This window comes from Caballeronia sp. LZ062 (assembly GCF_031450785.1).
Lineage (GTDB): Bacteria > Pseudomonadota > Gammaproteobacteria > Burkholderiales > Burkholderiaceae > Caballeronia.
On the sequence record NZ_JARTWB010000001.1, the window covers coordinates 340,799 to 396,379 of the forward strand.

The 55,581-nt window shown below is 63.5% G+C and carries 56 protein-coding genes and 4 riboswitches; of the genes, 30 read left to right on the forward strand and 26 right to left on the reverse strand.

Annotated features, from left to right (window positions below):
• Window positions 1–64 precede the first annotated feature (64 nt).
• From P9239_RS01680 to P9239_RS01690, 3 genes are all read right to left on the reverse strand, one after another.
• A complete protein-coding gene (locus tag P9239_RS01680; protein WP_309748775.1) occupies window positions 65–355 on the reverse strand; it encodes a hypothetical protein in 291 nt (96 codons plus the stop codon).
• 144 nt (window positions 356–499) lie between these two features.
• Window positions 500–673 (reverse strand): DUF1328 domain-containing protein, encoded by a 174-nt coding sequence (locus tag P9239_RS01685; RefSeq protein WP_159833772.1) that lies wholly within the window; start codon window positions 671–673, stop codon window positions 500–502.
• 156 nt (window positions 674–829) lie between these two features.
• Window positions 830–1,975 carry an OpgC domain-containing protein gene (locus P9239_RS01690; RefSeq protein ID WP_309748776.1) on the reverse strand — a complete coding sequence of 382 codons (1,146 nt, stop codon included), beginning with the start codon at window positions 1,973–1,975 and terminating at the stop codon, window positions 830–832.
• 280 nt (window positions 1,976–2,255) lie between these two features.
• Here P9239_RS01690 and P9239_RS01695 point away from each other — a divergent pair, with 280 nt between their 5' ends.
• A complete protein-coding gene (locus tag P9239_RS01695; protein WP_309748777.1) occupies window positions 2,256–3,023 on the forward strand; it encodes a TerC family protein in 768 nt (255 codons plus the stop codon).
• A 3-nt stretch (window positions 3,024–3,026) separates the two neighbouring features.
• Here the strand turns inward: P9239_RS01695 and P9239_RS01700 are convergent, their stop codons facing one another.
• Genes P9239_RS01700 through cbiE form a run of 5 tightly spaced genes read right to left on the reverse strand, consistent with a single transcriptional unit; the run spans window position 3,027 to window position 7,220 of the window.
• Window positions 3,027–3,434 (reverse strand): DUF4186 domain-containing protein, encoded by a 408-nt coding sequence (locus tag P9239_RS01700; protein ID WP_309748778.1) that lies wholly within the window; start codon window positions 3,432–3,434, stop codon window positions 3,027–3,029.
• A gap of 6 nt (window positions 3,435–3,440) precedes the next feature.
• Window positions 3,441–4,166, reverse strand: coding sequence for a precorrin-4 C(11)-methyltransferase (cobM, locus tag P9239_RS01705; RefSeq protein ID WP_309748779.1), 726 nt, complete (start codon window positions 4,164–4,166; stop codon window positions 3,441–3,443).
• A 1-nt stretch (window position 4,167) separates the two neighbouring features.
• Window positions 4,168–4,896: a cobalt-precorrin-6A reductase gene (locus tag P9239_RS01710; RefSeq protein WP_309748780.1), complete on the reverse strand. Its 729-nt coding sequence runs from the start codon at window positions 4,894–4,896 to the stop codon at window positions 4,168–4,170.
• Complete coding sequence (locus P9239_RS01715) at window positions 4,893–5,990, reverse strand: cobalt-precorrin-5B (C(1))-methyltransferase (protein ID WP_309748781.1); 1,098 nt, start codon at window positions 5,988–5,990, stop codon at window positions 4,893–4,895. The genes P9239_RS01710 and P9239_RS01715 overlap by 4 nt, the downstream gene beginning before the upstream one ends.
• Window positions 5,991–6,011: 21 nt before the next feature.
• On the reverse strand, window positions 6,012–7,220 hold the full coding sequence (cbiE, locus tag P9239_RS01720; RefSeq protein WP_309748782.1) for a precorrin-6y C5,15-methyltransferase (decarboxylating) subunit CbiE: 1,209 nt from the start codon (window positions 7,218–7,220) through the stop codon (window positions 6,012–6,014).
• 84 nt (window positions 7,221–7,304) lie between these two features.
• Window positions 7,305–7,493, forward strand: a riboswitch (cobalamin riboswitch).
• A gap of 132 nt (window positions 7,494–7,625) precedes the next feature.
• Here cbiE and cobG point away from each other — a divergent pair.
• The 4 genes from cobG to cobJ are packed head-to-tail and all read left to right on the forward strand — an operon-like array spanning window position 7,626 to window position 11,824.
• Window positions 7,626–8,840 (forward strand): precorrin-3B synthase, encoded by a 1,215-nt coding sequence (gene cobG, locus P9239_RS01725; protein ID WP_309748783.1) that lies wholly within the window; start codon window positions 7,626–7,628, stop codon window positions 8,838–8,840.
• The gene (locus P9239_RS01730) at window positions 8,833–9,459 is read left to right on the forward strand and encodes a precorrin-8X methylmutase (RefSeq protein ID WP_309748784.1); all 627 of its coding nucleotides are present in this window, start codon (window positions 8,833–8,835) and stop codon (window positions 9,457–9,459) included. Before cobG ends, P9239_RS01730 begins: the two co-directional genes overlap by 8 nt.
• The gene (locus P9239_RS01735) at window positions 9,456–10,184 is read left to right on the forward strand and encodes a precorrin-2 C(20)-methyltransferase (RefSeq protein WP_309748785.1); all 729 of its coding nucleotides are present in this window, start codon (window positions 9,456–9,458) and stop codon (window positions 10,182–10,184) included. Before P9239_RS01730 ends, P9239_RS01735 begins: the two co-directional genes overlap by 4 nt.
• Complete coding sequence (gene cobJ, locus P9239_RS01740) at window positions 10,181–11,824, forward strand: precorrin-3B C(17)-methyltransferase (RefSeq protein WP_309748786.1); 1,644 nt, start codon at window positions 10,181–10,183, stop codon at window positions 11,822–11,824. Before P9239_RS01735 ends, cobJ begins: the two co-directional genes overlap by 4 nt.
• On the opposite strand, the gene P9239_RS01745 is transcribed toward cobJ, so the two are convergent.
• Genes P9239_RS01745 through cobW form a run of 4 tightly spaced genes read right to left on the reverse strand, consistent with a single transcriptional unit; the run spans window position 11,803 to window position 18,341 of the window.
• Window positions 11,803–12,489, reverse strand: coding sequence for a VWA domain-containing protein (locus tag P9239_RS01745; protein ID WP_309749590.1), 687 nt, complete (start codon window positions 12,487–12,489; stop codon window positions 11,803–11,805). The genes cobJ and P9239_RS01745 overlap by 22 nt on opposite strands.
• Window positions 12,486–13,472 carry an ATP-binding protein gene (locus tag P9239_RS01750; RefSeq protein WP_309748787.1) on the reverse strand — a complete coding sequence of 329 codons (987 nt, stop codon included), beginning with the start codon at window positions 13,470–13,472 and terminating at the stop codon, window positions 12,486–12,488. Before P9239_RS01750 ends, P9239_RS01745 begins: the two co-directional genes overlap by 4 nt.
• 11 nt (window positions 13,473–13,483) lie before the next feature.
• Window positions 13,484–17,257 (reverse strand): cobaltochelatase subunit CobN, encoded by a 3,774-nt coding sequence (gene cobN / locus P9239_RS01755; protein WP_309748788.1) that lies wholly within the window; start codon window positions 17,255–17,257, stop codon window positions 13,484–13,486.
• 4 nt (window positions 17,258–17,261) lie between these two features.
• A complete protein-coding gene (cobW, locus tag P9239_RS01760) occupies window positions 17,262–18,341 on the reverse strand; it encodes a cobalamin biosynthesis protein CobW (RefSeq protein ID WP_309748789.1) in 1,080 nt (359 codons plus the stop codon).
• Between the two features lie 123 nt (window positions 18,342–18,464).
• Window positions 18,465–18,714, reverse strand: a riboswitch (cobalamin riboswitch).
• A 54-nt stretch (window positions 18,715–18,768) separates the two neighbouring features.
• Window positions 18,769–19,014: riboswitch (cobalamin riboswitch) on the forward strand.
• 18 nt (window positions 19,015–19,032) lie between these two features.
• Between cobW and P9239_RS01765 the strand changes: the two genes are divergently transcribed.
• From P9239_RS01765 to P9239_RS01780, 4 genes are read left to right on the forward strand one after another with little or no spacing between them, the layout of a single operon-like run.
• Complete coding sequence (locus tag P9239_RS01765; RefSeq protein WP_309748790.1) at window positions 19,033–19,461, forward strand: cobalamin biosynthesis protein; 429 nt, start codon at window positions 19,033–19,035, stop codon at window positions 19,459–19,461.
• An 8-nt stretch (window positions 19,462–19,469) separates the two neighbouring features.
• The gene (gene cobO / locus P9239_RS01770) at window positions 19,470–20,072 is read left to right on the forward strand and encodes a cob(I)yrinic acid a,c-diamide adenosyltransferase (protein WP_309748791.1); all 603 of its coding nucleotides are present in this window, start codon (window positions 19,470–19,472) and stop codon (window positions 20,070–20,072) included.
• 4 nt (window positions 20,073–20,076) lie between these two features.
• Window positions 20,077–21,375: a cobyrinate a,c-diamide synthase gene (locus P9239_RS01775; protein ID WP_309748792.1), complete on the forward strand. Its 1,299-nt coding sequence runs from the start codon at window positions 20,077–20,079 to the stop codon at window positions 21,373–21,375.
• Window positions 21,372–21,602: a DUF1289 domain-containing protein gene (locus tag P9239_RS01780; RefSeq protein ID WP_309748793.1), complete on the forward strand. Its 231-nt coding sequence runs from the start codon at window positions 21,372–21,374 to the stop codon at window positions 21,600–21,602. The genes P9239_RS01775 and P9239_RS01780 overlap by 4 nt, the downstream gene beginning before the upstream one ends.
• Here P9239_RS01780 and P9239_RS01785 read toward each other — a convergent pair.
• Window positions 21,599–22,369 (reverse strand): CbtA family protein, encoded by a 771-nt coding sequence (locus P9239_RS01785; protein WP_309748794.1) that lies wholly within the window; start codon window positions 22,367–22,369, stop codon window positions 21,599–21,601. The genes P9239_RS01780 and P9239_RS01785 overlap by 4 nt on opposite strands.
• A 9-nt stretch (window positions 22,370–22,378) precedes the next feature.
• Entirely contained in the window at window positions 22,379–22,615 is a 237-nt protein-coding gene (locus tag P9239_RS01790; RefSeq protein ID WP_309748795.1) for a CbtB-domain containing protein, read from the reverse strand.
• A gap of 28 nt (window positions 22,616–22,643) precedes the next feature.
• Window positions 22,644–22,766: riboswitch (cobalamin riboswitch) on the reverse strand.
• Between P9239_RS01790 and P9239_RS01795 the strand changes: the two genes are divergently transcribed.
• The 3 genes from P9239_RS01795 to P9239_RS01805 all read left to right on the forward strand — a co-directional run bounded on the left by P9239_RS01795 (window position 22,755) and on the right by P9239_RS01805 (window position 24,166).
• Window positions 22,755–23,369: a histidine phosphatase family protein gene (locus P9239_RS01795; RefSeq protein WP_309748796.1), complete on the forward strand. Its 615-nt coding sequence runs from the start codon at window positions 22,755–22,757 to the stop codon at window positions 23,367–23,369. Its footprint overlaps the riboswitch before it by 12 nt.
• A 71-nt stretch (window positions 23,370–23,440) precedes the next feature.
• Window positions 23,441–23,812, forward strand: coding sequence for a DUF1428 domain-containing protein (locus tag P9239_RS01800; protein ID WP_309748797.1), 372 nt, complete (start codon window positions 23,441–23,443; stop codon window positions 23,810–23,812).
• A 39-nt stretch (window positions 23,813–23,851) separates the two neighbouring features.
• The gene (locus P9239_RS01805) at window positions 23,852–24,166 is read left to right on the forward strand and encodes an antibiotic biosynthesis monooxygenase (protein ID WP_309748798.1); all 315 of its coding nucleotides are present in this window, start codon (window positions 23,852–23,854) and stop codon (window positions 24,164–24,166) included.
• Between the two features lie 74 nt (window positions 24,167–24,240).
• Here P9239_RS01805 and P9239_RS01810 read toward each other — a convergent pair whose 3' ends face one another.
• Entirely contained in the window at window positions 24,241–24,561 is a 321-nt protein-coding gene (locus tag P9239_RS01810) for a hypothetical protein (RefSeq protein ID WP_309748799.1), read from the reverse strand.
• 81 nt (window positions 24,562–24,642) lie between these two features.
• Window positions 24,643–25,584 (reverse strand): bifunctional Delta(1)-pyrroline-2-carboxylate/Delta(1)-piperideine-2-carboxylate reductase, encoded by a 942-nt coding sequence (lhpI, locus tag P9239_RS01815; RefSeq protein WP_309748800.1) that lies wholly within the window; start codon window positions 25,582–25,584, stop codon window positions 24,643–24,645.
• Between the two features lie 220 nt (window positions 25,585–25,804).
• Between lhpI and ppk2 the strand changes: the two genes are divergently transcribed.
• Window positions 25,805–26,701, forward strand: a complete 897-nt coding sequence (gene ppk2 / locus P9239_RS01820) for a polyphosphate kinase 2 (protein WP_175941441.1) — start codon at window positions 25,805–25,807, stop codon at window positions 26,699–26,701.
• 4 nt (window positions 26,702–26,705) lie between these two features.
• On the opposite strand, the gene P9239_RS01825 is transcribed toward ppk2, so the two are convergent.
• The 5 genes from P9239_RS01825 to P9239_RS01845 all read right to left on the reverse strand — a co-directional run bounded on the left by P9239_RS01825 (window position 26,706) and on the right by P9239_RS01845 (window position 33,889).
• Window positions 26,706–26,927, reverse strand: a complete 222-nt coding sequence (locus tag P9239_RS01825; RefSeq protein WP_309748801.1) for a hypothetical protein — start codon at window positions 26,925–26,927, stop codon at window positions 26,706–26,708.
• A 145-nt stretch (window positions 26,928–27,072) separates the two neighbouring features.
• On the reverse strand, window positions 27,073–28,563 hold the full coding sequence (locus P9239_RS01830) for an efflux transporter outer membrane subunit (RefSeq protein WP_309748802.1): 1,491 nt from the start codon (window positions 28,561–28,563) through the stop codon (window positions 27,073–27,075).
• Between the two features lie 23 nt (window positions 28,564–28,586).
• Window positions 28,587–31,787, reverse strand: a complete 3,201-nt coding sequence (locus P9239_RS01835; RefSeq protein ID WP_309748803.1) for an efflux RND transporter permease subunit — start codon at window positions 31,785–31,787, stop codon at window positions 28,587–28,589.
• 31 nt (window positions 31,788–31,818) lie between these two features.
• Complete coding sequence (locus P9239_RS01840) at window positions 31,819–33,015, reverse strand: efflux RND transporter periplasmic adaptor subunit (protein ID WP_309748804.1); 1,197 nt, start codon at window positions 33,013–33,015, stop codon at window positions 31,819–31,821.
• Window positions 33,016–33,070: 55 nt separating this feature from the next.
• Complete coding sequence (locus tag P9239_RS01845) at window positions 33,071–33,889, reverse strand: alpha/beta hydrolase (RefSeq protein ID WP_309748805.1); 819 nt, start codon at window positions 33,887–33,889, stop codon at window positions 33,071–33,073.
• A 215-nt stretch (window positions 33,890–34,104) separates the two neighbouring features.
• On the opposite strand from P9239_RS01845, the gene P9239_RS01850 reads away from it, so the two are divergent.
• The 3 genes from P9239_RS01850 to P9239_RS01860 all read left to right on the forward strand — a co-directional run bounded on the left by P9239_RS01850 (window position 34,105) and on the right by P9239_RS01860 (window position 35,895).
• The gene (locus P9239_RS01850) at window positions 34,105–35,115 is read left to right on the forward strand and encodes a LysR family transcriptional regulator (protein ID WP_404980154.1); all 1,011 of its coding nucleotides are present in this window, start codon (window positions 34,105–34,107) and stop codon (window positions 35,113–35,115) included.
• A 251-nt stretch (window positions 35,116–35,366) separates the two neighbouring features.
• Complete coding sequence (locus P9239_RS01855; protein ID WP_309748806.1) at window positions 35,367–35,711, forward strand: DUF4148 domain-containing protein; 345 nt, start codon at window positions 35,367–35,369, stop codon at window positions 35,709–35,711.
• A gap of 37 nt (window positions 35,712–35,748) precedes the next feature.
• Window positions 35,749–35,895 carry a hypothetical protein gene (locus P9239_RS01860; protein ID WP_309748807.1) on the forward strand — a complete coding sequence of 49 codons (147 nt, stop codon included), beginning with the start codon at window positions 35,749–35,751 and terminating at the stop codon, window positions 35,893–35,895.
• Here the strand turns inward: P9239_RS01860 and P9239_RS01865 are convergent.
• Window positions 35,892–37,391 (reverse strand): PLP-dependent aminotransferase family protein, encoded by a 1,500-nt coding sequence (locus tag P9239_RS01865; RefSeq protein WP_309748808.1) that lies wholly within the window; start codon window positions 37,389–37,391, stop codon window positions 35,892–35,894. The genes P9239_RS01860 and P9239_RS01865 overlap by 4 nt on opposite strands.
• Window positions 37,392–37,586: 195 nt before the next feature.
• Between P9239_RS01865 and P9239_RS01870 the strand changes: the two genes are divergently transcribed.
• The 5 genes from P9239_RS01870 to P9239_RS01890 all read left to right on the forward strand — a co-directional run bounded on the left by P9239_RS01870 (window position 37,587) and on the right by P9239_RS01890 (window position 43,164).
• Window positions 37,587–38,684 (forward strand): ABC transporter ATP-binding protein, encoded by a 1,098-nt coding sequence (locus tag P9239_RS01870; RefSeq protein ID WP_309748809.1) that lies wholly within the window; start codon window positions 37,587–37,589, stop codon window positions 38,682–38,684.
• 78 nt (window positions 38,685–38,762) lie between these two features.
• The gene (locus P9239_RS01875; protein ID WP_309748810.1) at window positions 38,763–39,803 is read left to right on the forward strand and encodes an ABC transporter substrate-binding protein; all 1,041 of its coding nucleotides are present in this window, start codon (window positions 38,763–38,765) and stop codon (window positions 39,801–39,803) included.
• Between the two features lie 78 nt (window positions 39,804–39,881).
• The gene (locus P9239_RS01880) at window positions 39,882–41,144 is read left to right on the forward strand and encodes an ABC transporter permease (RefSeq protein WP_309749591.1); all 1,263 of its coding nucleotides are present in this window, start codon (window positions 39,882–39,884) and stop codon (window positions 41,142–41,144) included.
• A 3-nt stretch (window positions 41,145–41,147) separates the two neighbouring features.
• A complete protein-coding gene (locus tag P9239_RS01885) occupies window positions 41,148–41,987 on the forward strand; it encodes an ABC transporter permease (protein ID WP_309748811.1) in 840 nt (279 codons plus the stop codon).
• 712 nt (window positions 41,988–42,699) lie between these two features.
• The gene (locus P9239_RS01890) at window positions 42,700–43,164 is read left to right on the forward strand and encodes a DUF3331 domain-containing protein (RefSeq protein WP_309748812.1); all 465 of its coding nucleotides are present in this window, start codon (window positions 42,700–42,702) and stop codon (window positions 43,162–43,164) included.
• 34 nt (window positions 43,165–43,198) lie between these two features.
• Here P9239_RS01890 and P9239_RS01895 read toward each other — a convergent pair whose 3' ends face one another.
• Window positions 43,199–43,813, reverse strand: a complete 615-nt coding sequence (locus P9239_RS01895; protein WP_309748813.1) for an NAD(P)-dependent oxidoreductase — start codon at window positions 43,811–43,813, stop codon at window positions 43,199–43,201.
• 438 nt (window positions 43,814–44,251) lie between these two features.
• Between P9239_RS01895 and P9239_RS01900 the strand changes: the two genes are divergently transcribed.
• The gene (locus P9239_RS01900; RefSeq protein WP_309748814.1) at window positions 44,252–44,449 is read left to right on the forward strand and encodes a hypothetical protein; all 198 of its coding nucleotides are present in this window, start codon (window positions 44,252–44,254) and stop codon (window positions 44,447–44,449) included.
• Between the two features lie 609 nt (window positions 44,450–45,058).
• Window positions 45,059–45,706 carry a phosphoribosyltransferase gene (locus P9239_RS01905; RefSeq protein ID WP_309748815.1) on the forward strand — a complete coding sequence of 216 codons (648 nt, stop codon included), beginning with the start codon at window positions 45,059–45,061 and terminating at the stop codon, window positions 45,704–45,706.
• Here P9239_RS01905 and mdeB read toward each other — a convergent pair.
• Window positions 45,703–48,417: an alpha-ketoglutarate dehydrogenase gene (gene mdeB, locus P9239_RS01910; protein ID WP_309748816.1), complete on the reverse strand. Its 2,715-nt coding sequence runs from the start codon at window positions 48,415–48,417 to the stop codon at window positions 45,703–45,705. The genes P9239_RS01905 and mdeB overlap by 4 nt on opposite strands.
• A gap of 138 nt (window positions 48,418–48,555) precedes the next feature.
• Between mdeB and P9239_RS01915 the strand changes: the two genes are divergently transcribed.
• From P9239_RS01915 to P9239_RS01930, 4 genes are all read left to right on the forward strand, one after another.
• On the forward strand, window positions 48,556–49,086 hold the full coding sequence (locus tag P9239_RS01915) for an Lrp/AsnC family transcriptional regulator (RefSeq protein ID WP_309749592.1): 531 nt from the start codon (window positions 48,556–48,558) through the stop codon (window positions 49,084–49,086).
• A gap of 697 nt (window positions 49,087–49,783) precedes the next feature.
• Complete coding sequence (locus P9239_RS01920) at window positions 49,784–50,686, forward strand: DUF4922 domain-containing protein (RefSeq protein WP_309748817.1); 903 nt, start codon at window positions 49,784–49,786, stop codon at window positions 50,684–50,686.
• A 69-nt stretch (window positions 50,687–50,755) separates the two neighbouring features.
• Complete coding sequence (locus P9239_RS01925) at window positions 50,756–51,820, forward strand: trypsin-like peptidase domain-containing protein (RefSeq protein ID WP_309748818.1); 1,065 nt, start codon at window positions 50,756–50,758, stop codon at window positions 51,818–51,820.
• A 301-nt stretch (window positions 51,821–52,121) separates the two neighbouring features.
• Window positions 52,122–52,370 carry a hypothetical protein gene (locus P9239_RS01930; RefSeq protein WP_309748819.1) on the forward strand — a complete coding sequence of 83 codons (249 nt, stop codon included), beginning with the start codon at window positions 52,122–52,124 and terminating at the stop codon, window positions 52,368–52,370.
• A gap of 11 nt (window positions 52,371–52,381) precedes the next feature.
• Here P9239_RS01930 and P9239_RS01935 read toward each other — a convergent pair whose 3' ends face one another.
• Entirely contained in the window at window positions 52,382–52,765 is a 384-nt protein-coding gene (locus P9239_RS01935; protein WP_309748820.1) for a hypothetical protein, read from the reverse strand.
• 274 nt (window positions 52,766–53,039) lie between these two features.
• On the opposite strand from P9239_RS01935, the gene P9239_RS01940 reads away from it, so the two are divergent.
• On the forward strand, window positions 53,040–53,495 hold the full coding sequence (locus P9239_RS01940) for a hypothetical protein (protein WP_309748821.1): 456 nt from the start codon (window positions 53,040–53,042) through the stop codon (window positions 53,493–53,495).
• A gap of 17 nt (window positions 53,496–53,512) precedes the next feature.
• On the opposite strand, the gene P9239_RS01945 is transcribed toward P9239_RS01940, so the two are convergent.
• On the reverse strand, window positions 53,513–53,707 hold the full coding sequence (locus tag P9239_RS01945; protein WP_309748822.1) for a hypothetical protein: 195 nt from the start codon (window positions 53,705–53,707) through the stop codon (window positions 53,513–53,515).
• Between the two features lie 333 nt (window positions 53,708–54,040).
• On the opposite strand from P9239_RS01945, the gene P9239_RS01950 reads away from it, so the two are divergent.
• Window positions 54,041–54,976: a DMT family transporter gene (locus tag P9239_RS01950; RefSeq protein WP_309748823.1), complete on the forward strand. Its 936-nt coding sequence runs from the start codon at window positions 54,041–54,043 to the stop codon at window positions 54,974–54,976.
• Between the two features lie 37 nt (window positions 54,977–55,013).
• On the forward strand, window positions 55,014–55,502 hold the full coding sequence (locus tag P9239_RS23355) for a hypothetical protein (protein ID WP_404980155.1): 489 nt from the start codon (window positions 55,014–55,016) through the stop codon (window positions 55,500–55,502).
• Window positions 55,503–55,581 lie beyond the last annotated feature (79 nt).

The window sequence follows — 55,581 nt, forward strand, 5'->3', positions numbered from 1 at the left end:
GAGACGTCGTTTCTGCGCCGGTCGCCCGAATCACAGCAGCATTCGGCTCCGGTCACCTACGCAGTCAAGCGACGGCACGCACGCTGGTATCCCGATAGCTGACGAGCAGACGCCCGTCGGCGCCGCGCAAGACGACGAACCTCTTCACGAAGAAGACGCCCTCGCAACGCGACAGTCGACGCGGCAGAGCCTCGGCAATGCACGCTGAAATAGCGATCCCGACAAATCGAGCCGCCAGACCAACTTCGCCTTTGCAAAAGGCGCCCAGCCTTGACGCGGAGTCGAGGCCACGTAGCAACGCATTGAGCATCAGCGAGCCTGCGCAATCGTGTCTGCGGAAGGCGGTTTCACTCACGAAATGGACGTTCTCCCGGCGCGGCTGCGGAGCCCGCGAACCCGGCAGCTCAGAAGCGAGCCCGCCGGAATCGCGCCGCCGGGCGACCGTCTCATTCGAAGAAACTCCTACGCGGCGCACCGTCCGTTGCCAGAGAGGCAGCGTCTAGAGCACGAGCGAGCCCGCCGAAATCGCAACGACCAGAAAGATGACGAACAGGACGAGGAAGATGAAAAAGCAGATCTTCGCGATGCCTGCCGCGCCCGACGACACGCGGCCGAAGCCAAAGAAGCCGGCAATCACCGAAATGACCGCGAAGAGGATGGCAAGTTTGAGCATGGCAAGCCTTTAATTGTTGTGAATGTGCCGCCATGTCTGCAAGCCTCGTGCCACGAGCAGAGCGACCACTTGCCGGTGCGCTAAACGAAAGACGGTTAGTTGCACACGCCGAAGAATAAAAAAGCACCGTCAGACAGCCGGTGCTTCTTCGGTGGATCAACGCATGCCGCGCACGGGATTGTCTGCCGCAGCAACCGCAGCCGCTGCCGCCGGAACACGCGGCCGCAGACCCAGCCAGTTCGCGACCGGCTGGCGCACTCGCGGCACGGCAAGCAGCGCCGTTATCGCGATGGCGTCCGCCGCTACGCCGGCCGGCACATTCACGAGGCCGTCCGTAAGCGTGAAGAGAATCGAATCGACCACGAGCGAGATCCCCGCGCCCGCGATGAAGCACGCCATGCCGTCCCGCCCTACCGCGCCGACCCAAGGAAGGCGGCTCGCAATCGCCTTCACCACGCCGTAGCGCGCGAGGTTCGTCGCGATCCACGCAATCGCAAGGAAATTGACGACGCGCGCGCCCGCCAGGTCCCGCTTGAATGCGCTTTCCAGCACGGGCGGCAGCACGAGGAGCTTGTAATACGCCATGCCGACGATCACCGCGAGCGCGGCCGCGCTGACGGCCCAGCCGAGGCGATGCGACGCCACCCGCTGATAGACCGGCTGACAGCGGGCGAGCACGCCGAGCGTGAACATCAGTTGCCACGCTGCGGGATTGAAGTCCCAGAGATTGTCATCGACGGACGGCATGAATTCGCCGATGCCCGGCGCGAACGACCACAACGCCAGGCTCAGCCCGAGCAACAGCCACGGCTTCGTGCGCGCGAGCGGCAAGACGAACGGAACGGACAGCGCGAAGAGCGCGTACATCGGCAGGACGGCGGACAGATACGGCTGGCGCTCGAACGTCAGAATCTGAGCAATCGACGTCACGGGCGCGGCCGTCAGCGTGTCCAGGTCGTGCAGCACGAGATTCGGCGCATGGCCATAAAACGGACGCAGTAAAAACGTAGCGACGAGCATCAGCGCGGCGGTGATCAAAAACGCGCGGTAGATCTCGAACGCGCGACGGACGAAGCGCAGCTGTGCGGCGCGCTCAGAGCGACGCTCGGAGAGCGACACGTAAGCGGTTGCGGTAGCGAATCCGCCGAGGAACACGAAGACCTCGGCGGCATCGTTCAGCGCGAAGGCGTGCAGCGTGAAGTGCGACAGCACGCTGCCGCCGATGTGATCGACGACAATGATCAACAGAACGAGCCCCCGGAAGAAGTCGAGCTCGACGAGGCGTTGTGATTTTCCGGACATGCGGCGTGACCGTGTGTGCTGCGAAACGCAGAAAGTGGACGGGCGCGGCTCGGGAGCAGCCGCATCGAAGCGTAGGAGTTTACCCGCATTCGCCGCGGTCGATCGTCGGAACAGGAGGACTTTTCCTTTCCAAATATGACATTTGGCCGTTGGATGCGCCGAAACTACCGTTGCGTCGACGCGTCGAGGAACCAATTTCCAGGGAAGGTTTCAAATACCTTTCATCGTAGCCGATGTTCCGGCTAATATCACGCCTGTCGCATTCACACATACGCTTCGCATGGACTACATCACCGCCCTCGTCTCCGATCCTGCCGCGTGGGCCGCTCTCGCGACGCTCGTCGTCATGGAAGTCGTGCTCGGCATCGACAACCTGATCTTCATCTCGATCCTGACGAACAAGCTCCCGGCCGAGCACCGCGCGCGCACCCAGCGCATCGGCATCGGCCTCGCGCTCGTGATGCGGCTCGGATTGCTCGGCACCGTTGCGCTGATCGTGCGGCTCACCGCACCGATCTTCGAAGCGTTCGGTCACGGCTTTTCATGGCGCGATCTGATTCTGATTGCGGGCGGCGTGTTCCTCGTGTGGAAAGCCACGTCGGAGATTCACCATCACGTGACGCACGAAGCGGAAGATCACGCCGGTGCCTCGTCCGGCCCGCGTCTCACGCCGCTGTCCGCAATCGGCCAGATACTGCTGCTCGACCTCGTCTTTTCCATCGACAGCATCGTGACGGCGGTCGGCATGACGGAGCACATTCCGATCATGTTCGTCGCGGTCATCGCCGCGGTCTCCGTCATGCTGTTCGCGGCCGGCCCGCTCTCGCGCTTCATCGAGCGCAATCCGACTATCGTGATGCTCGCGCTCGGCTTCCTGCTGGTGATCGGCATGACGCTGATCGCGGAAGGCTTCGGCACTCACGTACCGAAGGGCTACATCTATGCGGCGATGGCGTTCTCCGCGCTGGTGGAAGGTCTCAACATGCTGGCGCGCCGGGCCAGCAGTAAGCGCCGCGTTGCCATGCGCGGCGAGCAGAAGCCGCACTAGGCGTCAGAAGGGCAACTCGCGTTGCGGGTTGTCGTTGCTCTTCGTTTCATCCGCGGGCGGCACCGGCTGGGCGCGCAGCCATCGTTCGATAGCATCGACGACGTGCTGGCGCTCCGCATCGTCCAATACTTTCCCCGCCGCAATGCCGTGCCATTTTGCGAGACATGTCCGGCAGCACGTCGCCGTCGCATGCTGCGCGATGAACACGGGATGGCCGCGAAACGGCGTCTGCTTGCCGTCGTTCAGCGGCGCTTGCGGCGGGAGACGCTTTGCGATCAAGTCATGCGCCTGCCCGACGACCGTCTCCACGCCGCGTTCGCGCAGATACCGCCCTTCGCGCACGCCGAGCGCGAAACGCCGGCGAAACGCCGATTTGGCGAGCGCATCGAACACGGCGTCGAGATCGCGCATGGACGCTTAGTCTTTCGCGTAGAGCGTCGAATCGGCGAAACCGTGGGCATCGAGCACGTGGCCCACAAGAATGAGCGCGGTGCGCTCCATGCCCGCCGCGCGCACTTTCACCGCAATATCGGCAAGCGTGCCTTGCACGCGTTCTTCATCCGGCCAGCTCGCGCGGAAAATCACCGCGACGGGACAGTCCTCGCCGTAATACGGCAGCAGGTCGGCAACGATGCGCTCGATATGCCGCACGCCGAGATGAATGGCAAGCGTCGCGCGATGACGCGCGAGGTCCGCAAGCGACTCGCCGGGCGGCATCGACGTCTTCGCTGCATAGCGCGTGAGGATCACCGTCTGGGAGATGCCGGGCAACGTCAGCTCGCGTCCGAGCGCGGCTGCGGATGCCGCCGTCGCGGTCACACCCGGCACGACTTCATAAGGAATCCCGAGTATTTCGATTCGGCGTATCTGCTCCCCGATAGCGCCATACAGCGACGGATCGCCCGAATGCACGCGCGCGACGTCCTCACCATTCGCGTGCGCCTGCTGCAACAACGCGACGATGGCATCGAGATCGAGTTCCGCCGTGTTCACCACGCGATGCGCGCAATGCCCTTCGAGCACGCCTTCCGGCACGAGCGATCCCGCGTAGAGAATCACGGGGCACGTGCGAATCAGCCTTTGCCCTTTGACGGTGATGAGTTCCGGATCGCCCGGTCCCGCGCCGATGAAATAGACGGTCATGTCAGTGAGAGTCGGAAGCGAGCAGCGCATGCAGCGCGCTCGCGGGGTCGTCGAATTCGCGGTCTGCTTCCGGCAGCGCGGGCCGCGCGAGCATCACGACAGGCAAGCGTCTTTCGCGCGCGACCGCGAGCTTGGCTTCAGTGGCCTTGCCGCCGCTGTTCTTGCTGATGACGACATCGATACGCGCCTCGTCGAACAATACGCGCTCGCCGGCAATATCGAAGGGACCGCGTGCATCGATGATGCTCGCACGCGCATGGCCTTCATGCGCGCCGAGGCAGCGAATCGTCCAGTGTTGCGAACCCGGAATCTCGTCCAGATGCATGAGCGGCTCGCGTCCGAGCGTGAAAAGCGGTCGGCGAAACGGCGCGATGCATTCGACTATGCCGCGCCAGTCCGCCGCGTCGCGCCAATCGTCGCCCGGCTGCGGCTGCCATGCGGCGCGGCGCACGGCCCAGAGCGGCACATCGGCCAGCGTGCAGGCTTCGCGTGCATGGCGGCTCATTTGCGCGGCATACGGATGCGTCGCGTCGATGACGAGTGCGATCCGCTCCACGCGCAGATAATCGACGAGACCCGTCACGCCGCCGAAGCCGCCCACGCGCACCGCGCACGCAAGATCGGTCGGCACGCGAGCGAGGCCCGCGAGGCTATAGACATGCGGCGCGCCCATGTTTCGCGCGATGGCCAGCGCATCGCCCGTTCCGCCGAGCACCAGCGCGCGCTTCATGCGGCGCTCCCGACAATGACCCCTTGCCTGTCGATGGCGAAGGTCTCGACGATCACGCCTTGCGGCACGGTATCGAGGGCCACGTCGCGTGCGCGCGCGCATACGAGATCGCCCAGCGCGATGCCTTCCGCGCGCGCCAGCTTCAGCGCTTCCTGACTCGTATTCGCCGCGCGTATGGCCGACTGAAGCGCCGCGCTCGCGCCGGCTTCGGCGGCCCAGCACGCAAGCAACGGCAAGTCGATGCTGGAGCTACGGCTATGGAGATCCATATGCCCCGCCGCGAGTTTGCTGAGTTTGCCGAAGCCGCCGCATAAACTGAGCTTGTCTACCGGCGCGCGACGCAAGTGCTTGAGCACCGCGCCCGCGAAGTCGCCCATTTCGATCAACGCGATGTCCGCCAGACCGTAGCGCTCACGCATGGCGTCTTCGCTCTGATTGCCGGTGCAGGCCGCGATATGCCGCACGCCATTCGCACGCGCCACATCGATGCCCTGATGAATCGACGCGATATACGCCGAGCACGAAAACGGCCTGACGATGCCGGTCGTGCCGAGTATCGACAAGCCGCCCACGATGCCGAGCCGCGGATTCATCGTCTTCGCCGCGAGCGATTCGCCATGCTCGACGCCTATCGTCACATCGAATCCGCCCGCGTAGTCGGCCAGCGGCGCGAGCGCGACGAGATGCTCGGTCATCATCCTGCGCGGGACGGGATTGATGGCCGGCTCGCCGATGGCAAGCGCAAGCCCCGCGCGCGTCACGGTGCCGACGCCCGGCCCCGCGTGAAAGCGCACGCCGGGCTCAGCCGACAAACGCACCCGCGCGAACACGAGCGCGCCGTGCGTGACATCGGGATCGTCGCCGGCATCCTTGATGACGCCCGCTTCCGCTGCATCGCGCGTACCGTCGATCAAACGGCAAAATTCGAGCTTCATCGTCACGCGCTGGCCCCTCGGCAGCACAATCTCCGCGCGGTCGCTGGTCTCGCCCATCAGCAACAGACGCGCGGCGGCAAGGCTCGTCGCGGTGGCGCAGCTTCCGGTCGTGTAGCCGCTTCTGAGCGGCGCGGGTTGTTCGGCAGTCTCGTCACGCATGTTGTAGATCGCAGAACGGGATCACGGCTTGTTCACGCATAGCAAGGTGATCGGCAACGCTTGCCGCCATGTATCGAAGCTGCCGAGCGGCTCGGCATACGCGACACCGATACGCACCAGTTCACCGCCATGCCGCGCGCGCCAGTCTATGAGCACGGCCTCGCTTTGCAGCGTGACTGCATTCGCGATCAGGCGCCCGCCTTGACGCAGCCGCGCCCAGCACGTATCGAGCACGCCCGGCGCGGTCACGCCGCCGCCGATGAACACCGCGTCGGGCGCGGACAGGCCGTCGAGCGCGGCCGGCGCTTCGCCTCTCACGAGCTTCAGCGCGGGCACGCCGAGCGCATCGCGGTTATGTTCGATCAGACGCTGCCGGCCCTCGTTCGCTTCTATTGCGATCGCGCGACACGAGACATGCGCGCGCATCCATTCAACGCCGATGGAACCGCTGCCCGCGCCGACATCCCATAGCAATTCGCCGGGCTGCGGCGCAAGACGCGCAAGTGTGACCGCGCGCACATCGCGCTTGGTGATCTGGCCGTCGTGCCGATATGCGTCGTCGGGCAAACCCGGCGTGAGCGGCGGACCGGCGTGGCCCGCGTGCGTGCGGCATTCGATGGCGACGAGATTGAGCGAGGCCACGAACGGCTCGCGCCAGTCGTCCGCGCGCTCGTCGATGCGACGCTCGTTCGCGCCGCCGAGACGCTCGAAGACGGTCATGCGGCTCGGGCCGAATCCATGCGCCGTCAGCAACGACGCGATGGTGGCGGGCGTCGCGCCATCCGCGCTCAGGACGAGCAGGCGTTCGCCGCGAAACACGTGCGCAAGCAGCGAGGCGACCGGCCGCCCGACGAGCGACACGCATCGCGCGTCCTGCAACGCCCACTGCAGGCGCGCGGCCGCGAGCGAGAGCGACGAAGGCGCGGGAATCACGCGCATCTCTTCGCTGGAAAGCTCACGTGCGAGCGTCGCGCCGACGCCGAAGCACATCGGGTCGCCGCTCGCGAGCACGCATACGGATATGCCGCGCGTGCGCTCGGCGAGCACGGCATCGAGAGAAAAGGGACTAGGCCACGGCACGCGACGCGCCCCGATGCGCGCGGGCAAGAGCGCAAGATGGCGCTCGCCGCCGTGTATCGCGCCGGCTTCCAGAAGCGCACGGCGCGCCGCGCGGCTCAGGCCATGCCAGCCGTCCTCGCCGATGCCTACCACGGTCAGCCAGCTCGACATGGCCCGTGTCCTCCTTGCGGTTCGCGACACGCTTCATGCGACGATTCCCTGCACGAAGCGTTCTGATGGTCGGTAAAAGCGGGCATAATACATCGGTAAGTCGGTGCCCAACGGTTCAATCCGCGGGCCTAACAGGGAACACAGCAAAACTGTGGCTGCCCCCGCAATTGTACGCAGCGAGTCCGCGCTCCACTGCCACTGGTTTCTACCGGGAAGGCCGGCGCGGACGCAGACCTGCCAGCCAAGAGACCTGCCGACTCACGCTTTCCACGCTTTGCACGCACTATTCGCGCGACGCCGACCGGGCGGGGTGTACCGGTCTTATCGCCCGAAGCGAGAATCGCACCGGTCACGCTTTTGAACGCTTCTTCTCCGACATCACGGCCATCGGCTTGTCCCGGCCTCATGCGCATCGTGCAAGCGCGCGACGGCGGCCTCGCGCGTCTGCGTCTCGCGGGCGGCGAACTCACCGCGCACGCGGCACATGCCGTCGCGCGCGCGGCCGTGCGCTGCGGCTCGGGCGTCATTGAACTCACGAATCGCGCGAACCTGCAGTTGCGCGGCATTCGCGACGATGCCCACGCGGAACTCGTGGATATCGCGCTCAACGCGGGCCTCGGTCCGCAAGCCGAAGGCGGCGACGACTTGCGCAACGTCATGCTGAGTCCGCTCGCGAGCGATGCCACGCGCCGCCTCGCCGCCGCCATTGTGAGCGCGATGCAGGGCGATGCGGCGCTGCACGCGTTGTCGCCGAAGTTCGCGCTGCAGCTCGACAACGGCGAACGCCTGGCGATGCTCGAACATCCGCACGATCTCTGGCTTTCAGCGTTCGACGGCGGCGCGCGCTACGCGTTCGGCCTCGCCGGTACGATGCCGCGTCACGAAGCCGACGCGCCCGCGCTCGGCAGCATCGCGCGCGAACATGTCGTGGGCTTCGTTGTCGCCGTGCTGCGCGCGTTTCTCGCGCTGGCGTCCAAGGACGAGCATCGCATGAGAGACTTGCTCGCGCGAATCGGCGTGACGCACTTTCTCACTGCGCTTTCATTCGATCCGCTCGACACTGCCTGGCGCCGCGCCCCGGCCGATGCCTTGCTGCGCTTCGGCGCGCATCCGATGCCCGAACGCGCGGACTGGTACGTGGGCGCGCAAGCGCAACTAGGACGCATCGACGCAACCACGCTCGATGCGCTCGCCGATCTCGCTTCGACTCACGCACAAGGCCGGTTTTTCGCGACTCCTTGGCAAGGTATCTTGATGCCCCACGTCGCGGCGCAAGACAAGGAACACGTGCTGGCCCGCCTGAACGCGCTCGGCCTCGTCACTGAGGCGAGCCATCCGCTTGCGCGGCTCATTGCGTGCGCTGGATCAGCCGGCTGCGTGAAAAGCCGCGCTGACACGAAGGCCGACGCATATCGTCTCGCCGCGCTGCTGCCCTTACACGGCGATGTGCATCTAAGCGGCTGCGAACGCTCGTGCGCCGCCGCGCATCCGGTCACAACGACGTTGCTCGCGGTATCGAATGCGCGCTATGACGTGCATGTCGATATGCGCCTCGTCGCACGAAATCTATCCATCGAAGAGGCGGCCGCGTGGCTCGCCCGGAGCCATGCCGATGCTTGACTATATCCGCGACGGCGCCGAGATCTATCGCCAGTCGTTCGCGACGATTCGCGCGGAAGCGAACTTGAGCGCCATTCCCCGCGACCTCGAAAAGCTCGCTGTGCGGCTCATTCATGCGTGCGGCATGGTCGACATCGTCGACGATCTGCGCTTCTCGCCCGGCGCAGGCGATGCGGGACGCATCGCGCTCGCAGCCGGCGCACCGATACTCTGCGATGCACGCATGGTCGCGCACGGCATCACGCAGGCGCGCCTTCCCGCTGATAACCGCATTGTCTGCACGCTCGGCGATCCGTCCGTGCCCGAGCGCGCCCGCGAAATGCAGAACACGCGCTCGGCGGCTGCACTGGAGCTATGGCGTCCGCATCTTGAAGGCGCCGTCGTCGCGATAGGCAACGCGCCGACCGCCCTCTTTCATCTGCTCGACATGCTCGATGCCGGCGCGCCGAAGCCCGCGCTCATTCTCGGCTTTCCGGTCGGCTTCATCGGCGCGGCGGAATCGAAAGCGATGCTCGCAGCCGACAGCCGCGGCGTGCCATTTGTCGCGTTGCAGGGACGGCGCGGCGGCAGCGCAATGGCCGCCGCTGCCGTGAATGCACTTGCTTCGGAGAACGAATGATGAGCGGACGCCTGTATGGTCTCGGCGTCGGTCCGGGCGATCCGGAACTCATCACCGTGAAGGCGCTGCGGCTCCTGAAGTCCGCGCCAGTGGTCGCGTATTTCGTCGCGAAGGGCAAGAAGGGCAACGCGTTCGGCATCATCGAGGCGCATCTCGACGATACGCAGACACGCTTGCCGCTCGTGTACCCCGTGACGACCGAGGCGCTCGAACCGCCGCTGTGTTACGAGACGATCATCAGCGCGTTTTATGATGAAGCGGCGCTCGCCATTGCGGATCATCTCGAAGCGGGCCGCGATGTTGCCGTGATCTGCGAAGGCGATCCGTTCTTCTACGGCTCGTACATGTATCTGCATGACCGTCTCGCAGGCCGTTTCGATGCACACGTGGTACCCGGCGTCTGCTCGATGCTCGGCGGCGTGTCCGTGCTCGGCGTGCCGCTCGTCTATCGCAATCAGAGTCTCTGCGTGCTGTCCGGCGTGCTGCCGGAAGACGAGTTGAAATGCAAGCTCGAAGCATCCGATGCCGCCGTCGTCATGAAGCTCGGCCGCAACTTCGAGAAGGTGCGGCGCGTCCTGGTCGAGTTGGGGTTGGACAAGCGCGCCCTCTATGTCGAGCGCGCGACGATGGCGAATCAACGTATCGTGCCGCTCGATGAAGTCGATCCGATGGCGTCGCCCTATTTCTCGCTGCTCGTGGTGCCGGGAACGAAATGGCAGGCATGAACGCGGTGTCTCCCATGGCGATCGTCGTGCTCGGCGAAAGTGCGATGCCAACCGCGCGCCGCATACAGGCGCGCTATCCCGGATCGCTCGTGCATGGTCTCGCCACTCGCACTCATGCCGACATTGCCTACGACGATTTCGGAGCGCACGTGCGCGCGCTTTATCTCGCAGGCACGCCCATTGTCGCGCTGTGTGCAGCGGGCATCGTCATTCGCTCGCTTGCGCCGTGCCTCACGGACAAAGGCGCCGAGCCGCCGGTTCTGGCCGTCGCGCAGGACGGCAGCGCGGTCGTGCCATTGTTGGGCGGCACGAGCGGCGTCAATGCGCTGGCGCGCGAGATCGGCGCGGCACTCAATGTAACGCCTGCCATCACGACGAGCGGCGAGTTGCGTTTCGGTACGTGCCTGCTCGCGCCGCCCGACGGTTACGCGCTGGCGGATATCGAGCGCGGCAAGCGTTTCGTGTCCGATCTGCTCGCGGGCGAAACCACGCGCATACAAGGTCATGCGCCGTGGCTGGATCAGACCGACTTGCCCCGCGCGAATGATGCGCGTCTTGCCGTGCACGTTACGCCACACGTGATACACGATGAAAGCAGTCTCGTGATTCATCCGCGTTGCGTGGCCGCGTGGATCGAAGCGCGCGAAGAAGATATTGCCGACCGCGTGCGTCTTGCGTTGCGCGAGCATGGCTTGTCGCCGCTTGCACTTGCTGCGCTGATTGCACCGACCGCGAGCATGACATCCGATGCGCTCGGCGATGCTGCCAACGCGCTAGACGTGCCGCTTCGCTTCAGCGACGAACCGCCGCCGCATGACGCGCTTCGCGCGCACGATATCGCGCTGAGCGTGGCGCAAGCGCCTCTCGACGTGGCGTCCATCGGCCGGGCGCGCGGCACGTTGACAGTGATCGGACTGGGCCCTGGCAGTGCGGACTTGATGACGCCTGCCGCAAAATCCGCGCTCATCGCCGCGCAAGACATACTCGGCTATGAGACGTATGTGCGCATGGCCGGACCGTTCCGCGCGGACCAGCGCATTCACATGACGGACAACCGCGAAGAATTGCAGCGCGCGCGTCATGCGTTCGAACTCGCGAGCGAAGGGCGAAAGGTCGTGGTCGTATCATCGGGCGATCCGGGCGTCTTCGCGATGGCCGCCGCCGTGCTCGAAGCCCTCGACGAAGGGCGCGCGACGCATGCCGAATGGAACGCGGTGAAGCTCGCGATCGTGCCGGGCGTATCGGCATCGCTCGCTACGGCGGCACGCGCGGGCGCGCCCCTTGGCCACGATTTCTGCGTGCTTTCGCTCTCGGATAACCTGAAGCCCTGGGACGTCATCGAGCATCGCATTCGCCATGCGAGCGAAGCGGACCTCGTGATGGCGTTTTATAACCCGCTATCGAAGGCGCGGCCCTGGCAGTTCGATCGCGCCATGGACATCGTGCGCGAGCATCGCGATGCAGCGACGCCTGTTGTACTAGGCCGAGATGTGGGACGTCCCGCCGAAACCGTGCGCACGGTGACGCTAGGTGAATTGCACGGCCGCCTCGTCGATATGCGAACGATGGTCATCGTCGGATCGTCGAGAACGCGCGTGCTCGGCGATGGCGAGTGGGTTTATACGCCGCGCTCGTATTGAAGCGATTCGGCGGGCATGTAATGCGCGTGCCAGTCGAGCGCCAACGCATGGGCGCCGCCGACACGCACGCGTCCTTCCTCGAAATCCACCACGACGATGCGGTCCGCCAACGCCGGCGCAGCGGGTCGTTCGTTCGTGCGTCCATCGCTCAACAGCCAGAGCCAGCGACGCTGCGAAGGCTTGCGACGCGCGGCCCTAGCAAGCACCGTCGATGCGCTCGCCATGCCGAGCGTGAGCGGCGTTCCGCCTCCGCCGCCAATCGGGGCGATCCAGCGGTCGTTGAACCAATGCGCCGTTCCCGGCTGACGGCGCACTTCGACACGGCCGCCACCGAAGCACACGAGCGCAACCTCGGCGCGTTCGCGATAGGCGCGGTCGAACAATGCAATTAGCAAGCCCTTCGCGCGCGCGAGACGCTCGCCGCCGAGCATCGAGCCCGAGCAATCGAGCACGAAGCAATGCAGCGCAGGCGCTTCGCCTTCGCCGCGGTGAAAGCGCAAGTGACGCGGTTCGAAGCGTGCGGTCCGTTTCGCGCGCAGCGTCGCAGTCCAGTCGACCGATGCAGTCGCGAGGCCCTCACGCGTACGGACGCGGCCACGCGAACGCGCGTCCTGCCACCGAAGACGATGCGCGTTCGCATCGGCGTCCGGCCTTCGATGGCTCAGGCTTTTTTTGCGGCAAGCGGCCTGACCTGCTTGACCTTCGCGGTGCCTACGGATTCGGGCGGCATATAGCCCCAATCGCCGCCCTGGGTCGTATTCCCGTTCGCCTCCGGTCGCGGCGCTTCGCGAGAATGCGCTTCCTGCTCACGCCGGCGGTGCCGCAAGACTGCGTCCGCCACACAATCGACGTGCTTCGTTTCGACGTATTCCGCGCCTTCGAGCGCAGCCAGTGCACGCGCCGCGCGCAGCATTACAAGGTCCGCTCGCAAACCATCCACGTTAGCGGCAATGCACAGCTCGCTCACATGCGCATGGACGACATCATCGAAGTCATACTCATCGAGCGCCGCACGCGCTGCCTCGATGCGTTCGGCGAGCGCCGCCTGATTATCGGCGTGTCGCGCACGAAATGCTTCGGCATCCGAATCGAATGCAAGCCGCGCCTTGACGATTCGCTGCCGCACGTTCGCGTCGAAACAGTTGGCGAGTTCGACGGCAAGCCCGAAGCGATCCAGCAGTTGCGGGCGCAATTCGCCCTCTTCCGGATTCATGGTGCCGATCAGCACGAAGCGCGCATCATGACGATGCGATATGCCGTCACGCTCGATGATATTCACGCCGCTCGCAGCCACGTCGAGCAATTGATCGACGAGAGGATTCGGCAGCAGATTCACTTCATCGACATACAGCACACCGCGATGCGCCTTCGCAAGCAACCCCGGCGAGAACTTTACGCCGCCATCGCGCAACGCGCTTTGAATATCGAGCGTGCCGATGAGTTGTTCTTCACTCGCGCCGAGCGGCAAGGTCACGAGTTTCCCTTCCGGCAACAGCTCTGCGAGGGCACGCGCCGCCGTGGACTTCGCCGTGCCGCGCGGACCGCTCACGAGCACGCCGCCAAGTGACGGATCGACGGCCGCGAGTAACAACGCCTGTTGCAACGGCGCTTGTCCGACGAGCGCCGTAAAGGGAAACGCTGGAAACAAAGAGGTTTCGTTCAATTCTGTCGGCCTTCGAGTTGCTGCTCGACATCGAGCAGATGCTGTGTCACGGCCTGCTGGTAGTCGCCGGGTTCTTGCCACAGCCCGCGCTGCATCGCTTCGAGCAAGCGCTCGCAGATCGACTGAAGCGCATGCGGGTTGTGCCGCGCGATGAAGTCGCGCGTGCCGGCATCGTTCACGTAGGCATCGGTGACAAGCGCATATTGATGATCGGAAACCACGCGCGCGGTGGCATCGTAGCCGAAGAGGTAATCGACGGTCGCGGAAAGCTCGGACGCGCCTTTATAGCCGTGCCGTTTGACGCCGTCGATCCACTTCGGATTGACCACGCGCGAGCGCACCACGCGCGCGATCTCTTCGTTCAACGTGCGCATACGCGGCGCGGCCGGGTTGCTGTGGTCCGCGTTGTACGCTTGCGGCTGCACGCCCGAAAGGTAGCGTACCGCCGCGACCATGCCGCCCTGAAACTGGTGATAGTCGTTCGAATCGAGCAAGTCGTGTTCGCGGTTGTCCTGGTTCTGAAGCACCACGTCGAGCGTCGAGAGCCGAGTACCGAAGCTCGACCGTGCTTCGACGCCATCGCCACCTTGCGAATACGCATAGCCGCCCGTGGCTTGATAAGCGGCGGACAGATCGGCGTCGGTCTCCCATTGCTTTAGATCGATGAGTTCCTGCAAACCCGCGCCATACGCGCCCGGCTTCGTGCTGAATACACGCCAGCCCGCACGCCGTCGCGCTTCTTCGGCATCGACGCCGCGTCCGATCAACTCGTCGCGCTCGCGCAGAATGCGCGCGCGAATCGGGTTCACGTCTTCGGGCTCGTCTTCCAGTCCCGCGACGGCCTGCACGGCTGCATCGAACAGATGCATGAGATTGGCGAAAGCATCGCGGAAAAAGCCCGATACGCGCAACGTGACGTCGATGCGTGGCCGATTGAAGATGGAGATCGGCAGAATCTCGAAGTCCGTCACGCGATGACTGCCCGCCGCCCACTTCGGCCGCACGCCGATCAACGCGAAGGCTTGCGCGATATCGTCGCCGCCGGTGCGCATGGTCGCCGTGCCCCACACCGATAAGCCGATGGCGCGCGGATAGTCGCCGTGGTCCTGCACGTGGCGCTCGACGAGCATGTTCGCGGACTTGAGCCCGAGCGACCACGCGGCTTGCGTCGGCAATGCGCGCGTATCGACCGAATAGAAGTTGCGCCCCGTCGGCAACACGTCTGGCCTGCCGCGCGATGGAGATCCACTCGGCCCGGGCGGAACGAAGCGGCCTTCGAGACCGCGCTTGAGTTGCATCGATTCTTGCGGACCGCATGCGTCCAGACGCGCAAGCACGTCGCGATGCAAGCGTTCGAGTACGCGTGCCGTATGCGGTCCCGGCACGGCTGCTTCGCCTTCGAGAAGCAGCATGGCGAGACCTTCGAGCCGCTCACGCGTATCGCCTTGATGGCGCCACGGCGCATCGCTTGCCGCCTGCAACGCGTTGGGACGCGGCCCATGCCAGGGTGCGGACCAGTCGGCATCGAGCGGGTCGAAGTCGTCGCCTAGTTGCAGGTCGCGCGCGAGCGAGGTAATGAGGCTTGCGTTCGCCCCTTGACCATCGCCGATTGGAAAGCGGCCGAGCGCAAGCAGCGTATCGCGGCGCTGCACGCCTTGCGGCGACACACCGAAAACATGCAGGCCGTCGCGAATCTGCGCTTCTTTCAGCTCGCACAGGTAGGCGTCCGCGCGCGTGAGCAACGCGTCTTCGCCGGATGCATCGCGTGGCGCATCCAGCCCTAACTCCTCGTGCAGCTTATGCTCGACGATGCTCGCGAGTATCGACTTGCGCAACAGCTTGGCGCGCCGGACATCGACCATCAATGCTTCGTAGTACTCGTCAACCTGGCGCTCGAGATCCTGCAACGGCCCGTAGTTTTCGGCGCGCGTGAGCGGCGGCATCAGATGGTCGATGATGACCGCCTGCGCGCGCCGCTTGGCCTGACTGCCCTCGCCCGGATCGTTGACGATGAACGGGTAGAGATGCGGCATGGGTCCGAGGATCAGGTCGGGCCAGCACGATGCCGACAGCGCGACGCTCTTGCCCGGCAGCCATTCGAGGTTGCCGTGCTTGCCGACATGCACGAGTGCGTCCGCGTTGAAGCGCAAGCGCAGCCAGAAATAAAACGCGAGATAGGAATGCGGCGGAACGAGCTCTGCATCGTGATAGCTCGCATAATCGTTGCGTTCGCGCGATCTCGACGGTTGGATGCCGATGAACACTTCACCGCAGCGCAAGCCCGCGATCATGAAACGGCCGCGCCGCAATGTCGGGTCTCCTTCGGGCGCGCCCCACGTTTTTTCGAGCGCGGCGCGGGCGTCCGCGGGCAAGGTGCGATAAGCGTCCAGATAGTCTTCGAGCGAAAGGCTTTGGAGCGCCGGCCGCATGTCACGAACGACAGGATCGTTCGTCACGCCTTGCGTCAATGCGGCGATGAGCGCATCGCCATCCGCCGGCAATTCGCCCACGCGATAACCTTCGCGCGCGAGCATCGACAAGATGCCGACCGCAGACGCCGGCGTATCGAGCCCCACGCCGTTGCCGATGCGCCCTTCGCTCGCCGGATAGTTCGCCAGTACGAGGGCGATCCGCTTCTTTTCATTAGGCGTGTGCCGCAGCGCGCACCAGCGGCGGCTCAACTCCGCGACGAAGCGCACGCGTTCGGCATCGGCCTGATAACGGACCACATCCACTTGCGTATGCGCGCAGTGATACGCGAGCCCCTTGAAGCTGACCGCACGTGTGATGATGCGGCCATCGACCTCGGGCAACGCGACATGCATCGCCACGTCGCGCGAATTAAGGCCGTGATTGTCCTTCTCCCAGTCCTCGCGATTGCCGCCGCTCAAGATCACTTGCAGCACGGGCGCATCGCCCGCTATCTCGAAGTCTTCGCTTTCGCCGATCACGCTTGCTGCAAACGCGGTCGTGTTCAACACGAGCGATGCACGATGCTCCGCGCATAGACGCGCGATCACTTCACGGCTCACGCTTTCCTTGAGCGATGAAATCGCAATCGGCAACGGATTCAGGCCTTCTCTTTCGAGGGCGTCGATGAGCGTATCGAATACGGCCGTGTTGCCCGCTTGCAAGTGCGCGCGATAAAAGAGAATCGCGACGACGGGCGCACCTTCGGTCCATCGCGTGCGCCAGTCGTCGATTGAGGCGATGTCGTGCTCGGGATGATAGATCGCCACGGCAGGCAGCGGACGCGGCGCCCGAGGCTCGCGGCCAAAGCCGAACACGTGATAGCCGATTGCACGCAAGAATTCCTCTGCATTGCCCGCGCCGCCTTCGCGCAGGTAGCGCGACAGCTCGCGGCAGAACGCGGCGTCCGCAGTGCTCTTGCTGATGAGGTTGGGGTCTTCCGTGAGATCGCCCGAAAACATGGCGAGCGTTTGCTTCTCGCGCTCGGCCAGCGCAACGATACGCTCGATGCCGTAAGGCCAGTACGATTCCCCGCCGAGATGATCCACGATGACGACCTTCGCGTGACGCAATACATCGTCGACGTAGAAATCGACCGATGCGGGCTGGCGAAGAAACGATTGGTTCGCGAGCCGCACTTCGGGAAAACCGGGTTCGAGACGCGGAAACACGCTCGCAAGCAACGCGAGCGTGGTATCCGCAGAACTGAGCACGACGATCGGCGCGCGCGTCTGCTCGATGCGCATGACGCCTGCCGCGTCATCGACAAAGCCTCCCGGCGTCGTGCGTAACAGATGCATTGTGTCAGGCCTGCGCGAGCGCGTTCGCAAGCGCGGCGTTCAACGCCGACTGCAGCGTTTGACGGTCGAGGTCTTCGCCGATGAGCACGAAGCGGCTCGCGGCTTCGCCTTCGTTCCAGCGACGGTCATAGTAGCTGTCGAAGCGCCGCCCGACACCTTGCACCACGAGACGCATTGCAGCACCGGGCAATGCAGCGAAGCCCTTGACGCGGTAAATCGTGTGGTTTTCGACGAGCGTCTGCAACGCGGCAATGGCCTGTTCGCGGGACTCCACTCGCGCTTCCACGACGACTGAATCGAATGCGTCGTGATGATGATCCGCATGACCATCGTCGTCTGCGGAACCATGATGGTCGTGACGAAGATGGATGCTTTCTTCCGACGCCGCTTGCAGGCCGAGCAACGCATGCAGATCCAGCTTGCCCATTTGCGCGGGCACGATCTTCACTTGCTGCGGAATCTCGGGACGCACCAGCGCTTCCACACGGCGCAGCGCATCGGCATCCATGAGGTCAGTCTTATTGACGATCACGAGATCGGCCGAAGACAGTTGATCCTCGAATAGTTCATGCAGCGGCGATTCATGGTCCAGATTCGGGTCGGCCTTGCGTTGCGCTTCGACCGCTGCGGGATTCGCGGCGAACTGTCCGCTCGCGGCGGCAGGGCCATCGACCACCGTGATGACCGCATCCACCGTGAAGGCGTTTTTGATGGACGGCCAGTTGAACGCCTGCACGAGCGGCTTCGGCAGCGCAAGTCCGGACGTCTCGATCAACACATGATCGATGCGCTCGCGACGTTCCAGCAACTGCTCCATCACCGGATAAAACTCTTCCTGCACCGTGCAGCAGAGGCACCCGTTAGCGAGTTCATAGAGATTTCGGTCGGTGGATGCGGCTTCGTCGTCGCAACCGATGCCGCAGCCTTTGAGAATCTCCCCGTCGATGCCGAGCTCGCCGAATTCGTTCACGATCACGGCCAGGCGCATGCCCTGCGCATTCGACATGATGTGGCGCATCAAGGTAGTCTTGCCGCTGCCGAGAAAGCCTGTCACGACCGTAACGGGAATCTTGCGGGTTTGCATCGTCGCTCCGTGGCTCGTGTATGCGTGCGTCGTGCGTCGCGCGATGAAGGCATCGCTAGCGAAACATCTGCGGGGAGACGCGCACGACTGATGGACCGTGGGCCATGCCGCATCCCCGCGGCATAAGCCCTGCGAAAGTCTGGCCGGTATCCGGGCTTGCGACTCGTTGCGCAGCCTTCCTGCCGCAATGGGCAGTGGCCTCGTGCGCAACGCGCGATATCGCGTGAACCGATACCGCCAGTCGCTTACCGTTGCGGGGGCAGCGCAGGTTGGCGTGCGTCCGTTCGTATGATGGAGCGATGCGCTTCCTGCTTCCCGTTTAACTGCGCGCGAAAGAAGCTCGCACGCGGGCACCAGAACTGCGTGCAGTCTAGGCTGCGCGCGAACGAGCGTCAAGGAAGGCGACGCTCGAAACGGGTGCTTGTGGTATCGTTGGCCCGCGACTGGTGCTCGCGCGTTCGCACGAAGCGCGCAGTTAAACGGGAAACAGGAAGCGGCCTCTCAAGACATGAACGACTCGCCAACCTGTGCTGTCCCCGCAACGGTACGCGACCGGCGGCATCAGTCTCCATGATGCCGCGCATTGCGCACAAGGCCACTGCCCGTTCACGGTGGGAAGGCTGCGCGATGAAGGCCGCAAGCCCGGATACCGGCCAGCGCAGGGAACGAAGCGCATCGCTCGAAAGAAGCGATGCATTCGCCGAACGCCGCCATCCGCGAGGGACGCATGGGCGGCGCGAGCCTTTCACCCATTCGTTCGATGATGCCTCCTTGCGCGAGCCAGCGCCGCCTTGCCGTCGGCATCGGCTGCAAACGCGGAGTGAGCGCCGATGCGATCGAAGCCGCCGTCCGCGCGGCGCTCGATAGCGTCGAGTTCCCGTTCGCATGCATTGCGGTGATCGCGAGCATCGACATCAAGCACGATGAAACCGGCTTGCGCGGCTTCTGCGAGCGTCATGGCTTGCCGTTGCGCTTGTATTGCGCCGACGACATCGCGAAGATCTGTGCCGATGGCGTATGCGAGCCGTGCGCGCTGCTTGCGAGCGATGGCGGAAAGCTCGTGGTGCGCAAGACGATCAAGGGTTACGTGACCGTCGCCATCGCAACAATGAAAGCCTGATAAAGCCCATGAAAACCGATACCGAATCGCATCTGCGCATGACGCAGCGTCGCAAGGAAGGCCACGAAAAGAAGCAGGCCGCCGCGGATCACGAGAAGGGTCTCTTAATCGTCAACACGGGTAATGGCAAGGGCAAGACGACGGCGGCGTTCGGCATGGCCGTGCGCGTGCTCGGGCATGGCATGAAGCTCGGCGTCGTTCAATTCATCAAGGGCGCGCTGCATACGTCGGAGCGCGATTTCCTGAGCGCAGTCGCCAATTGCGACTTCGTGACGATGGGCGACGGCTATACGTGGAACACGCAGAACCGCGAGGCCGACATGGCGACTGCACGGAAAGGCTGGAACGAAGCGCGGCGCATGATCGAAAGCGGCGAATATCAGATGGTCGTGCTCGACGAGCTCAACACCGTGCTCAAGTACGAATACTTGCCGCTCGACGAAGTGCTCGACGTGTTGAAGGCGCGTCCCGCCATGCTGCATGTGGTGGTCACGGGCCGCCATGCGCCGGATGCGCTCGTCGACATGGCGGACCTCGTCACGGAGATGCGGCTCGTGAAGCATCCGTATCGCGAGCAAGGCGTGAAAGCGCAACGCGGCGTCGAGTTCTGACGCCATGCCGTCCTGCCCCGCACTCTTCATCGGCGCGAGCGCCTCGCATCAAGGCAAAACCACGGTGACGGCCGCACTTGCGCGCCATCATGCGCGGCGCGGCTTGAACGTGCGCGTGTTCAAGACCGGGCCGGATTTTCTGGACCCGATGATTCTCGAACGCGCGTGCGGATCGCCCGTTTATTCGCTGCATCTGTCGATGGTCGGTCTCGACGCATGTCGTGCTTTGCTTGCACAGGCCGCGCGTGAAGCCGATCTCATTCTGATAGAAGGCGTCATGGGTCTGTTCGATGGCACGCCCAGCAGCGCCGATCTTGCTGCCGCATTCAACGTTCCGGTGCTTGCGGTGATCGGCGCGCATGGCATGGCGCAGACGTTCGGCGCGGTGGCCTTCGGACTCGCGCGTTATCGCGCGGACGTGCCGTTTTATGGCGTGCTCGCCAATCGCGTTGCATCCGCACGGCATGCGCAGATGTTGGCCGAAGCGATTCCAGACGGTCTGCGTTATTGCGGGCATCTCTCCAACGCGGACGACATTGCGCTGCCTGAGCGCCACCTTGGCCTCACGCAAGCGCAAGAAGTCGCGGGACTCGATGCGCGTCTTGATCGCGCCGCCGATGCCATTGCGGCTACAGCGCTTGCCGACATGCCGCCGCCCGTTCACTTCGAGGACGCCGCGCTTGAAGCGCCGCCGCGCCTGCTCGAAGGCCTGCATATCGCAATGGCGCGAGACGCGGCCTTCTCGTTCGTCTATCCGGCTAATGTGGACTTGCTGATCGCAATGGGCGCACACGTCACATCATTTTCGCCGCTAGCCGATGAACCCGCGCCCGACGACGCCGATGCGCTGTATCTTCCCGGCGGCTATCCGGAACTGCATGCGGCCACGCTCGTGTCGAACATGCGCACGCGCGCATCGATCGAAGCGCATGTGGCGCGTCAACGGGCTGTCGTCGCGGAATGCGGCGGCATGTTGTATCTGCTCGACACGCTGACGGATATTCAGGCCACGAAGCACGCGATGCTCGGCCTACTGCCTGGCCACGCCGTCATGCAACGCCGCCTCGCGCGTCTTGCCATGCAGCGGCTCGATACGAAGCACGGCGCACTCACCGGCCATACGTTTCATTACTCCACGCTCGATACACCCATGCAGCCGCATCTGACTTCGAAACATGCAACGACGGGCGCTGAGGGCGAAGGCCTTTATCGCCACGGCCCGATCACAGCCACTTATATGCACGCCTATTGGCCATCGAATCCCGCCGCTGCCGCTGCGTTCTTCCGCTGCGAATCGCTATGACGGTCATCGACCTTTCCTTCACTATTCAGCGTGCGAAATCGCAAGAGCCCGTCGGTTCACCGTGCACCGGCGTATGCAAGATCGACCCCGCGCACGGTCTGTGCGCGGGATGCTTCAGGAGCCGGGAAGAAATCAAGTCGTTCCGGTCGATGGACGATGCCGCGAAGCTCGCGCTATTGGACGTTTTGCCCGGACGGCAAGCGGCACTGTCGCAAGGGAACGCTTAAGCCGTCGCCATGCTCCGCAACGCGGGCCGTTCAAGTTCGCGTGCGGCGAGCGCACCGAAGAGAAGCCCGAGCGTCGTCCAGATGACGACCTGAATGCCGATGGCTGCCACGCGGAAATCCCACAACAGCGACGCGGCGAAACCCGCCGGCACTTCGTCGACGCGCGGCAGCGCGAACTGCACGAGCAGCATCGACGCGATATAGAAAGCGCCCGCGATCATCGTCGCATTCCACTCGCCGCGACGCGCGCGCAAACGCCTTTGCAGCATGACGGCCACTACTGCTGCCGCGATGGACAGTGCCAACATGCCGAAGAACAATGCCGTGCGCGGACCGATAGTCGCCGCGTTGCCGACCGAAGGCGGATTTGGCGGATACTTTAGGAAAGGCACGACTGCAACGCTCAAGAAGCCGAACATCGCGAGCAATGCCGATGTGCCACGCGCGCGCAAGGCGCCGAACCGGCCATAAGCAAAAGCGAATACGAGCGAGAAGATGCCGCCCAGTGCCGTACCGAATACCGCCACAGCCGTGAAGAGGCCGAGGCCTGACTGCGTATCACGGCTCACGAGTTCTTCGTCGCTGTCGTGTGCGTGTGAATGCACTGCGCCTTCGTGATGCTCGTGCTCATGCCCCTGCGCGTGGCCCTCTTCGAAAGCGATCGCACGTGCGACGAACGGCTCACCGATCACCTTGGCAAAGCCGAAGCCGAGCAGGCCCGCGACGAAGCCCGCGATCATGCCGCGTATCAACAAACTGCGGATCATGGCGCGTCCTTAGTGGCAGGGAAAGCCGAGCAAGTGCCGGCCGTCATGCACGAATTCGTGAACGACCATGCCGGAAAAGATGGACGTCGCGCCTTGCTCCGCGCCGACGAAATAAATGGCGATCAACAAAATCAGGCCGATGAACACGGCCCAAGGCAAGACTTCACGCACCGGAATAGGTACGGGTGCATCCAGGGCGGGCGAAACTGAGGCGGCGGCATGCACCGGCGCGTGAGCGACAATCATGATTTTCTCCAGGGAAAAGCGCGTCCCGATAGACGAAAGAGTTTGCAGCGGGGTCTGACTCGCGGACCGTCTTGACGACGAACCCGCTCACAGTGGCGCGACCGTGCCGGGTTTGCACCGGCTTCCTCGCACTGCAAGCTTGCCATTCTATGACGATTGCGGGCAAAGTAAAGCAACGATGCTCCTACTGCCTCATTCATTGAACGCCATTTTTCTCTGCCACGCTGCCACTCACGCTATGAAAGCCGCTCGTTTTCCGACGGGTGACGGGTTGCCCGCACGCGATGACCGTGCGGCGCTCAAGCAACGCTTCGAGAGCTTCGATGGCCGCGTAATAACGAGTCCCGCAGCGGCTGCACGCGCAACCGCCGCGTGGATTACGGAGACGTTCGCCATCAACGACACGTTTCGCGATCTGGACTACGGCCACTGGCGTGGCCATTCGATCCGTGCGGTCACAGAGCGAGATGGAGAAGGCGTGGCCGCATGGTTATCGAATCCCGAAGCGCGCCCTCACGGCGGCGAGAGCATCGCAATGCTTCGTGAGCGCGTCTCAACGGCGCTTTCCGGCCTCGTCCGCGACAATGCGTCTGAGGAGCGGTGCCTGATCGTTACACATGCCATCGTCATGAAAGCCGTGTTGACGCATGTGCAACAGAAGCCGCTCGAATCAATCTTCGCGATGGACTTCGCGCCGCTGTCATCCATATCGCTGGACTATGACCGGACGCGCCGCATCTGGAGCGCGTCCTGAACTTCGTCGCGCGGCGCCAACTCCAACCTAATCGACGGCATGGCGCTGTCGATTCGCTCAAGGAGACTCACATGGCGCACTATGTGGATGGTTTCGTTGTACCGGTGCCCGCGGCAAAGGTAGATGCCTACCGTGTCATGGCTGAGCAGGCGGGCAAGATATGGCTCGAACACGGTGCACTGCAATTCGTCGAGAGCATTGCCGAGGACGTCAACCCGGGAAAACTCACTTCATTCCCGCAAAGCGTGCAACTGAAAGAAGACGAAACAGTGGCGTTCTCGTGGATACTCTATGAATCGCGCGAGCAACGCGACGCGGTCAACGCCAAAGTCATGAATGACCCGCGCCTGAAGGCCATGATGGAAAACGGCGAGCCGCCGTTCGATGCGAAGCGGATGTTCTTCGGCGGCTTTGCGACCATCGTGGAACTGGCGCGCGCCTAAGCATTGGTTTGTTCGGTCACCACGAAGGAAAACATCGACATGTACATCGCCATGAATCGCTTCAAGATCGTGCCGGGCGCGGAAGCCGACTTCGAGCGCCTATGGACGAGCCGCGACACGCATCTGAAGGACGTGCCGGGCTTCGTCGAATTTCATTTGCTCAAGGGTCCGGCGAAGGACGACCACGTGCTCTATTCCAGCCATACGATCTGGGCGAATCAGGCCGCATTCGACGACTGGACACGCTCGGACGCGTTTCGCGCCGCGCATCGCAATGCCGGCGGCGAAACGCGCCAACTTTATCTGGGGCACCCGGAGTTCGAAGGCTTCGAAGTGATTCAGACGCTCAAATAACACGCCTCTTTTACACGTTGATGAAAAAACGTGCTTAATGAAGGTGCGCCTCAAGCGCCCGCAGCTTTCGATTCTCAGGCCTTCGCACCGCGCGCCATGCGCTGCAAGGTCGAAGAATCGATGGCAGCGGCGCATATGCGCACCGCCTCTTTGAGCGTGCGCGGCCTTCCGGCTCCGAACTCCGACTCGAGCATGGCGACGGCACGCACACGCTCTTCGTTGCCGAGCTGTTCGCCAGTTGCCATCTCAAGGACGGAGATGAAATAAGCGGCGGGCGGTGCAGCACGCCCTTGTACGGACGGCGCCGGGGCCCGCGCTTCCGCCAGGTCGCTGGTGTGGGCGGTCCGGTGTACAGCCGGCCACATTACCCGGTCAAAGTCGTTTCGACTGTTCATTGATCTGTTCATTCGCTAAGTGCTTGAGCGCCGACGCGCTAACGTCATCGAGCGAACTTACAGCAAGGCTCGTACCACCTGTCATGCCGCTTCACTGCGGTCAGACAAAACGGCCCGCGCGACCCTGCACGCCGCGAGATCCCAGGCGGCGCAGCCGACCGATTTGAACACCACCGGCTCATCGCGCCTATCCCTCGATGCGAGCGCCGTCGCAAGCGGCCGAACCGTGCTCCAGTCGATGCCCGCCAGAATGAAGTCTCCCGCTTCGTGACGCGCGCCTGCCAGATCATCAACGTACAAAGCGCTGGCTCGAACGGTCGGCGCCGCGATCTCGGCGGCATCGGCAGTGAAGGCGCCGACGCCGATCACCAGTCGCGCCATATCGGCCGGCTGCGCGTACACCGGCGTTTTGCTCGTGGTCGCCGCAATGACGACGTCGACGGAAGCGGGAATAGCCGACTCCTCTAGCGCAACCATGTTCGACGAAAGTGCGGCATGGTCCGCGCAGAACGCACTCGCACGCCCCGCACGCGAGCCGCTAATCAACACGCGCGTGTCCGGATAGAGACTCGCGAGCGCCTCCACATGCGACGCAGCCTGTTTCCCCGTGCCTATCACGAGCACCTCGCGCGGAACGTGGTTTGCCAGCGTGCGTATGGCAAGCATCGAAACCGCGGCGGTCCGCCGGCCCGTGACGGTCGGACCGTCGAGCATGAACTGCGGCACGCCTGTCGTCGCGTCGAAAGCAGTGACTTGCCCGTGAATGGTCGGCAGGCCGCGCGCGCCGTTGCCGGGGCACACGTTGACGAGTTTGTGCATGGCGATGTCGGCGGCGGTCGCGGGCATCGAAAGCATCACGCCGCCCTGCGCGAGCGGGACGACCATGCGCTCGGGACTTACGATGCGACCGGCGGCATAATCGAGCATCGTAGCGGCGAGCGTGTCGGTCAGCCGGTCATAAGGCAGAAGGTGCGCAGTTTGCGTCGCGTCGAAAAGAGGGATTGCGCTGGAAGTGTCGGTCATCGTCCGTTTCGCTCATGAATGGGTGTGCGTGCCATCGTGACGCCGACCATTCTAAAGTTTGCGGCGGACGTGTCATAAAACGCGCGGCTTCCTTCAAATAGCTCGTGACGCACGGAGCCGGTGTCATATGACTGCCACGCGAGATCGTCATCATCGGCCGGTTGGCGCCGCCCGCACAGTGCGCCTGAAGACAGGCCATAGCCCGCAGATGGAGTCTTAGATGACCACGACGGATAAGCAGCGCCGCTTTCACGCCGATTTGATCGACAGCTACGACGAAGAGTTCGAGATGGAGATCGACGATCGCTTTCTCGACGGCGAAGCGGCGTTTTCCGACGAGGAGCGGCAGCTTCGCAAGACCTATTTCCGCGAGTTATTTCGGCTGCAAGGCGAATTGGTCAAGCTGCAGGACTGGGTGGTCCACACGGGACACCGGCTCGTTGTGATCTTCGAAGGGCGCGATGCTGCCGGCAAGGGCGGTGCGATCAAACGCATCACGCAGCGGCTGAATCCGCGCGTGTGCCGCGTGGCCGCACTGCCCGCGCCGAACAACCGCGAGCGCACCCAATGGTATTTCCAGCGCTACGTCTCGCATTTGCCTGCGGGCGGCGAGATCGTCTTGTTCGACCGAAGCTGGTACAACCGCGCGGGCGTGGAGCGCGTCATGCACTTCTGCACCGACGAGGAGTATGAAGAATTCTTTCGCTCGGTGCCCGAGTTCGAGAAGATGCTCGTGCGCAGCGGCATCCAGATCATCAAGTACTGGTTCTCGATTACCGACGACGAACAGGAAGTGCGCTTCCAGGCGCGCATTGAAGATCCGCTGAAGCAGTGGAAGCTAAGTCCAATGGATCTGGAGAGCCGCCGCCGCTGGGAAGCGTACACGGCTGCGAAGGAAGTCATGCTGCAACGCTCGCATATTCCCGAAGCGCCGTGGTGGGTCGTGCAGGCCGTCGATAAGAAGCGCGCGCGCCTGAACTGCATCCATCACTTGTTGAGTCAGGTGCCGTACCACGAGATCGAGCACCCGCAGATCACGCTGCCCGAGCGTGTGTTCAATCCCGATTACTTGCGTCAGCCGGTGCCGGAATCGATGTATGTTCCCGAAGTGTATTGATGGCTCAGCAGCAGTGACGGCAGGCGATGCGTTCCACCGCCGCGCCGTCATGCTGACGCCGTGCCGCCTGATACACGAAACGATAGACGTGCTGCGAGCCTCTGAGCAGCATCACGAATGCGACTTGCGCGAGGTTGAAGTCCAGCGACACCATCAGGCGCGTTAGAAGAAGCAGCGGCAGCACTACTGACGGTTGATACAGTTGTCTTTCGATCAAAGCTCTCATTGCACGCTCCCGTTCCCATACTTCAAATTCTAAGGATCGCGTCGCGTGGGATAAATGGGCGGCAAATGAAGACATATGTTCCGGGCGGCGAACAATCGGCTGCATGGAAAAAGCCCCGCTTCAAGCGGGGCTTTGTACGTTGGCGTTACTTCTGCGCAAGGCTCGGTTCAGGCACGGGCGCAGGCACCGCATCGCCCCAGCCGCCGCCTAAAGCGCGAACGAGATTGACGGTCGAAACCGCTTGTGCCCCAGCAAGCTGAACCGCCGCACGCTGCGATTGCAGCACCGTGCGCTCGGCGTCGATGACATCGAGATAGTTCACCGCGCCTTCCGTGTATTGCGTGCGCGAGAGTTGCGCCGCGCGTACCGACGCGTTCACCGCATCCGCTTGCGTGGCCGTCTGCGTTTCGAGAATGCGCAAGTCCGACAAATTGTCTTCGACCTCACGGAACGCCACGAGCACTTGCTGGCGATAGTTCGCTACGTCCTCTTCGTAGATGGCGCGCGCATTCGCAAGATTGCCCTTGCGACGTCCGCCATCGAAGATCGGCAGGTTCAGCATCGTGCCGGCGAACGGTCCCAGCAAGAACGTGCGGCTCGACCAGTTGAAGAGATCGCCGAGCGTGGCGGACTCGAAGCCGCCCGATGCCGTCAGGTTGAGCGACGGAAAGAACGCCGCCTTCGCCACGCCGATGCGCGCATTCGCTGCCGCCATCGACCGCTCCGCTGCCGCAATGTCCGGACGACGCTCCAGCAAGGAAGACGGCAAGCCGGGCGGCACGTGTATGGTGAGGGGCTTGAGCGGATTCGCGGCCATTGGAAACTCCGCGGGCGTCTTGCCGAGCAGCACGGCGAGACTATGCTCGGAGGCGGCGCGTAGCCGCTGCACGGTCATGGCATCGGAACGCGCGGTCGCAAGCTCCGACTTCGCGCGCGCCACGTCGAGTTCGCTGATGTCGCCTTCAGTGAAACGTCGCTCTGCAAGCTTCAGGGCTTCCTCACGCAGCGTCACGGTGCGCGTGTACACGTTTAGCTCCGCATCGCGCTCGCGCAACTCGAAGTAGTTCTGTGCGACGTCTGCCTGCAAAGCAAGCTGCACCGAACGGAACAACGCTTCGCTTTGCTGCGTGTCCGCGTTCGCGGCCTGCACGGAGTTGGACACACGCCCGAACAGATCCACTTCATAGGACACGCTGGCCTGCGCGCGCCACAACGTCTGCGCCGGAACGTTGGCGTTCGGCGGCAGCAATTGCGATGCGGGCGAGAGCTTCTCGCGGGTCGGACCGAAGCCCGCGTCGAGCGTCGGGAAAAGCCCTGCACGCGCGGTCTGATTGATCGCTCGTGCTTCCTTCACGCGCGCGGCCGCCGCCTTCAGGTTCTGGTTCGCATCCTGCGCCTGACGTTCCAGATCGTTGAGCGTGGCGTCGTCGAATAGCGCCCACCACTCGCCGCGCATCATTTCTTCCGAAGGCTGCGCCGTCTTCCACGTTCCCGCTTCCGACGGCGACAGCGTCGGCGTTTCTTTATAGGCGCTCGGTGCGTTCACGTCCGGCCTTTCATAAGTCGGCGCAAGCGAACACCCGGCGACCACCAGCAACGCGCTCATCAGCGCGGGCAATCCCAGCCATCTTTTCATTGGCGTCTTGTTCATCATCGACCTCATTGCGCCTCGTATGAAGCACCGATACCGCGCATCTGCGGATGCGTGCCATGCTTGTCCGTCACATGTTCGGTGCGGCTCAGCTTGCGCAGAATCACATAGAACACGGGCGTCAACATCAGGCCGAAGAGCGTCACGCCCAACATGCCGAAGAACACCGCGACGCCCATTGCGTGACGCATTTCCGATCCCGCGCCCGAAGACAGCACGAGCGGCACCACGCCCATGATGAACGCGATGGACGTCATCAAGATCGGACGCAAACGCAAACGGCTTGCTTCGATTGCGGCCTGCACGATGGAACGTCCCTGCATTTCCAGCTCGCGTGCAAACTCGACGATCAGAATCGCGTTCTTCGCGGACAAGCCCACGAGCACCATCAAGCCGATCTGCGTGAAGATGTTGTTGTCGCCGTCGGTGAGCCATACGCCGAGCAACGCGGACAAGATGCTCATCGGCACGATGAGAATGACGGCGAGCGGCAGCGTCAGGCTTTCATACAACGCGGCGAGCACGAGGAACACGAGCAGCACGCTGATCGGGAACACCCACAGCGCCGCGTTGCCCGCGAGGATCTGCTGATACGTGAGATCGGTCCATTCGAACTTGATCCCGCGCGGCAGCACTTCCGCCGCGATGCGTTCGGCCGCTGCCTGCGCCTGTCCCGATGAATAACCCGGCGCGGGGCCGCCGTTGATGTCGGCTGCCGTATAGCCGTTGTAGCGCACGACCATTTCCGGCCCATACGTCGGCGAGACTTTCACGAGCGACGACAATGGCACCATGTCGCCATTCGCGTTGCGCGTCTTCAGCAAGCCGATATCTTCGGGATTCGCGCGGAACGGCGCATCCGCTTGCACGCGCACCTGATACACGCGGCCAAAGCGATTGAAGTCGTTCACGTAGAGCGAGCCGAGATAGACCTGCATCGTGTCGAACACGTCAGTCACGGAAACGCCCAGCTGCTTCGCCTTCACGCGGTCCAGATCCACGTTCAATTGAGGCACGTTGATCTGATAGCTGGAGAACGTCGGCCCCAGTTCCGGCGTTTGCGATGCGCGCTTGATGAAGGCTTGCGTTGCATCGGCGAGTGCGGCATAGCCGAGTGCGCCGCGGTCTTCGAGCTGCATCTTGAAGCCGCCGAGCGTGCCTAAGCCGAGCACCGGCGGCGGCGGAAACACGGCGATGAACGAGCCTTTGATGCCGGCGTATTTCTGATTGAGCGCGCCCGCGATTGCATTGGCGGAAAGCGCCTTGTCATGCACGCGGTCCTTGAAGGGCTTAAGCGTTACGAACACGATGCCCGCGCTCGACGAATTGGTGAAGCCGTTCACCGACAAGCCCGGGAACTCCACCGCGCTTTCCACGCCCGGCTGCTTCAACGCAATGGCGCTCATCTCGCGAATCACGCCTTCCGTGCGATCCAGCGATGCGCCGTTCGGCAACTGCGCGAAGCTGATCAGATACTCCTTGTCCTGCGCGGGCACGAAGCCGCCCGGCACGATCTTGCCCATCAAGACGGCGCCCGCGAGCAGCACCGCATAGAGAACCATCATGACGGCCTTGCGGTTGATGACGCCCTTCACGCCCTTGCTGTAGGACTCGGAGCCACGATGAAACACCGCGTTGAAACGCCGGAAGAAGCCACCGAAAATGCGATCCATGCCGCGCGTGAGCCAGTCCTTCGGCTCATCGTGACCCTTGAGCAGCAGCGCGGCGAGTGCGGGCGACAGCGTCAGCGAGTTGAACGCGGAGATCACCGTCGAGATGGCGATGGTCATCGCAAACTGCTTGTAGAACTGGCCCGTCAGACCCGACATGAATGCGAGCGGCACGAACACGGCCACGAGCGTCAGCGCGATCGCGATGATCGGCCCGCTCACCTCGCGCATGGCCTGATACGTGGCCTCTCTCGCGGATAAGCCCGCTTCGATGTTGCGTTCCACATTCTCGACCACGACGATGGCATCGTCCACGACGATACCGATGGCGAGCACCATGCCGAAGAGCGAGAGCGCGTTGATCGAGAAACCGAACGCGAGCAACAGCGAAAACGTGCCCACGATCGATACCGGCACTGCGAGAAGCGGAATGATCGACGCACGCCACGTCTGCAAGAACACGATCACCACGAGCACGACGAGCGCAATCGCTTCGGCGAGCGTATGTATGACGGCTTCGATACTCGAGCGCACGAACTGCGTCGGGTCATAGACGATCTGGTATTCGAGGCCCGCAGGCATGTCCGCCTGCAGTTCCTTCATCGTCTTGCGCACTTCGTCGGAGATCTGCAGTGAGTTCGCGCCCGGTTGTTGGTTAATCGCGATCGCCACTGCGGACTTGTTATCGAGCAACGAGCGCAAGCCATATTCGGATGCCGCGAGTTCGACACGCGCGACATCGCCGAGATGCGTGACCGCGCCGTCGGGCGACGTCTTCAGCACGATATCGCGGAACTCCGACTCGTTCTGCAGGCGTCCGCGCGCATTCACGTTGAGTTGCAGCGGCACGTTAGGCAGCGTGGGCGATCCGCCGATCACGCCTGCCGCAACCTGCACGTTCTGCTCGCGAATGGCGTTGGCTACATCGGTCGCGGTGAGGCCGCGCTGCGCGACTTTTTGCGGATCGAGCCATACACGCATCGAGTAATCGCCCGAGCCCCACAGTTGCACTTCGCCCACGCCGGCAATGCGTTCCAGCCGGTCCTTCACGTTGATCAGCGCGTAGTTGCGCAGATACGTCATGTCGTAACGGCCGTTAGGCGAGTTCAGGTGAACCACCATCGTGAGCGTAGGAGACGACTTGATCGTCGTGACGCCGAGCCGCTGCACGTCTTGCGGAAGACGCGGCAACGCCTGATTCACGCGGTTCTGCACGAGCTGCGTGTTCTTGTCCGGGTCGGTGCCGAGCTTGAACGTGACCGTGGTCGTGAGGTTGCCGTCGCTATTCGCCTGCGACTGCATGTAGAGCATGTCCTCTACGCCGTTGATCTGCTCCTCGAGCGGCGAAGCGACGGTCTCCGCGATCACCTTCGGATTCGCGCCGGGATACTGCGCATGCACGACGACCGAAGGCGGCACGACTTCCGGGTACTCGGAAATCGGCAGCCTGAACATCGCGATGATGCCGGCCAGCAAAACGATCACCGATAGCACGCCCGCAAAAATCGGGCGGTCGATGAAGAATTTGGATATGTTCATGACGGGTTCTGTTCGTTACGAATGACGCGCATCACTGTGCCGATGCCGTCTTCACCACGGGCGCATCGCCGCTGTTATTCATGGCGACGGCGTTGACCTTCACGACATCGTTCGGACGCACACGCTGCAAGCCGTTCACGACAATGCGCTCGCCGGGCGCGAGTCCCTTCGAGATGACGCGCAAGCCGTCATGCGTCTGGCCGAGCGTCACTTCGCGGTATTGCACGCGGCTGTCCTTGTCCACGACCATCACGTACTTCTTGTCCTGATCGGTGCCGATGGCGGCATCGTCCACGAGCACGGCCGGATGTGGCGTCCCTCCGCCCACCTTGATGCGCGCATAAAGCCCCGGCACGAGCGAGCCATCCGGATTGTTGAAGCGCGCACGCACGCGGATGGTGCCGGACGTCGTGTCGAGCCGGTTATCGACCGAATCGACGACGCCTTCGCGCGAATAGCCGTCTTCGTTGGCAAGACCGAGCGAGACCGGCACGGTGCTGCCCGCATCGCGGCCCAGATAACGCAGGTACGTTTGCTCGTCCACATCGAACGATGCATAGATGGGCGACACGGAAACGAGCGTCGTGAGAAGCGGCGCGTTCGCGCCCGTCGAGACGATGTTCCCGACAGTCAGCTCCGCGCGCGACACGCGGCCCGACACGGGCGCGACGATATGCGTGTACGCGAGATTGATCTTCGCGGCTTCGAGCGCGGCCTGCGCGGCCTTCAGGTTCGCGACGGCTTCGCGCGCGGCGTTCTGCTTCTCGTCGTAGTCGCGCTTGGCGATGGCGTTGTCGGAGAGCAGACGTTCCGCGCGCGCGGCATCCGTCGATGTATAGCCGTTGCGCGCCTGCGCCGCCGCGAGTTGCGCCTGTGCGCGATCGACCTCGGCCTCATAGGGACGCGGATCGATGGTGAAGAGCGGATCGCCCTTCTTCACCAGCGCGCCGTCCTTGAAATGCACCGCGACGATCGTGCCGGGCACGAGCGGGCGAATGTCCACGTGATTCACCGCTTCTAGCCTGCCGGAATAGCTTTGCCAATCGGTGATGGTCTTCGACACGACGGTCGCCACGTCGACTTCGGTGGCGGTCGGGGCGTGTGCCGCGGCGTGCGCTTCATTGATGGCCGCGTCGCCGTGGCCGCGCCAGGCGGTATAGCCGCCCGCGCCTGCGATGATCAGCGTCGCGCCTAGCGCGGCGTAGATGCGTTTGCGAGTGAACATCATGATGGAAAGCTCCGGTTGCGTTGAGTTCGTATTGTTGTGGTGCGTGGCTTTGCGCTTATGTGGTGCGCGCAAGCCGTTTCCTGAAGAACGCGACGACATCGTTCAATGCCGCGGAATGCGCGGCGAGCGCCTGATGCGATGCCTTGCAGTGGCGCGTGACTTCGGTCGGCACGCCGGCGGCAATCAATTCGGCCGCGTATTTCTCGGCTTCGATATGCAGAAGGTCATGCTCCGCGCTCGCGATCAATGCAGGAGGCAGGCCAGCGAGACGGCGCGATTCGAGCGGCGCGGCATAAGGATGCAAACGTTGCGACGGATTCGGCAGATACGCGCGATAGCATCGCGCGCATTCACTCAGTTCGAGATCGGGACACAGCACCTTGCGCTCGTCGGCCACGCGCGTCATGCTCGGATCGAGCAACGGCGCCAAGAGCACTTGCGCGGACATGCGGATGTCACCTCGGTCGCGCGCAATGGCGGCCACGCAAGTAGCGAGATTGCCGCCTGCATCGTGACCCGCTACGCCCATGCGCTGCGGGTCCGCGCGCTGTCCGCGTGCATGAGCGACTGCCCATTGCGCCGCACGATAACCGTCTTCGGGCGCGGCGGGAAAGGGAAACGCGGGCGCGAGCGAATAGCCGACCGACACGACCCACGCCGGTGTATCGCGTGCGATGGTCGAGGCCGCGATATCGGCGTCATTCAAATCGCCGTGTGTAAAACCACCGCCATGAAAGTAGAGCACGATGGGCAGCACGGTGCCGTCCGACGCCGGGCGATAGCTGCGCAGCACGATGGGCTGGACGTGCCCCGCGATGCGCACCTCTTCGATGCACAGTCTCGGACGTGACTCCTGATCCAGCAGTGTTGCCATGGTTATTCCGTTGCACGGCCTTGATAACAAAGCCTTAGCGCATGAGTTGCGATGGTGCGAATTCTGGAGTCCACGCCTTTTTAGATAAATGCCTATAATCCGGCAACACAATTCGGTCGCACCGAACAATCGTGGCAACTGTGGCTAGGCCGCGCAGCGATCTTTTTTAGCCACCGCTTAATTCCTCGCTCACTCAGCATCGAAGGTACGAGAACATGGATCGGCTACAAGCAATGCAGGTCTTTACCCGCGTCGTCGACACGAATAGCTTTTCGCGGGCGGCGGATACGCTGAATCTGCCGCGCGCTTCGGTGACGACGATCATTCAAAACCTGGAAGCGTTTCTCAACGTGCGTCTGCTTCAGCGCACGACGCGCAGGCTCAATCTCACGCCCGACGGCGCCGCGTATTACGAGCGTTGCGTGCGCATTCTCGCGGACATCGAAGAAGCGGAGAGCACCTTCTCGAATAACGGCAAAGGTCCGCACGGCAAGTTGCGCGTGGACATGCCCGGCGCAATCGGGCGTCTCATCGTCATGCCGCAGCTATGCGATTTCCACACGCGCTACCCGGATATCGAGTTGATGATGGGTTTCGGCGACAAGCCCGTGGATCTCATTCAGGAAGGCGTCGATTGCGTGATTCGCGTGGGCACGCTGCAGGATTCGAGTCTTGTGGCGCGGCGCATCGGCGTGTTTCAGGGCGTGACGGTGGCAAGCCCGCAATATCTCGAACGTCATGGCACGCCCCGAACGCTCGATGATTTGCAAAACCATACGGCAGTGAATTATTTCTCGAGCCGCACGGGCCGCATCATGGACATGGACTTCGTCGTGGACGATGAAACCATCGAAGTGAAGATGCGCGGCATGATCGCGGTGAACGATGCCGAAGCGTATCTGAGTTGCGGGCTGAAGGGCGTCGGCATCGTGCAGGTAGCGCGTTTCATGGCGCTGCCTTATCTGCGCTCGGGCGAGCTGGTCGAAGTGCTGCCGCAATGGAATCCGCTGCCGATGCCTATTTCCGCGGTCTATCCGCACAATCGGCATTTGTCGCCGAAAGTGCGTGTCTTTGTCGATTGGGTGGCGGAGCTGTTCGAGCGTTGCCCGCTGCTGCAAGGCCAGAGAGATGCGGAAGAGCGTTGCCTGCCGACGAGCACCGCATCGCCGATGATCGTGCGTCACGGCACGCCCGAAGTGGCAGGCACGGCGGACGTCGTCGTCTAACGCAATCGCTGTTGTTCTCTTTTCTCGAATGCTTTCCATCGCCATGATGGAAAGCATTGTTCTCTTTCCCCACGCGCTTACATGACGACGCCGCAAGCGATTATTCGCTGACGTCGATAAATCTATTCGCAGATCGGGCATTTATCCGCGGGCACCACGCGACTACATTTCGTCCTGCCACGACGCATCGCTCAACGAATGCAATGCGCCGTATCCCGATGCTTAAGGAATGGATCGAAAGGAGTCGCAACATGAAAAGCTATCTGATCAAGAGCCTGTCGCTCGCCGCTGTCTCGGTCGTGATCTCTAGTACGGCGTTCGCCGATGGCGGTCAAGGCATCGGCCGTGCAGGCACGTATCTGACGCCGACTCAAACCACGTCGAGCGCGAGCGAAGCGCCGAAGACGCGTGCGCAAGTGCGTGCGGAATTGGCCGCCGCCTATTCCAACGGCTCGCTGCCGGCTCTGAATCGCAATACGTATCCTTCGCGCAGCATGTGGGGCGACGCGGTGGCCGCGCAGGCCGAAGCGCACAATCGCGCGATCGTGGAGTATGCGAACGGTTCGCCGGCGCAGAACAACGTCGCCGCACGTTGATTTGATTCGCTTACCTAACTAAATAACGAGGTCGACCATGTTCGACGACACGTCGTTCGAGCAGTATTCCATGCTCGATGATTTCGCGCTCACCGCGCCGGTGTGGCGGCCGTTCGTGCAGCCCGCATCCGCTGACGCGCCGAAGTCCGCGCAGGACTGCGGCGAATCCATCACGCTTTCCTAAGCCACTTCCACCGCCGTCAAGGCACGCTCGATCACGCCCGCCAGCTTCTCGAAGGCGGGCGCGATGTCCGCATTAGGCACGCATGCGTAACCGAGCATCAAGCCTTTGCGCGCCGCATCGCGATTCAAGTAGTACTGCACGAGCGGACGCGTGACCACGCCCGCCGCCAACGCGGCGTCGGCAATGGCGCGATCGTCGGCAGCGTCGGGCAATTCCAGCACGAAATGCAGACCCGCTTCGTCGCCGCGAACCGCGAGTGAATCGCCGAAACGCGCCCTGATGGCGTTGATAAGCATCTCGCGCCGCTCGCCATACAGGCCGCGCATGCGCCGCACATGCGACGTGAGATGGCCGTCGAGAATGAACTCGGTCAGCACGGCCTGCTGCATGAGTTGTCCCTCGCGATACAGCTCCGCAACGCCTGTGCGAAACGTATCGACAAGATTTTCCGGCACGACCATGTAGCCCATGCGCAGACCGGGAAACAGCATCTTGCCGAGGCTGCCGACATAGATGACCTGTCCCGCGTCGTCGAGTCCCTGTAGCGAGGACAGCGGCCGGCTGCCATAGCGGAACTCGCTGTCGTAATCGTCTTCGATGATCCACACGCCATGCTGCCGCGCGAATTCCAGCAGCGCGCGCCGTCGCGCGAGACTCATCACCATGCCGAGCGGATACTGATGCGAAGGCGTGACGAGCGCGATGCGCGGGGGCGTGTTCATGTCGCGCGGCGTCGGGTTCAGCCCTTCGGCATCGACGGGCACCGGCACGAGCGACAAGCCCGACGATTGCAGCACGCTGCGCACGCCCCAATAGCACGGCTCTTCCACCCACGCGCGATCGCCGGTATCCGTCAGAAGGCGCACCGTCAAGTCGATCGACTGATGAATACCCGTCGTAATGATGATCTGGTCCGGACTGCACTTCACCGAGCGCGCGACGCGCAGGTAGTCCGACAACGCGCGGCGCAGCGGCCGGTAGCCGCCGCCCGGCGCATACGTGAGCAACTCCGGGCCCGCGCGCTTCCAGAGCCGCGCCTGCAAACGGCTCCACGTGCGCGCCGGGAACTCCGAGACATCCGGCACGCCCGGCATGAACGCGCCCCACTGTTTCGGCGCCACACCCGCCTGCGCGATGAGCCGCTCGCCGCGCTTCGAGAGAATGCACGGCTTGCGCGGTGCCTCCTCGAGCGGCTCGCGATTCTTGCGCGACAACGCCCCGTCGTCCGGCGCGGTGTCGGCCACATAGGTGCCGCTGCCCGTCGTCGAGGTGACATAGCCTTCCGCCGTCAACTGGTCGTAGACGTGCAGCACGGTGTTGCGTGCGATGCCGAGGTCGAGCGCGAGCGTGCGCGAACTCGGCAGCTTCGTCCCCGACGCGAGGCGGCCGGTCAGAATGGCCTGCTGCATCAGCGCCAGCACTTGCCGGTACATCGGTTCGTCGCGTTTGCGGTCCAGTTGCGTGCTCAGCCAGTCCGCGAGGATGATCGTGTCCAAGGCATTCTTCCCCTGAGGAGCCACGCGCCGAAGCGGTCTAAGTGGTTCCCCGATGAATATTGAAATGGTTCCTCATTGTAGAACCCTGTCAGGCTATAGTTAGCGGAAACGGTGGAAAAAATTTCCGGTTCTTCAAGATTTCGGACAACAGCGGCAACCGCGCCACGCGGCACGCTTGACCAGGGAGACAGAGCGATGAAATCCGATCAGGTGATCGTCAGCTTTCGCGGTGTTCGGAAGACCTATGACGGCGAAACGCTCGTCGTGAAGTCTCTCGACCTCGACATCTATCAGGGCGAGTTCCTCACGCTGCTCGGGCCGTCGGGGTCGGGCAAGACCACGTGCCTCATGATGCTGGCGGGCTTCGAGTTTCCGACGGGCGGCGAGATCCGGCTGGACGGCAAGCTGCTCAACAAAGTGCCGCCGCACAAGCGCGACATCGGCATGGTGTTTCAGAACTACGCGCTTTTTCCGCACTTGTCGGTGCAGCAGAACGTCGAATATCCGCTGACGGTGCGCAAAATGTCCGCCGAGGAACGCGCGCATCGCGTGAACGACGCACTGCGCATGGTGCGCATGGAGAGCTTCGCGAAGCGTTATCCGGCGCAGCTTTCGGGCGGCCAGCAGCAGCGCATTGCGCTTGCCCGCGCGCTCGTGTTCGAACCGAAGCTCGTGCTGATGGACGAGCCGCTCGGCGCGCTCGACAAGCAATTGCGCGAGCATATGCAGTACGAGCTGAAGTCGCTGCACGAGAAGCTCGGCGTCACGTTCGTCTATGTCACGCACGATCAGGGCGAGGCGCTCACCATGTCGGACCGCGTCGCCGTGTTCGACAAGGGCATCGTGCAACAACTCGACACGGTCGATCACCTCTACGAAGCGCCCTGCAACGAGTTCGTCGCGAACTTCATCGGCGACAGTAACCGGCTGCGCGGCACCATCGAACAGACACAGGGCGATTACTGCCAGATTCGTCTGGCGGACGGCACCCGGCTCTCGGGGCTTAACGTCGCGAAGGCCAAGGCCGGAGCGCAGGCCATCGCGTGTATTCGTCCCGAGCGGATGAAGCTCGCGGCAAGCGCCGGGCGTGCCAACGGACACGGCAACGCGCTCGCGGGCGAAGCAAAAAGCCTCATCTATTTTGGCGACCACGTGCGTATGCGTTGCGGCGTGCGCGACCAGGACGAATGCTTCGTGAAGGTGCCGCTCGGCACCACGGCGCTTGACGGCTTCACGCCCGGCGCGCCGGTCGCGCTGGAATTCGCTCCCGAGCATCTGCGCGTATTCGCCTGAACCCGCCTTCATGCGTGCGCGGCCACGCCGTTCCACTTGCCGTCATCCGATAAAACCAAGCAGACAGAGGAAACCATCATGAAGAAGTTCGCACTGTGTTCCATCGCGGCCGCAGCCGCACTCGCTTGCGCGTCGGGCGCATCGGTGGCGGCGGAAATCACCGTCGTCAATTTCGGCGGCGCGAACGGTGACGCGCAGAAGGTCGCGTTCAACCAGCCGTTCGAGCAGTCGACCAAGAACAAAGTGACTGCCGTCGAGTACAACGGCGAGCAGGCCAAGGTCAAGGCGATGGTCGAAGCCAAGCACGTGAATTGGGACGTGGTCGAAGTCGAATCCGGCGATCTCGGGCGCGGCTGCGACGAAGGCCTTTACGAAAAGCTCGACTGGTCGAAGATCGCGAAAAAATCGGATCTCGTGCCCGAGTCGCCGCAAACATGCGGCGTCGGCTTCTTCGTGTGGTCGACGGCGCTCGCGTACAACGCCGACAAGCTGAAGAGCGGCCCCGCCAACTGGGCGGATTTCTGGGACACGAAGAAATTCCCTGGCAAGCGCGGGATGCGCAAGGGCGCGCGCTACAACCTCGAATTCGCGCTGATGGCCGACGGCGTCGCGCCGAAAGACGTCTACAAGGTGCTCGGCACCAAAGCCGGCGCGGACCGCGCGTTCAAGAAGCTGGACGAACTGAAGCCGAGCATCCAGTGGTGGGAAGCGGGCGCGCAGCCGCCGCAGTTCCTGGTCGCGGGCGACGTCGTGATGTCCACCGCCTACAACGGCCGCATCGACGCGGCGCGCAAGGAAGGCAAGAACCTGAAAGTGGTCTGGACCGGCAGCATCTACGACCTCGACTACTGGGCCATTCCGAAGGGCTCGCCCAACAAGGACGTGGCGACGCAATACATCGCGTATTCGGTATCGCAGAAGCCGCAGGAAACCTATGCGCAGCACATCGCCTACGGCCCGGTGAACAAGAAGGCGATCGCCGCGCTCGATGCCAAGACGCAGGCCGACATGCCGAACTCGCCCGCCAACGCGAAGGACGCCGTGTTGCAGGACATGGCGTTCTGGACCGATCACGGCGACGAACTGGAGCAGCGGTTCACGGCTTGGGCGTCCAAGTAAAGCAGGCTGAATCGCGGTCGCGCGACCTCGAGCGCGACCGCGAGTAACGACGTTGCCGGAGACTTAACCGTGAACACCATGACGATCGCCGCGGACGAGTCGCGCGAATCCAGCGCGCGCCTGAAACGCGAACTGAAGCTCGTCGATGCGAAAAAGCGCGCGATGGCGCTCGCGCTCATCGCGCCGCTCGCTATCTTCCTGTTCCTGATTTTCGTGGTGCCGATCGGCGCGCTGCTCACGCGCGCCGTGCAGAATCCCGAAGTCGCGGGCGCGCTGCCGCACACCGGCGCGGCACTGTCCGGCTGGGATCGCAAGGCCGCACCGCCGGACGCCGCGTATGCCGCGCTCGCGCAAGACCTGACGGCGATTCAGGAAGGCGAATCGCTCGGCGCGCTCGCCCGGCGTCTGAACACGGAGATTCCCGGCTATCGGTCGCTCGTGGCAAAGACGGCCCGCGCGATGCCGCTCACCGATGACGACGGCAAGCCGCTCACCGCGTCGCAGGTGCGCGCGAAGATCGTCGAAATCGACGAAAGGTGGAACGATCCGGCGTATTGGCAAGCCATTGCGAGAAACGCGGGCCACTACTCGCCGTTTTATCTGCTCGCATCGCTCGATCACAAGCAGGACGGATTCGGCAGCATCGTCCATGCGGACCCGGACCAATCCATCTATTTGAACGTCTTCGGGCGCACGTTCGTCATCGGCTTCGCCGTGACCTTCTTCGCGCTGTTGCTGGGCTACCCGCTTGCCTACTGGATTTCGACGCTGCCGGCCCGGCGCGCGAACCTCGTCATGGTGCTCGTGCTGATTCCGTTCTGGACGTCCGTGCTGGTGCGCGTCGCCGCGTGGATCGTGCTGCTGCAAAGCGAAGGGCTCGTGAACAAGGCGCTGATCGGCAGCGGGCTGATCGGCTCGCCGCTCGCGCTGCTGTTCAATCGCGTGGGCGTGTATATCTCGATGACGCATATTCTGCTGCCGTTCATGATCCTGCCGCTCTACAGCGTCATGAAGTCGGTGCCGCCCACGTATCAACGCGCCGCCGTGTCGCTCGGCAGCCATCCGTTCGCCGCGTTCTGGCGCGTGTACGTGCCGCAGACGTATCCGGGCATCGGCGCGGGCGTGCTGCTCGTGTTCATTCTCGCGATCGGCTACTACCTCACGCCCGCGCTGCTCGGCGGACCGAACGACCAGATGGTCAGCTATTACATCGCCTATTTCACGAACGTGACGATCAACTGGGGCATGGCCTGCGCGCTCGGTGCACTGCTGCTCGCGGCGACGCTCGTGCTGTACGTGGTGTATGGGCGCTTCACGCGCTCGAACGTGAGCCTGGGGTGAGACATGAAATTCGCTAAACCGATGTTCGCGCCGCATACGTCGGTCGTCGAACGCATCTGGTATTTCGCGTTGCGCATCTTTTGCGTGCTGACGTTGCTGTATCTGATTCTACCGGTGCTGGCGATCGTGCCGCTTTCGTTTTCGTCGAGCACGTTCCTCGTCTATCCGATCCCCGGCTTCTCGCTGCGCTGGTACCAGAACCTCGCGATGTCCGACGAATGGCGCATGGCGGCGAAGAACAGCTTCATCGTGGCGCCTTCCGCGACGATCGTCGCGACGATACTCGGGACGCTCGCCGCCGTCGGGCTGACAAAGGCGAATTTCGCCGGCAAGGGCTTGCTCATGGCCGTGCTGATTTCGCCGATGATCGTGCCGGTGATCGTCGTCGGCGTCGGCATGTATCTGTTCTTCGCGCCGCTCGGGATTGCGAACACCTATTTCGGGCTGATTCTGGCGCACGCGGCGCTCGGCGTGCCGTTCGTCGTGACGACGGTCGGGGCGACGTTGCAGAACTTCAACACGAATCTGGTGCGCGCGAGCCAGTCGCTCGGCGCGAATCCGCTGACGACGTTTTTCCGCGTGACTCTGCCGGTCATTGCGCCGGGCGTGATGTCGGGCGCGCTGTTCGCCTTCGCCACTTCGTTCGACGAGGTCGTCGTCACGCTGTTCCTCGCCGGCGCGGACCAGACGACGCTGCCCCGCCAAATGTTCACCGGCATTCGCGAGAACATTAGTCCGACGATTGCCGCGCTCGCGACTATCTTGATTGTGTTTTCGACGGGGTTGCTGCTCGTGCTCGAATGGCTGCGCGGGCGCGCGGCGGCGCGAGCGGTGGCGGGCTGAGGGCGCACTGGCGGACCGGCGCGCGGCCTTGCCGAGTGCGGGACTGGCGTGGGCCATATGCTTTGGTCCTGGTCCGGTCCGAGCGACGCCGACACCTCATGGATCGCGCCCCTCACGCGACTGACGCAGGCTTTGCACGCGTTCCCCGATGATTCGCACGTCGTCCGTGACAGGCAGACGCGCTGTTCGCGCGGCAGTCATCCGTTCAACAGCCCAGTCTGATCCGGCCTCCGCCCGATCCCTCAACCCGGGCTAAGCCTTGCTGCGCAAGGCTACGCCCGGGGCCAGCGGTCTGCCGGCGGTCCGCTGCGATCCACTTCGGCGCTGCTGTTGAAATAGCGTTGGCCGGGCGCTCGAACCTCGGCTGCGTTTGACACGGCGGCACCTCACGGCTTCCGCCTCTTGCGGCGGACGCAGGTCTAGCCTCCGTTTCGCCGCAAATCCGACGTCGGGCGTGCGGGCAAGCCGACCTCTTCGTCTCCCGATGGCGGCTCAGAAGCCCCCGCCCGCCTCCCTCCGTCTAACACGAAAGCCTACGCGGAGGTCCGCAGCACAAGGCTCTGAGCGGGGCCGACGGTGTATCGGCGGTCCGCCGAGCGACGCTCTTTCGGATTATTCGTAACAGCGGGACAGTGTTTTCACCTATACCGTATTTATCGGAATATGCTGAATGACGTACGTTCTAGGTCGAGTCAAAGCCTGGAACAATGCCATGACAGCTTTTTCGAAAAGAGCGGACCCGTGGTCACAGACCGTCCACCAACTTGAAACGGCGCCCGCCGAAACAGGGCGCAGTGCGCCGTCGCAGAAAACGGCTCGTGCCGAGAGCGCATTCCTCGAGCGCCTGACGCGCGACTGGAATCGCACGCACCCGCGCGAGTCCAACGACCGCCTTCCGTTCCCCCAAGCCATCGTCCGTGTGATCGAGCGGCCGAGCAGCGCCACGGCGCTCGTCTATTGGTCCGACCCCGGCACCTGCCATTACGGTTATCAGGGCTGGCGCGCCACCACGGCGACCGGCGAGGGCGTTTGCTCGCTCTCGGGGATGCCGATTCATCGCGGGGATCAGGTTTATCGGCCGTCGCAGCGCGATCCGAAGCCACAGAACGCATCGGCGATGATTCTCGCCGCCGCGATGCCCAAGACCGAGGAAGCGGAGGCTGACGTTCACGGCTGAACGTCAGCGGAGGCGGTCTCGCCGTCTCTGTTGGTCAATATCCGACCGTGAACCGCTGTTTGATATGCGCCCCGCGCTCGAATTCGTCGAGAAACGCGATGGCGAAATCGTCGAAGGAAATCCAGCTTCTGCCATTGGCGTCGACGAGCAGTTCGTCGACACCAATGCGGAAACGCTGCGTGCGCGGGCCGCTCACGAACTCCGCCGACGGCGACACGAACGTCCAGTTCAGATCGCGCTCCCGGCGAAGGGCATCGAGAAATGCGGCGCCCGCCGTCGCTTCGGCGCGGTAGGCGTCGGGAAAGCCGGGTGCATCGAGCACGCGCTGGCCCGGCGCCACATATAAGCTGCCCGCCCCGCCCACCACGAGCAAGCGCTCCACGCCCGCGCGCTTGACCGCGCCGACGATCGCGCTCTCGGTCACGGTCGCGAAGCGCGTCGCGCTGAACACGGCGTCGTGGCCGGCGACGGCGTCGGCGAGCGCGTCTACGTCGAGCGCATCGACGTTCCGCGCGCTGACACCGTCGCGAACTTCCAGTTTCGATGTATCGCGAGCGAGCGCCGTCACGGTGTGTCCGCGCCGCAACGCTTCGTGCGTGATCCGGCTTCCGACATTGCCCGTCGCGCCGATGATCGCGATCTTGCTCATGTTTTTTCTCCTTGTTTTTGCCGCGCGCACAGGGTGGCCGCACGCGCCTCTCTGGCCGGATGCGAGAAAGGAAAGCTCGATCAACGGATCCTGATCGTTCGGATTCCTTTCTGCGAACAGCCGTTCGTGAGGACGATCCGACCGGGACGCTGCCTCGCCGAACGACGCTCAGCGTCCGACAGATGCAATTTCCGCGCCGCTTTCGTAGCATCGGGCGCGATACCGCCACGCGGCCGTCATAACGCAAACGCGCCTCTCCCGGCTCGCGCCGCCTTTACACTAGAGCCCCCGCGCCCTTTGAAACCGCGTCATGACGGCGAATACCGGCGCGCCGGACGCGCATGTTTCGAAAGAGTGCTTAATGGAAGTCGTCAAGTTGTCATGACATTGGTTTATCTTGCAGGTCCTCGCCGCTCCATTACCGGAAAGGAGTTAACCGTGAAGAATCCGCAATTGCAGGGTGCCATCGAAGGACGCAACAATCCGGCAGGCGAGACTGCCTACGAGCCGATTCCGGTCGGCGCCGCGCCCGCCGAGTCAGCCGAACAAACGGGCTACTCGGATTCGCTGGACATTCCGCTCAATTACGGCATCGTGATGGACGCTGTCAGGGACGCAGTGCGCGCGAATCCCTGAGCGTTCGAATCCCTCGTGCAAAAGCGCCCCGGCTCGGGGCGCTTTTTTTTTGCTGCGCGGCTTCGATCGCGTTCGGCGCTGAATGGACGTCAACTTGCGGCGAATCGGGCCGGGTACTGGATTCGCAGGGCATTTCGCTCGATGACGGCATCGCGTTGGACGCGGTCCGTGCAATTCTGGGCGTTTCAATCTTCAAGGGAATGCGCGGCTTCAATCGGCGGGTTGCGTCTGCGTCAGCGCCTATTCTCGTGCCGGGCCAGCCGGATTCTTCTCTTTACGAGGCACGCTGCTCGCGTGTAGCCCGCGCACGCTCCGACCGTCGTGCAGAGGCGGTTCGACGCGGAGCGCCTAGCGCTTACGCAAAAAAAATCACGGGTTGCTCCGCCGGCACCTAGTTCTACGCGGTTCAGCGATACGTCGCTCCGCGCGTCAGACAGATGGGACACGCGGCGCTTTTCGCCTACGATGTAGAAGGACGAGACGCGTGCACCGGATGCAGGTGTCGTTTCGCAAAAGGCATCGGCTCATGGCAATGCGCCGGACGTAGTCGGGCGTTGCACGCACGTTCGTCTCGCACGAAGCCACGCGCGCCGGCAGCATTCAAGCGACATGAACTCCATTTTCAGAGACCGGCGCGAGGCCGGCCGCGAACTCGCCGCGCTGCTTTCGGACTACGCACACCGCGACGACGTCATCGTGCTCGGACTGCCGCGCGGCGGCGTGCCGGTCGCGTTTGAAGTGGCGAGCGCACTCGGCGTCGAGATGGACGTGCTCGTCGTGCGCAAGCTGGGCGTGCCGTATCAGCCGGAGCTCGCTATGGGCGCCATCGCATCCGGCGACGCCTTTTATCTCGATGAGCGCATCGTCGACTATGCGGGCGTGAGCACATTCGAACTCGACGCCGTGATCGAACGCGAGCGCGCGGAACTGGCGCGACGCGAGGCGATGTATCGCGGATTGCGCCCGCCGCTCGATACGGCAGGCAAAGTGGCAATCGTCGTGGACGACGGCATGGCCACCGGCGCCACGCTGCGCGCCGCCGTGATGTCGCTGCGTAACGGCGACGCGCCGCCCGCGCAAGTGGTCGCAGCAGTGCCGGTGTCGCCCGAAGATGCCGCAACGCGCTTGGCGGGCGTCGTCGACGCATGTGTCTGCGTGCTCCAGCCGCGTCATTTTCTGGGCGTCGGCCAGTTCTACATCGACTTCGACCAGACGAGCGACGACGAAGTGCGCACGCTGCTGAAGCTGCGCGGCTAGCGCGTCCACGGTGCGTCGCGCTCGGGTTGCGCCACGCCGTACTTCTCGCGCGCACGCTCGAGCACCGCGCGCTCGACCACGCCGTCGTCCGCCAGCGCCTTCAGCGCCGAGAGCACGATCGCCACGCGGTCCACTTCGAAGAACGCGCGCAGCGACTGCCGCGTGTCGCTGCGCCCGAATCCGTCCGTGCCGAGCGTCACATAGCGGCGCGGCACGTACGCGCGGATCAGTTCGGGCAACGCGCGCACGTAGTCGGTCGCGGCAATCACCGGCCCGCGCGACGCTTGCAGCGCACGGGTTACGTAAGGCGTCGGCGCCTCGTCGGATACGCGGTCGAGGCGCTCGCACGCCGCGCCGTCGCGATGCAGTTCCGCGTAGCTCGTCACGCTCCAGACGGCGGCGTCGACGTTCCAGTCGGCGTTCAGCATGGCGCGCGCGGCAATGGCTTCGTTGAGAATCGCGCCCGAGCCGAGCAGTTGCACTTGCGCGCCGCTCGCCTCTTCGTCGCTCGAAATGCGGTGGATGCCGCGCAGAATGCCTGCGCGCGTCGCGGGATCGAGCGTCTTGCCGGGCGCCGACGGCTGCGCGTAGTTCTCGTTGGTGACGGTGATGTAGTAGAAGACGTCGCGCTGCTGCATCAACATTTCCTGCATGCCTTCATCGACGATCGCCGCCACTTCGTATGCGAACGCGGGATCGTAAGCGCGGCAGTTCGGAATGGTCGATGCCGTCAGATGACTCGTGCCGTCCTGATGCTGCAAGCCCTCGCCGCCGAGCGTCGTGCGCCCCGACGTCGCGCCGATGAGGAAGCCGCGCGAACGCTGGTCCGCCGCCGCGAAAATCAGATCGCCGATGCGCTGGAAGCCGAACATCGAGTAGTAGATGTAGAACGGCAGCATCGGCAGGTCGTGGACGCTGTAGGACGTGGCCGCCGCGATCCACGACGAAATGGCGCCCGCCTCGGAAATGCCCTCTTCCAGAATCTGCCCGCGCGTGTCCTCGCGGTAGTAAAGCATGGAGCCCATGTCTTCCGGCTCGTACAGCTGGCCGAGCGGCGAATAAATGCCCACTTGCCGAAACAGATTCGCCATGCCGAAAGTGCGCGCCTCGTCCGCGACTACGGGCACGATGCGCGGGCCGAGCGTCGCGTCTTTCATCAGGCTGCCGAGCATACGCACGAATGCCATGGTCGTGGACATTTCCTTGCCGGCCGTGTCGAGCGCGAACTGCGCCCACGTGCCGAGCGCGGGCGGCACGAGCGATTCCGACGCCCTAGCGCGCCGCCGAGGCAGATAACCGCCGAGCGCCGCGCGGCGTTCGTGCAGATACCGCATTTCCGGGGCATCGTCGGCGGGCTTGTAGAACTTCAGCGCCTCGACGTCGGCATCGGAAAGCGGCAAGCGGAAGCGGTCGCGAAATGCTTTGAGGTCGTCGAAATCGAGCTTCTTTTGCTGATGCGTCGTCATGCGGCCCTGCCCGGCCGTACCCATGCCGAAGCCTTTCATTGTCTTCGCGAGAATCACCGTCGGCTGGCCCGTGTGCGCCAGCGCTCGCGCGTAGGCCGCGTGCAGCTTGCGCACGTCGTGGCCGCCGCGCCGCAAACGGTCGATGTCTTCATCGGACAAGTGCGCAGCGAGCGCGGCCAGCTCGGGGTTCTGGCCGAAAAAGCGTTCGCGGTTGTACCGGCCGTCGTTGGCCGAAAACGTCTGGAACTGGCCGTCGACCGTATGCGCAAAGGCGCGCAGCAACGCGCCGGTGCGGTCGCGGGCGAAGAGCGCATCCCAGTCAGATCCCCACAGCACCTTGATGACGTTCCAGCCCGCACCGGTGAACTGCGCCTCCAGCTCATCGACGATGCGCCCGTTGCTGCGCACCGGTCCGTCCAGCCGCTGGAGATTGCAGTTGATGACGAAGACGAGGTTGTCGAGCCGCTCCCGCGACGCCAGCGACAGCGCGCCGATCGACTCCGGTTCGTCCATCTCGCCGTCGCCGAAGAAGCCCCAGACCTTGCGCCCCTCCGTCTGCTTCAGACCGCGGTTCTGCAGATAGCGCATGAAGCGCGCTTGGTAGATGGAGTTGATCGGCCCGATGCCCATGGATCCGGTCGGAAACTGCCAGAAGTCGGGCATCAGCCACGGATGCGGATACGAGCACAGCCCCGGCCCGGCGATTTCGCGGCGGTAGTGCTGCAAATGCGTTTCATCCAGAAAGCCTTCGAGGAGGGCGCGCGCATAGACGCCCGGCGACGAATGCGGCTGGAAGTAGACCAGATCGCCGCCGTGCTTTTCGCCCGCCGCGCGAAAGAAGTGGTTGAAGCCGACTTCGAAGAGATCAGCGGCGGACGCGTAGCTCGCAATATGGCCGCCGAGTTCGCCGTAGGCGCGGTTTGCGCGCACGACCATCGCCAGTGCATTCCAGCGCAGCACGCCCGCGAGTTTCTCTTCGATATCGAGATTGCCCGGATACGGCGGCTGCTGTTCGACGGGAATCGTGTTGGCATACGGGGTCGCCCGCGCCCGCGCCGATTCCACCCCGACCGACAGCGCGTGCTCCGCCAGCCGGTCGAACAGATACTGCGCGCGCTCCTTGCCGACGTGCGCGACGACCGCATCGAGCGCGTCCAGCCATTCGGCGGTTTCGCCGGGGTCGGCATCTTCGCGACCCCGCGCGAGAGAAAGAAGCTGGCTCGTTCCGTTCGACAAGTCCGTCATGGCGCGACTCCGCTGGCTGGCTGGTATCAATCGAGGATAACCAGCCCCGCGCAGAATGTGCATCTCATTTGGCTGCCGGCGCGCTTTACGGTAGGGTGTTTATTCCTCGAAAACCCGCAAAACAGGAATCTTCCAACTATGAGCTCGCAAGCGAAGGAGCGGCTGGACCGCACCGATATTGGTATTCTCAATGCGCTTCAGCAGAATGCGCGCGTCACCAATTCGGAGTTGGCGCGTGCCGTCAACCTGTCGCCGACGCCGTGCTTCAACCGCGTGCGTGCCCTGGAAAAGGCCGGGTTATTCAAGCAGCACGTCACGTTGCTCAACCCCGAGGCGCTCGGCTTGAGCATCAACGTGTTCATTCAGGTGAGTCTGGAGAAGCAGATCAAGGACGCGCTCGCGCGTTTCGAGCAGGCGATCAGCGAGCGTCCCGAGGTGATGGAGTGCTACCTCATGACGGGCGATGCTGACTACCTACTGCGCGTAGTGCTGCCCGACGTCGCGGCGCTGGAACGCTTCATTCTGGAGCGGCTCACGAAAATGCCGGGCGTGTCGAATATCCGCTCGAGCTTCGCGCTCAAGCAGGTGCGATACAAGACAGCATTGCCGTTGCCGGCGTCCGGTTTGACGTTGCCCGAGTCGAAACGGGGCGAGGAAGATTGGACATGACTTCGCCCAAGACAAAGGCTCCCGGAGCGGGAGCCTCTGAAGCACAGTCACGCTCTCACGAGGAGAGCGGCGACCTTACGCGGAGATGTTGATGTCCACGGTGGTGCTGGTCGAGGACGAGCTCGACGCCTTGGCCGTGCCGCCAGAGATGTTTGCCTGAGCGAGAGCAGCGCGTTCGATCTTTTGCATTTGAATACCTTTGTTGATTGCGATTGAAACGATGGTTCTACGGTGTCGAGCGGACTTACCCCGTGATCGTGATCGTCACGTTGGTGTTGGACGAAGACGTGCTCGACGCCTTGGCCGTGCCACCAGCGATGTTTGCCTGAACCAGAGCAGCGCGGTCGATCTTTTGCATGATGTGCCTCTTGATAGAAACGAAATAAATTGAGGTGATACGCCGTGGAGGAGAGCCACATGTTGTGAACCGGTTCCTTGCGTGCCTTTGCAGCAGCGTCCGACGCGCTCAGTCATGCCGCGCATTCGTTAAGCATAGCGAATGATTAACTGCATCCGCGAACGACCAAGTGGCAGGAAGTCTATCCAAACGAATGCCGGAATTGAACGCTGAAAAGTCCGAACTATCGAGGCGCATTGATGCGCTACGTACGGAAAGCGGCTACCCAGCAAGCAGCTCCCAAACGCAAGGTGATCAAAAGCAGCAAAATGCTCGCTTCAGCAATCACTCGTCAGACACATGAGCCAATCACAACGACCCGTACTTCAGGCGCCTTCGTGGCAAGCCGTCGTCGAGCAAACCGGGCGCGCGCTCGCGTGCGGCGCGCTACGTCCCTTCGATACGGTGCAGCACGTCATCGAAGACGCTGGCGTATCCTTTCTCGTGCGGCAGGCCGCGAACCTCGCGCGCAAGGACGAGGCGGCGAAGCTCGCGGCCAAGTCCGCCACCGATGCCGCCAGCGCCTGGCGCGATCCGTTTTCGCCATGCGAGGACGTGCTGCGCGTAGGCGATATCGGCGAGCGGCACTTCCTGTTGCTGAACAAGTTCAATGTGCTTCCGTATCACCTGCTGATTGTCACGGCGCAGTTCGAGCCACAAGAGTCTCTGCTCGATACCGACGACTTCGCCGCGCTCTTCGCATGCGTGAGCGAATTCGACGGCCTCGGCTTCTACAACGGCGGCGCCATCGCCGGGTCGAGCCAGCCGCATAAGCACATGCAGATGGTCCGGCTGCCGCTCGACGGCTGCGCGGCGCCGATCGAGCCGTTGATCGAAGCCGCGCGCGGCGACGCCATCTTTCGCGTGCCGCAGCTCGCGTTCGGGCACGCGGCGGCGTGGCTCGGCGATGCATCCGGCATCACGCCGCAGGCCGCGCAACGCACGTATCGCGCAATGCTCGACGCGATCGGCGTCGAACCGCTCGACGTTGCCGGGGCGACGCATCAGTCGGCACCGTACAACCTGCTCGTTACACGCCGCTGGATGCTCGCGGTGCCGCGCTCGGTGCCCGAGGTCGAAGGCATCGCGATCAACGCGCTTGGCTTCGCCGGCTCGCTTTTCGTGCGCGACGATGCACAACGCAGCATCGTCGAAACGCTCGGTCCGATGACGCTGCTCGCCCGAGCTTCGCGCCCCGTCTAGGGCCGCCGCGCGGCCTTGAAAAGCGTCCGGGCGGCCCGCATGTCGGCTCTCGAACATCCGGAGTCCACCATGGGAAGCCGACCTCAATTCATCGACGATCTTGCGCGCGGCTCGCAAGACGCCGCGCTGTCGCAATCGCGAACGCAGACGCAAACGCAAACGCAAACGCAGCCGCTCGACGACACCGCGTTGCTCGATGCGTATTCGCGCACCGTGATCGGCGCGCTCGAGCGCGTGCAGCAAGCCGTCGTTTTCATTTCGGTCGAGCGCGAACTGGCCGATGCCCGCGGTGCGCGCCGCCACGCGGGCGGCACCGGCTCGGGCTTCATCTTCACGCCCGACGGCTATCTGCTGACCAATAGTCACGTGGTTCACGGCGCAACGCGCATCACCGTGACGCTCGCGGACGGCGCGCACTTCCACGCTGATCTCGTCGGCGACGATCCGGGCAGCGATCTGGCGGTGCTGCGTATCGGCTCGCCCGAACCGCTGCCGCACGTCGAACTGGGCGAATCGGGCAATCTGCGCGTGGGTCAGATCGCGATTGCGGTCGGCAATCCGCTCGGGCTTGCGCAGACTGTGACGACGGGCGTCGTGTCGGCGCTCGGACGGTCGCTGCGCTCGACGTCCGGCCGAATGATCTACGACGTCATCCAGACCGACGCCGCGCTCAATCCCGGCAATTCGGGCGGGCCGCTCATCAATTCGGCGGGACAGGTGATCGGCGTGAACACGGCCATCATTTCGGGCGCGCAGGCCATTTCCTTCGCGACCGCCATCGATACGGCCAAGTGGGTCATCATGCAGATCTTCGCATATGGACGCGTGCGGCGCGCCTATATCGGCGTCGCCGGAACGACCGCGCCGGTGTCACGGCGCGTGCAGCGCTTCTTCGGGCTGACGTCGGCGAGCGCAGTGCACGTGATGGAAGTCGTCAAGGGAAGCCCGGCCGCGCTCGGCGGGCTGCGCACGGGCGACCGCATCGTCGCGGTGGATGGCGTGAACGTCGATAGCGTCGACGGCTTGCAGCGCGCGCTGGATGCGTCGCGTATCGAACGCGCCGTGAAGGTCGCGGTGCTGCGCGGGACGCAGCTGCTCGATCTCGAAGTGACGCCGGTCGAGCAGATCGGCTGATGCCTGTGTCTCGAAGACGGCGGCCATGTTGCGATGCCCGCCGTCTTCGAGCGCCTATGTTCCCTGCTTCCGGTCTCCCGCGCCGGCTCTTGTCCTTGTCCATCGCGCGCCATGCGGCCGCGTCAATGTCTATCCCGTGCAGTGCTAAACGACTGAGCGCAATGGCTTATTCCGCGCAGGCAAACTGACGCGCGGCCTTCAGGCCCACGCTTTGCGTCATGTCAAGCGTTCTGGTGACTATGTGCGCTAGCAGCCGGTCAGGATCACCGTGATCCGGCCTAATGATGAAAGCAGCAGGCGCATGAACGGGTCACCGTTCGGCCAGCCTGCCCTCCGGGGAAGGTCCCAAGGTCCACTGAGAACCAAGCAAAAAGGGATTGCCATGACCAAGCATATCAACAAGCATTCCGTACCGCGCCGCGAAGCCTTTCGCTGCAGCGGCCAGCAACTCGACGCCATCATGCGGTTTGCCGAAGAGCGCAAGCTCGACGAACGCCCGCTGCAATGGGTCGTCGCGCAGTACTGCCGGGCCCGCGCCAAAGCCGCGTGAGCGCTCGTTCGTCACTGTCCTGACAGCACGCGCTGTTTCAGCACCCAGATTGCCGTCGGCACGGCGTAATACGCGCTCACGTTGCCGGTGACGAGCTTGCCCGTGAGTTGAACGCGCGCGCGCTCCGCGGGTTCAGCGTCGATGATCTGCACTGCCGACACGTTCGACTGCTGCCGTCCGCCCTGCCCCGTGCCCGCGCTGGTTACGCAAACCGGACTTGCCAGTGACAGCACCAACGCCGGTTTCGCGTCCGCATCGGCCTGATGCGTCGCCTGGCGCGTCACCGTGCCTTCGAGCGTGACGACATCGCCGTCGCTGTAGCACTGCGCCGCCCACGCCGGACTCGCGCCCACTGCGGCCAGCACGAACATCCACGCGGACGCTTTCGCCGTCATTCGGGCCTCGCGAAGAGCGCGCCGGTGCCGGCACGCGGGTTCTAAACGAAGGACACACTTTAGGCGATCCGCGATGGGGTCGCAACCCGGCTCATCTCCAGTACGCCGAACGGTCGCGTCCGCACGTGCGGGAACGGCCGTTGCTCAAATCGTAAGACGATCAACACAAGCGCGCGTTTCGGGAGCGCCGTCGTTCGATCATCGGTCAGCGACGCTCGCCCGTGACACGGAGCGTAATACGCGACCCGCGCAGGCGGGCCGGCGGAGGGTGACGATGATTCAAACGGCTAATCAGACGAGTCAGGTGATTGTGGGTGTGTTCGAGTCGTATCGCGATGGACACGAGGCGCTCCGGGCGCTGCAAGAAGCAGGACTTTCGCGCGACGACGCGCATTTGTACCGCGCGGGACAGCACGACGCGACGCTCGACGCGTTTCCGATGCTGTCGCACGAAGAAGACGAAGCGGAATACGTCGCGCACGGCGAGCATCAGGGCGTGATCGGGGCGCACAACCGCTTCGCCACCCGTGAACTCGCGACGCCGCGCCCGCCCGCGCCTGCCTCATCGGACGACTGCTGCCGCGAGCGGACGCTGCTTGTCATCAAGATGACGGATGAAATCAAGCCCGGCGCACTGGGCGACATGCTGCACGAACACGGCGCCATCGCCGTGAAAGACCCGGCCGGTCACTGGCGTTTTTCGCCCTACCGGAACCACGCACGCGCCTGACAGACGCGCTTCCCGACTTAATGCATCCGCCGATGCGCGGCCTGCGGGCAACGCGCCTCGGTGTCGCCGGACGAGCTGGAATTGCGCTCGGTCTCGCTGGCTTCTTCCTCTTCCGCCTCTTGCTGCGCCCGGCGCATGGCTTCCTGCGCCGCCGCCGCGCGCAGCGCGCGGCATTGCGCCGAACGCCGCAGCGTGGCGAGCAGGCGCACCATCTCTTTCGGTCTCGTTCTCACTGTCGCCTCCGCGCCGCAGGTTGAGAAACCACTTTAAGTCTAGGCGGCAAATAGCGACAGGCAAAGCAAATCACGAGCACAATCACGAGCACAATCGAGCGCAGCGTTGAGCTTTTTACAGGGCGGCGGAAATCGCCCTGCGCCTTTGAAAGCGAACCGTCTAGTACATTTTCGACCGCCGTGACCTCTGCACAACAGCATCGCGCGGAACATTACTGCCGCCTTGTCAGCATGTGTTCATGTCCGCAAAATGCAAGCAACGGCTTAAAAGCGCCGGCCCGAATTCGCGGATGACAACCCGGTGGACACTCGATGGCGACCTTAGAGGGCAAGACGCGTTTCTCGATTGGTACCGAGACCACCGGCGCTGGCATCGCCGTCATGATCCTCACCACGGCGGCATTCGCGGCGAGCGATTCCACCGTCAAGCTCATCGGCGCCGCGGTGCCGATCGTCGCGCTGTTATGGGTGCGCTACCTGTTTCAGATGATCGTGCTCGGCGTCTGGCAGGCGCAGCGCGGCGCATTCGGCCTCTTCCGCACCTTCCGCACCGGCACTCTTAAGCTGCAAGTCGTCCGCGCGCTGCTGTTGCTCGCCAATTCGGCCTGCACCTTCGCGGGGTTGAGATACCTGCCGCTTCCCGTGACGACTTCCCTTGCGATGCTCGCGCCGCTCATCTCGACGCTGCTCGCCGCACTCGTGCTGAAGGATCACGTATCGCGCAGCAAATGGGCGATGGTCGTGCTCGGGTTCATCGGCATGTTGCTGATCGTGCGGCCGGGCGGCAGCGACTTCACGTGGACGGTGATTCTGCCGATCGGCTCCGCGACAACCTTCGCCTGCTTTCAGGTCGTGTCGAGCCATCTATCGCGCGTGGACGACGCAATCACGACCAACTTCCTGACCGCCCTCGTCGCGACGCTCGTGCTGTGCGCGCTCGTGTGGGCGGATCAGGCGCGGCTTCTGCCGGAACTGGCGCGCGTCGGCGTGGGGAGCTGGCTTCTCGTTGCATTCATGGCGACGATGGCGACCGGCGGCCAGTTGCTGATGCTTCAGGCGTTGCGCCGCGCGCCGCTTTCGGTGCTCATGCCGTTCTCATACGCGCAACTGGCGTTCGCGTCGTGCTTCAGCTGGCTGCTGTTCGGGCAGGCGCCGGATGCGTGGATGACGGCGGGCATGTGCGTGATCGCGGCGAGCGGGATCGGGACCGTGCTGATGCACGGGCGCAAGGCAGCGGAGGCAACCTAGCGTCCGCGACCGCGCCTCATGAAACGTGCGAGGCCGCGTGCGTTTGACCGGTACAAAGCCAGTGCACGTCGACATCGAGCGCGTTGGCGATTCGCCTGAATGCGTGAAGTGGCGGCACCGTAATGCCTCGCCGCCAGAATTGGACGTCGTCTTCGCTAGCGTCGACCCATTTGGCCGCTTTGGCGGAACTGACGTTGGCGCGCTGCATGGCGCGGTCGAGGCGCGCGGCGATTGCGCGCCGCAGTACGTTGTCTTCGTGACTGCGTTCCAGGTGTCCGATGGTTCGGGTATGTCGGCCCATTCTGCTTCAACTCTCTCGATTTATATTTTCGCCGTTCAGCGCCGGCTGATATTCGCGCACGTCGGAATCATACGAAGTCACGATGACGAGGCAGTGACACGAGGAATCCAATCTGCGCTGCGTTATGAAACCGCAGGCCGGATTCTTTCAAAACGAGGGGATCAACGTCAAGTGGGAAAACAACGCACTAACGCGATATACGTTAAGTGTTTACCCGCTTACTGAGAACAGTCAGACGACTGCGGGCATTATCGGACGGACGATCGTGCGATTAATTGTCTCATTACGCTTTTAGGTAGCGTTT

Coding starts and splice junctions, on each gene's coding strand:
- P9239_RS01685 (WP_159833772.1), bottom strand. CDS start 673: ATGCTCAAACTTGCCATCCTCTTCGCGGTCATTTCGGTGATTGCCGGC.
- P9239_RS01690 (WP_309748776.1), bottom strand. CDS start 1,975: ATGTCCGGAAAATCACAACGCCTCGTCGAGCTCGACTTCTTCCGGGGG.
- P9239_RS01695 (WP_309748777.1), top strand. CDS start 2,256: ATGGACTACATCACCGCCCTCGTCTCCGATCCTGCCGCGTGGGCCGCT.
- P9239_RS01700 (WP_309748778.1), bottom strand. CDS start 3,434: ATGCGCGATCTCGACGCCGTGTTCGATGCGCTCGCCAAATCGGCGTTT.
- cobM (WP_309748779.1), bottom strand. CDS start 4,166: ATGACCGTCTATTTCATCGGCGCGGGACCGGGCGATCCGGAACTCATC.
- P9239_RS01710 (WP_309748780.1), bottom strand. CDS start 4,896: ATGAAGCGCGCGCTGGTGCTCGGCGGAACGGGCGATGCGCTGGCCATC.
- P9239_RS01715 (WP_309748781.1), bottom strand. CDS start 5,990: ATGCGTGACGAGACTGCCGAACAACCCGCGCCGCTCAGAAGCGGCTAC.
- cbiE (WP_309748782.1), bottom strand. CDS start 7,220: ATGTCGAGCTGGCTGACCGTGGTAGGCATCGGCGAGGACGGCTGGCAT.
- cobG (WP_309748783.1), top strand. CDS start 7,626: ATGCGCATCGTGCAAGCGCGCGACGGCGGCCTCGCGCGTCTGCGTCTC.
- P9239_RS01730 (WP_309748784.1), top strand. CDS start 8,833: ATGCTTGACTATATCCGCGACGGCGCCGAGATCTATCGCCAGTCGTTC.
- P9239_RS01735 (WP_309748785.1), top strand. CDS start 9,456: ATGATGAGCGGACGCCTGTATGGTCTCGGCGTCGGTCCGGGCGATCCG.
- cobJ (WP_309748786.1), top strand. CDS start 10,181: ATGAACGCGGTGTCTCCCATGGCGATCGTCGTGCTCGGCGAAAGTGCG.
- cobN (WP_309748788.1), bottom strand. CDS start 17,257: ATGCATCTGTTACGCACGACGCCGGGAGGCTTTGTCGATGACGCGGCA.
- cobW (WP_309748789.1), bottom strand. CDS start 18,341: ATGCAAACCCGCAAGATTCCCGTTACGGTCGTGACAGGCTTTCTCGGC.
- P9239_RS01765 (WP_309748790.1), top strand. CDS start 19,033: ATGCATTCGCCGAACGCCGCCATCCGCGAGGGACGCATGGGCGGCGCG.
- cobO (WP_309748791.1), top strand. CDS start 19,470: ATGAAAACCGATACCGAATCGCATCTGCGCATGACGCAGCGTCGCAAG.
- P9239_RS01775 (WP_309748792.1), top strand. CDS start 20,077: ATGCCGTCCTGCCCCGCACTCTTCATCGGCGCGAGCGCCTCGCATCAA.
- P9239_RS01780 (WP_309748793.1), top strand. CDS start 21,372: ATGACGGTCATCGACCTTTCCTTCACTATTCAGCGTGCGAAATCGCAA.
- P9239_RS01785 (WP_309748794.1), bottom strand. CDS start 22,369: ATGATCCGCAGTTTGTTGATACGCGGCATGATCGCGGGCTTCGTCGCG.
- P9239_RS01790 (WP_309748795.1), bottom strand. CDS start 22,615: ATGATTGTCGCTCACGCGCCGGTGCATGCCGCCGCCTCAGTTTCGCCC.
- P9239_RS01800 (WP_309748797.1), top strand. CDS start 23,441: ATGGCGCACTATGTGGATGGTTTCGTTGTACCGGTGCCCGCGGCAAAG.
- P9239_RS01805 (WP_309748798.1), top strand. CDS start 23,852: ATGTACATCGCCATGAATCGCTTCAAGATCGTGCCGGGCGCGGAAGCC.
- P9239_RS01810 (WP_309748799.1), bottom strand. CDS start 24,561: ATGAACAGTCGAAACGACTTTGACCGGGTAATGTGGCCGGCTGTACAC.
- lhpI (WP_309748800.1), bottom strand. CDS start 25,584: ATGACCGACACTTCCAGCGCAATCCCTCTTTTCGACGCGACGCAAACT.
- ppk2 (WP_175941441.1), top strand. CDS start 25,805: ATGACCACGACGGATAAGCAGCGCCGCTTTCACGCCGATTTGATCGAC.
- P9239_RS01825 (WP_309748801.1), bottom strand. CDS start 26,927: ATGAGAGCTTTGATCGAAAGACAACTGTATCAACCGTCAGTAGTGCTG.
- P9239_RS01830 (WP_309748802.1), bottom strand. CDS start 28,563: ATGAAAAGATGGCTGGGATTGCCCGCGCTGATGAGCGCGTTGCTGGTG.
- P9239_RS01835 (WP_309748803.1), bottom strand. CDS start 31,787: ATGAACATATCCAAATTCTTCATCGACCGCCCGATTTTTGCGGGCGTG.
- P9239_RS01840 (WP_309748804.1), bottom strand. CDS start 33,015: ATGATGTTCACTCGCAAACGCATCTACGCCGCGCTAGGCGCGACGCTG.
- P9239_RS01845 (WP_309748805.1), bottom strand. CDS start 33,889: ATGGCAACACTGCTGGATCAGGAGTCACGTCCGAGACTGTGCATCGAA.
- P9239_RS01850 (WP_404980154.1), top strand. CDS start 34,105: ATGGATCGGCTACAAGCAATGCAGGTCTTTACCCGCGTCGTCGACACG.
- P9239_RS01855 (WP_309748806.1), top strand. CDS start 35,367: ATGAAAAGCTATCTGATCAAGAGCCTGTCGCTCGCCGCTGTCTCGGTC.
- P9239_RS01860 (WP_309748807.1), top strand. CDS start 35,749: ATGTTCGACGACACGTCGTTCGAGCAGTATTCCATGCTCGATGATTTC.
- P9239_RS01870 (WP_309748809.1), top strand. CDS start 37,587: ATGAAATCCGATCAGGTGATCGTCAGCTTTCGCGGTGTTCGGAAGACC.
- P9239_RS01875 (WP_309748810.1), top strand. CDS start 38,763: ATGAAGAAGTTCGCACTGTGTTCCATCGCGGCCGCAGCCGCACTCGCT.
- P9239_RS01880 (WP_309749591.1), top strand. CDS start 39,882: ATGACGATCGCCGCGGACGAGTCGCGCGAATCCAGCGCGCGCCTGAAA.
- P9239_RS01885 (WP_309748811.1), top strand. CDS start 41,148: ATGAAATTCGCTAAACCGATGTTCGCGCCGCATACGTCGGTCGTCGAA.
- P9239_RS01890 (WP_309748812.1), top strand. CDS start 42,700: ATGACAGCTTTTTCGAAAAGAGCGGACCCGTGGTCACAGACCGTCCAC.
- P9239_RS01895 (WP_309748813.1), bottom strand. CDS start 43,813: ATGAGCAAGATCGCGATCATCGGCGCGACGGGCAATGTCGGAAGCCGG.
- P9239_RS01905 (WP_309748815.1), top strand. CDS start 45,059: ATGAACTCCATTTTCAGAGACCGGCGCGAGGCCGGCCGCGAACTCGCC.
- mdeB (WP_309748816.1), bottom strand. CDS start 48,417: ATGACGGACTTGTCGAACGGAACGAGCCAGCTTCTTTCTCTCGCGCGG.
- P9239_RS01915 (WP_309749592.1), top strand. CDS start 48,556: ATGAGCTCGCAAGCGAAGGAGCGGCTGGACCGCACCGATATTGGTATT.
- P9239_RS01920 (WP_309748817.1), top strand. CDS start 49,784: ATGAGCCAATCACAACGACCCGTACTTCAGGCGCCTTCGTGGCAAGCC.
- P9239_RS01925 (WP_309748818.1), top strand. CDS start 50,756: ATGGGAAGCCGACCTCAATTCATCGACGATCTTGCGCGCGGCTCGCAA.
- P9239_RS01930 (WP_309748819.1), top strand. CDS start 52,122: ATGAACGGGTCACCGTTCGGCCAGCCTGCCCTCCGGGGAAGGTCCCAA.
- P9239_RS01935 (WP_309748820.1), bottom strand. CDS start 52,765: ATGACGGCGAAAGCGTCCGCGTGGATGTTCGTGCTGGCCGCAGTGGGC.
- P9239_RS01940 (WP_309748821.1), top strand. CDS start 53,040: ATGATTCAAACGGCTAATCAGACGAGTCAGGTGATTGTGGGTGTGTTC.
- P9239_RS01945 (WP_309748822.1), bottom strand. CDS start 53,707: ATGGTGCGCCTGCTCGCCACGCTGCGGCGTTCGGCGCAATGCCGCGCG.
- P9239_RS01950 (WP_309748823.1), top strand. CDS start 54,041: ATGGCGACCTTAGAGGGCAAGACGCGTTTCTCGATTGGTACCGAGACC.